General features: G+C 36.6%; 55 protein-coding genes and 5 tRNA genes (1 of these 60 running past the window's edge). 24 read left to right on the top strand and 36 right to left on the bottom strand.

The window, feature by feature from the left end; genetic code table 11:
* Both dnaE and HDC90_RS20300 read right to left on the bottom strand, forming a co-directional pair.
* Positions 1–282: the beginning of a DNA polymerase III subunit alpha gene (gene dnaE / locus HDC90_RS20305; RefSeq protein WP_184469637.1), read on the bottom strand. 4,152 nt of this gene lie to the left of the window's left edge; only the first 282 of its 4,434 coding nucleotides appear in the window; its start codon is at positions 280–282; the stop codon falls past the left edge of the window.
* A 184-nt stretch (positions 283–466) separates the two neighbouring features.
* Entirely contained in the window at positions 467–619 is a 153-nt protein-coding gene (locus tag HDC90_RS20300) for a hypothetical protein (protein WP_184469635.1), read from the bottom strand.
* Positions 620–767: 148 nt separating this feature from the next.
* On the opposite strand from HDC90_RS20300, the gene mdh reads away from it, so the two are divergent.
* The 10 genes from mdh (at position 768) to HDC90_RS20250 (ending at position 10,021) form a co-directional block, all read left to right on the top strand.
* Positions 768–1,706: a malate dehydrogenase gene (gene mdh / locus HDC90_RS20295; RefSeq protein ID WP_184469633.1), complete on the top strand. Its 939-nt coding sequence runs from the start codon at positions 768–770 to the stop codon at positions 1,704–1,706.
* A gap of 166 nt (positions 1,707–1,872) precedes the next feature.
* Entirely contained in the window at positions 1,873–2,679 is an 807-nt protein-coding gene (locus tag HDC90_RS20290) for an AraC family transcriptional regulator (RefSeq protein WP_221451901.1), read from the top strand.
* A 69-nt stretch (positions 2,680–2,748) separates the two neighbouring features.
* Positions 2,749–4,554, top strand: a complete 1,806-nt coding sequence (locus HDC90_RS20285; protein WP_184469631.1) for a S41 family peptidase — start codon at positions 2,749–2,751, stop codon at positions 4,552–4,554.
* Between the two features lie 58 nt (positions 4,555–4,612).
* On the top strand, positions 4,613–5,038 hold the full coding sequence (locus tag HDC90_RS20280; protein ID WP_184469629.1) for an aspartyl protease family protein: 426 nt from the start codon (positions 4,613–4,615) through the stop codon (positions 5,036–5,038).
* Positions 5,039–5,045: 7 nt separating this feature from the next.
* On the top strand, positions 5,046–5,441 hold the full coding sequence (locus tag HDC90_RS20275) for a group III truncated hemoglobin (protein ID WP_184469627.1): 396 nt from the start codon (positions 5,046–5,048) through the stop codon (positions 5,439–5,441).
* A gap of 64 nt (positions 5,442–5,505) precedes the next feature.
* Positions 5,506–6,042 (top strand): SRPBCC family protein, encoded by a 537-nt coding sequence (locus HDC90_RS20270; RefSeq protein ID WP_184469624.1) that lies wholly within the window; start codon positions 5,506–5,508, stop codon positions 6,040–6,042.
* A 266-nt stretch (positions 6,043–6,308) separates the two neighbouring features.
* Entirely contained in the window at positions 6,309–6,986 is a 678-nt protein-coding gene (locus tag HDC90_RS20265) for a response regulator transcription factor (protein WP_184469622.1), read from the top strand.
* Positions 6,987–8,339 (top strand): cell wall metabolism sensor histidine kinase WalK, encoded by a 1,353-nt coding sequence (locus tag HDC90_RS20260; protein WP_184469619.1) that lies wholly within the window; start codon positions 6,987–6,989, stop codon positions 8,337–8,339.
* Positions 8,340–8,572: 233 nt separating this feature from the next.
* The gene (locus HDC90_RS20255) at positions 8,573–9,070 is read left to right on the top strand and encodes a hypothetical protein (protein ID WP_184469617.1); all 498 of its coding nucleotides are present in this window, start codon (positions 8,573–8,575) and stop codon (positions 9,068–9,070) included.
* A 24-nt stretch (positions 9,071–9,094) separates the two neighbouring features.
* Positions 9,095–10,021: a bestrophin family protein gene (locus HDC90_RS20250; protein ID WP_167293298.1), complete on the top strand. Its 927-nt coding sequence runs from the start codon at positions 9,095–9,097 to the stop codon at positions 10,019–10,021.
* Positions 10,022–10,187: 166 nt separating this feature from the next.
* Here the strand turns inward: HDC90_RS20250 and gyrB are convergent, their stop codons facing one another.
* Complete coding sequence (gyrB, locus tag HDC90_RS20245; RefSeq protein WP_184469615.1) at positions 10,188–12,146, bottom strand: DNA topoisomerase (ATP-hydrolyzing) subunit B; 1,959 nt, start codon at positions 12,144–12,146, stop codon at positions 10,188–10,190.
* A 577-nt stretch (positions 12,147–12,723) separates the two neighbouring features.
* Between gyrB and HDC90_RS20240 the strand changes: the two genes are divergently transcribed.
* The 3 genes from HDC90_RS20240 to HDC90_RS20230 all read left to right on the top strand — a co-directional run bounded on the left by HDC90_RS20240 (position 12,724) and on the right by HDC90_RS20230 (position 14,815).
* The gene (locus HDC90_RS20240) at positions 12,724–13,323 is read left to right on the top strand and encodes an OmpH family outer membrane protein (protein WP_184469613.1); all 600 of its coding nucleotides are present in this window, start codon (positions 12,724–12,726) and stop codon (positions 13,321–13,323) included.
* Between the two features lie 107 nt (positions 13,324–13,430).
* Positions 13,431–13,904, top strand: coding sequence for a nucleoside deaminase (locus tag HDC90_RS20235; RefSeq protein WP_184469611.1), 474 nt, complete (start codon positions 13,431–13,433; stop codon positions 13,902–13,904).
* Positions 13,905–14,047: 143 nt separating this feature from the next.
* A complete protein-coding gene (locus HDC90_RS20230; protein ID WP_184469608.1) occupies positions 14,048–14,815 on the top strand; it encodes an EcsC family protein in 768 nt (255 codons plus the stop codon).
* A gap of 3 nt (positions 14,816–14,818) precedes the next feature.
* Here HDC90_RS20230 and HDC90_RS20225 read toward each other — a convergent pair whose 3' ends face one another.
* Positions 14,819–15,217, bottom strand: coding sequence for an RNA-binding S4 domain-containing protein (locus HDC90_RS20225; RefSeq protein WP_184469606.1), 399 nt, complete (start codon positions 15,215–15,217; stop codon positions 14,819–14,821).
* A 184-nt stretch (positions 15,218–15,401) separates the two neighbouring features.
* Here HDC90_RS20225 and HDC90_RS20220 point away from each other — a divergent pair, with 184 nt between their 5' ends.
* Both HDC90_RS20220 and HDC90_RS20215 read left to right on the top strand, forming a co-directional pair.
* Entirely contained in the window at positions 15,402–16,220 is an 819-nt protein-coding gene (locus tag HDC90_RS20220) for a 2,3,4,5-tetrahydropyridine-2,6-dicarboxylate N-succinyltransferase (RefSeq protein ID WP_184469604.1), read from the top strand.
* A gap of 15 nt (positions 16,221–16,235) precedes the next feature.
* Positions 16,236–17,435 carry a glycosyltransferase family 1 protein gene (locus tag HDC90_RS20215; RefSeq protein WP_184469602.1) on the top strand — a complete coding sequence of 400 codons (1,200 nt, stop codon included), beginning with the start codon at positions 16,236–16,238 and terminating at the stop codon, positions 17,433–17,435.
* Between the two features lie 292 nt (positions 17,436–17,727).
* Here the strand turns inward: HDC90_RS20215 and HDC90_RS20210 are convergent, their stop codons facing one another.
* On the bottom strand, positions 17,728–18,282 hold the full coding sequence (locus HDC90_RS20210) for a DUF4136 domain-containing protein (RefSeq protein WP_184469600.1): 555 nt from the start codon (positions 18,280–18,282) through the stop codon (positions 17,728–17,730).
* A 208-nt stretch (positions 18,283–18,490) separates the two neighbouring features.
* Here HDC90_RS20210 and HDC90_RS20205 point away from each other — a divergent pair, with 208 nt between their 5' ends.
* From HDC90_RS20205 to miaA, 4 genes are all read left to right on the top strand, one after another.
* Positions 18,491–19,057, top strand: coding sequence for an L-threonylcarbamoyladenylate synthase (locus HDC90_RS20205; RefSeq protein WP_184469598.1), 567 nt, complete (start codon positions 18,491–18,493; stop codon positions 19,055–19,057).
* A 185-nt stretch (positions 19,058–19,242) separates the two neighbouring features.
* The gene (locus HDC90_RS20200) at positions 19,243–20,649 is read left to right on the top strand and encodes a CCA tRNA nucleotidyltransferase (RefSeq protein WP_184469596.1); all 1,407 of its coding nucleotides are present in this window, start codon (positions 19,243–19,245) and stop codon (positions 20,647–20,649) included.
* A 98-nt stretch (positions 20,650–20,747) separates the two neighbouring features.
* A complete protein-coding gene (locus tag HDC90_RS20195) occupies positions 20,748–21,395 on the top strand; it encodes a hypothetical protein (RefSeq protein WP_184469595.1) in 648 nt (215 codons plus the stop codon).
* A 73-nt stretch (positions 21,396–21,468) separates the two neighbouring features.
* Positions 21,469–22,383, top strand: a complete 915-nt coding sequence (gene miaA, locus HDC90_RS20190) for a tRNA (adenosine(37)-N6)-dimethylallyltransferase MiaA (protein WP_184469593.1) — start codon at positions 21,469–21,471, stop codon at positions 22,381–22,383.
* A 44-nt stretch (positions 22,384–22,427) separates the two neighbouring features.
* Here the strand turns inward: miaA and HDC90_RS20185 are convergent, their stop codons facing one another.
* The 21 genes from HDC90_RS20185 to rpsU all read right to left on the bottom strand — a co-directional run bounded on the left by HDC90_RS20185 (position 22,428) and on the right by rpsU (position 41,631).
* Positions 22,428–23,726 carry an SGNH/GDSL hydrolase family protein gene (locus HDC90_RS20185; protein ID WP_184469591.1) on the bottom strand — a complete coding sequence of 433 codons (1,299 nt, stop codon included), beginning with the start codon at positions 23,724–23,726 and terminating at the stop codon, positions 22,428–22,430.
* 11 nt (positions 23,727–23,737) lie between these two features.
* Entirely contained in the window at positions 23,738–24,961 is a 1,224-nt protein-coding gene (locus HDC90_RS20180; RefSeq protein ID WP_184469589.1) for an OmpP1/FadL family transporter, read from the bottom strand.
* A gap of 76 nt (positions 24,962–25,037) precedes the next feature.
* Positions 25,038–25,349, bottom strand: coding sequence for a DUF3467 domain-containing protein (locus tag HDC90_RS20175; protein ID WP_029279713.1), 312 nt, complete (start codon positions 25,347–25,349; stop codon positions 25,038–25,040).
* A gap of 75 nt (positions 25,350–25,424) precedes the next feature.
* Positions 25,425–25,667, bottom strand: a complete 243-nt coding sequence (locus HDC90_RS20170) for a hypothetical protein (RefSeq protein ID WP_184469587.1) — start codon at positions 25,665–25,667, stop codon at positions 25,425–25,427.
* A 91-nt stretch (positions 25,668–25,758) separates the two neighbouring features.
* Positions 25,759–30,045, bottom strand: a complete 4,287-nt coding sequence (gene rpoC, locus HDC90_RS20165; RefSeq protein WP_167293279.1) for a DNA-directed RNA polymerase subunit beta' — start codon at positions 30,043–30,045, stop codon at positions 25,759–25,761.
* 87 nt (positions 30,046–30,132) lie between these two features.
* Positions 30,133–33,936 (bottom strand): DNA-directed RNA polymerase subunit beta, encoded by a 3,804-nt coding sequence (rpoB, locus tag HDC90_RS20160; protein ID WP_184469585.1) that lies wholly within the window; start codon positions 33,934–33,936, stop codon positions 30,133–30,135.
* 157 nt (positions 33,937–34,093) lie between these two features.
* Positions 34,094–34,471, bottom strand: coding sequence for a 50S ribosomal protein L7/L12 (rplL, locus tag HDC90_RS20155; protein ID WP_010601097.1), 378 nt, complete (start codon positions 34,469–34,471; stop codon positions 34,094–34,096).
* Positions 34,472–34,537: 66 nt separating this feature from the next.
* On the bottom strand, positions 34,538–35,059 hold the full coding sequence (rplJ, locus tag HDC90_RS20150; protein WP_010601096.1) for a 50S ribosomal protein L10: 522 nt from the start codon (positions 35,057–35,059) through the stop codon (positions 34,538–34,540).
* A gap of 2 nt (positions 35,060–35,061) precedes the next feature.
* Positions 35,062–35,760 (bottom strand): 50S ribosomal protein L1, encoded by a 699-nt coding sequence (rplA, locus tag HDC90_RS20145; RefSeq protein ID WP_025143259.1) that lies wholly within the window; start codon positions 35,758–35,760, stop codon positions 35,062–35,064.
* A gap of 20 nt (positions 35,761–35,780) precedes the next feature.
* Positions 35,781–36,224: a 50S ribosomal protein L11 gene (rplK, locus tag HDC90_RS20140; protein ID WP_010601094.1), complete on the bottom strand. Its 444-nt coding sequence runs from the start codon at positions 36,222–36,224 to the stop codon at positions 35,781–35,783.
* Positions 36,225–36,570: 346 nt separating this feature from the next.
* Positions 36,571–37,110: a transcription termination/antitermination protein NusG gene (gene nusG / locus HDC90_RS20135; protein ID WP_025143263.1), complete on the bottom strand. Its 540-nt coding sequence runs from the start codon at positions 37,108–37,110 to the stop codon at positions 36,571–36,573.
* 9 nt (positions 37,111–37,119) lie between these two features.
* Positions 37,120–37,317, bottom strand: a complete 198-nt coding sequence (gene secE / locus HDC90_RS20130; RefSeq protein ID WP_029279332.1) for a preprotein translocase subunit SecE — start codon at positions 37,315–37,317, stop codon at positions 37,120–37,122.
* Between the two features lie 108 nt (positions 37,318–37,425).
* Positions 37,426–37,496, bottom strand: a tRNA-Trp gene (locus HDC90_RS20125).
* A gap of 85 nt (positions 37,497–37,581) precedes the next feature.
* The gene (gene tuf, locus HDC90_RS20120) at positions 37,582–38,769 is read right to left on the bottom strand and encodes an elongation factor Tu (RefSeq protein ID WP_086545150.1); all 1,188 of its coding nucleotides are present in this window, start codon (positions 38,767–38,769) and stop codon (positions 37,582–37,584) included.
* A 120-nt stretch (positions 38,770–38,889) separates the two neighbouring features.
* Positions 38,890–38,961: transfer RNA gene (locus HDC90_RS20115), tRNA-Thr, on the bottom strand.
* Positions 38,962–39,042: 81 nt separating this feature from the next.
* Positions 39,043–39,118, bottom strand: a tRNA-Gly gene (locus tag HDC90_RS20110).
* A gap of 81 nt (positions 39,119–39,199) precedes the next feature.
* Positions 39,200–39,282 (bottom strand) — tRNA-Tyr (locus HDC90_RS20105).
* Positions 39,283–39,321: 39 nt separating this feature from the next.
* Positions 39,322–39,394 (bottom strand) — tRNA-Thr (locus HDC90_RS20100).
* Positions 39,395–40,034: 640 nt separating this feature from the next.
* Positions 40,035–40,382 carry a ribosome hibernation-promoting factor, HPF/YfiA family gene (hpf, locus tag HDC90_RS20095; RefSeq protein ID WP_184469584.1) on the bottom strand — a complete coding sequence of 116 codons (348 nt, stop codon included), beginning with the start codon at positions 40,380–40,382 and terminating at the stop codon, positions 40,035–40,037.
* Between the two features lie 14 nt (positions 40,383–40,396).
* Positions 40,397–41,278: a tyrosine-type recombinase/integrase gene (locus HDC90_RS20090; protein WP_184469582.1), complete on the bottom strand. Its 882-nt coding sequence runs from the start codon at positions 41,276–41,278 to the stop codon at positions 40,397–40,399.
* A 158-nt stretch (positions 41,279–41,436) separates the two neighbouring features.
* On the bottom strand, positions 41,437–41,631 hold the full coding sequence (rpsU, locus tag HDC90_RS20085; RefSeq protein WP_086549247.1) for a 30S ribosomal protein S21: 195 nt from the start codon (positions 41,629–41,631) through the stop codon (positions 41,437–41,439).
* Positions 41,632–41,799: 168 nt separating this feature from the next.
* Between rpsU and HDC90_RS20080 the strand changes: the two genes are divergently transcribed.
* Positions 41,800–42,186 carry a hypothetical protein gene (locus HDC90_RS20080; RefSeq protein WP_184469580.1) on the top strand — a complete coding sequence of 129 codons (387 nt, stop codon included), beginning with the start codon at positions 41,800–41,802 and terminating at the stop codon, positions 42,184–42,186.
* A 106-nt stretch (positions 42,187–42,292) separates the two neighbouring features.
* On the opposite strand, the gene HDC90_RS20075 is transcribed toward HDC90_RS20080, so the two are convergent.
* The 3 genes from HDC90_RS20075 to HDC90_RS20065 all read right to left on the bottom strand — a co-directional run bounded on the left by HDC90_RS20075 (position 42,293) and on the right by HDC90_RS20065 (position 45,338).
* Positions 42,293–42,466, bottom strand: a complete 174-nt coding sequence (locus HDC90_RS20075; protein ID WP_167343677.1) for a DUF6496 domain-containing protein — start codon at positions 42,464–42,466, stop codon at positions 42,293–42,295.
* A 241-nt stretch (positions 42,467–42,707) separates the two neighbouring features.
* On the bottom strand, positions 42,708–43,859 hold the full coding sequence (locus HDC90_RS20070) for an acyl-CoA dehydrogenase (protein WP_184469578.1): 1,152 nt from the start codon (positions 43,857–43,859) through the stop codon (positions 42,708–42,710).
* Positions 43,860–44,438: 579 nt separating this feature from the next.
* On the bottom strand, positions 44,439–45,338 hold the full coding sequence (locus HDC90_RS20065) for a ComEA family DNA-binding protein (protein ID WP_184469576.1): 900 nt from the start codon (positions 45,336–45,338) through the stop codon (positions 44,439–44,441).
* 95 nt (positions 45,339–45,433) lie between these two features.
* Between HDC90_RS20065 and HDC90_RS20060 the strand changes: the two genes are divergently transcribed.
* From HDC90_RS20060 to HDC90_RS20050, 3 genes are all read left to right on the top strand, one after another.
* Positions 45,434–47,185, top strand: a complete 1,752-nt coding sequence (locus tag HDC90_RS20060) for a lysophospholipid acyltransferase family protein (protein ID WP_184469574.1) — start codon at positions 45,434–45,436, stop codon at positions 47,183–47,185.
* A 383-nt stretch (positions 47,186–47,568) separates the two neighbouring features.
* Positions 47,569–48,723, top strand: a complete 1,155-nt coding sequence (locus HDC90_RS20055) for a hypothetical protein (RefSeq protein ID WP_184469572.1) — start codon at positions 47,569–47,571, stop codon at positions 48,721–48,723.
* Positions 48,724–48,848: 125 nt separating this feature from the next.
* Positions 48,849–49,124 (top strand): hypothetical protein, encoded by a 276-nt coding sequence (locus tag HDC90_RS20050; RefSeq protein WP_184469570.1) that lies wholly within the window; start codon positions 48,849–48,851, stop codon positions 49,122–49,124.
* On the opposite strand, the gene HDC90_RS20045 is transcribed toward HDC90_RS20050, so the two are convergent.
* Positions 49,121–49,273 carry a hypothetical protein gene (locus tag HDC90_RS20045; protein ID WP_184469568.1) on the bottom strand — a complete coding sequence of 51 codons (153 nt, stop codon included), beginning with the start codon at positions 49,271–49,273 and terminating at the stop codon, positions 49,121–49,123. The two genes, HDC90_RS20050 and HDC90_RS20045, sit on opposite strands and share 4 nt — an antisense overlap.
* Before the next feature lie 148 nt (positions 49,274–49,421).
* Between HDC90_RS20045 and HDC90_RS20040 the strand changes: the two genes are divergently transcribed.
* Complete coding sequence (locus HDC90_RS20040) at positions 49,422–49,727, top strand: hypothetical protein (protein WP_184469566.1); 306 nt, start codon at positions 49,422–49,424, stop codon at positions 49,725–49,727.
* A 204-nt stretch (positions 49,728–49,931) separates the two neighbouring features.
* Here the strand turns inward: HDC90_RS20040 and HDC90_RS25580 are convergent, their stop codons facing one another.
* The 6 genes from HDC90_RS25580 to HDC90_RS20015 form a co-directional block, all read right to left on the bottom strand.
* Positions 49,932–50,054 carry a hypothetical protein gene (locus HDC90_RS25580; RefSeq protein WP_255497773.1) on the bottom strand — a complete coding sequence of 41 codons (123 nt, stop codon included), beginning with the start codon at positions 50,052–50,054 and terminating at the stop codon, positions 49,932–49,934.
* Positions 50,055–50,223: 169 nt separating this feature from the next.
* Positions 50,224–51,441: a M57 family metalloprotease gene (locus HDC90_RS20035; RefSeq protein ID WP_184469563.1), complete on the bottom strand. Its 1,218-nt coding sequence runs from the start codon at positions 51,439–51,441 to the stop codon at positions 50,224–50,226.
* Between the two features lie 777 nt (positions 51,442–52,218).
* The gene (locus HDC90_RS25780; RefSeq protein ID WP_370576656.1) at positions 52,219–52,410 is read right to left on the bottom strand and encodes a DUF4372 domain-containing protein; all 192 of its coding nucleotides are present in this window, start codon (positions 52,408–52,410) and stop codon (positions 52,219–52,221) included.
* 106 nt (positions 52,411–52,516) lie between these two features.
* Entirely contained in the window at positions 52,517–54,022 is a 1,506-nt protein-coding gene (locus HDC90_RS20025) for a hypothetical protein (RefSeq protein WP_184469559.1), read from the bottom strand.
* 71 nt (positions 54,023–54,093) lie between these two features.
* Entirely contained in the window at positions 54,094–56,886 is a 2,793-nt protein-coding gene (locus HDC90_RS20020) for a TonB-dependent receptor (RefSeq protein WP_255497772.1), read from the bottom strand.
* Positions 56,887–56,998: 112 nt separating this feature from the next.
* A complete protein-coding gene (locus HDC90_RS20015; RefSeq protein WP_184469558.1) occupies positions 56,999–57,514 on the bottom strand; it encodes a DUF962 domain-containing protein in 516 nt (171 codons plus the stop codon).
* Between the last annotated feature and the right edge of the window lie 157 nt (positions 57,515–57,671).

The following is a 57,671-nucleotide window of genomic DNA, read 5'->3' as shown; positions in this document are numbered from 1 at the left end:
TGCCTTATTTAAAACCTCGTTAAATTTAGCCAGCATTTCGTCGAAACTGATACCTTGTTCAGCTGCCAGTTCAGTAGAAATACCATGTATCCGTTCTGCATCGTACGGAATATTAAACCCCTCTGGTTTAACCAGATAATCCTGATGTTCAACCAATCTCCCCATCTCATCATGCAATTGCCAGGCAATCTGTATACAACGCGGCCAATTATCCGTATCGGTAATGGGTGCATTATAATTACGTGGCAAACCAGTGGTTTCGGTATCAAAAATTAAGTACATATTGTGCAGTAAAGAATTAACCGTTTCAGAATAATAACGGTTCTTCAAAAATAAGGAATTTGAGGGTTGAAGTTGTCAGGATTTTATCAACAAAAATATGGCAGTCAAACCTCTCAAGCTTTTTTAAACATTAATCCCGGATTCATTAAAAAAGATTCTTCGCTGGGCTCTGAATGACAAAAACTTAAAAATGATAAAAATATTCTTGACTCACCAGCTCACTCCCCTCATATTCTTTCTGCCTGCACCTTTCAATAATACGCACCAAATAAATCTGCTTCCATTTAAGTTCGCTACCATAATAAAGATCTATATTAGAAATGGCTTTGTTTTTCATAATTTCTTAGAACAAAAAACCACTGTTCAATCTCTATTAAGTAAACGCAGGTTTAAATTATAAAGTTTTGAAAAGGATTTTTAAACCTTATATTTATTTCTACCTTCGATTAGGATTTAACGATACGCAAACCATTAAAATAAAATATATGAAAGTAACGGTTGTTGGCGCAGGCGCAGTTGGTGCCACTTGTGCAGATAATATTGCCCGCAAAGAATTAGCGAACGAACTTGTATTATTGGATATTAAAGAGGGTTTTGCCGAAGGTAAAGCGATTGACATGATGCAAACCGCAACCCTTTTAGGTTTCGACACCAAAATTATCGGTGTAACGGGCGATTACAGCAAAACTGCTGGTTCGGATGTGGTAGTAATTACGTCAGGATTGCCCCGCAAACCGGGTATGACCCGCGAAGAACTAATCGGTATTAATGCTGGCATTGTTAAGGGCGTTGCCGAAAATATTTTAAAATTCTCTCCAGAGGCGATCATTATCGTGATCAGCAATCCAATGGATACCATGACTTATTTAGCCCTGAAATCTTTAGGCCTACCAAAAAACCGCATTATAGGTATGGGTGGCACTTTAGATAGCTCGCGCTTTAAGTTCTATTTATCGCAAGCTTTAAATTGCAATCCTAACGATCTACAAGGTTTTGTAATTGGCGGCCATGGCGATACCACCATGATTCCATTAATCCGTTTAGCTACCTACCAAAGTTTACCGGTAAGTAATTTATTGGATAAAGCTACGCTTGATAAAGTTGCGGCTGACACCATGGTTGGTGGCGCCACTTTAACTGGCCTGATCGGAACGTCGGCCTGGTATGCTCCAGGTGCAGCAGGCGCGGCATTGGTTGAAGCCATTTTGCGTGATGAGAAAAAATTATTTACCTGCTGTGTTTCTCTCGAAGGAGAATACGGGCAACAAGATATCTGCCTGGGCGTACCTGTAATTATAGGCCGCAGCGGCTGGGAAAAAATCATCGATTTTAAATTAACCGACAATGAGCAGGCCGCATTTAACAAAAGTGCCGATGCAGTAAGAAATATGAACAGTGTACTGGCAGAAATGAAGTTGGTTTAAAACATTTAATTGTCATTACTAACAAATGATCGTCATTTCGAGTGGAGTGCAGCTAAGTCAAGAACCCGAAGGCTCAACGAAGCTAAATCTATTTGGATAGAACTCTCCATTACGCTTCGCTCCAGTTGAGATGACGACTATCCTATTTAAATATTTGCTTCAAACATTGAATATCCAAGGTGTAAATAACATTTTGACTGATACGCACAACATCAGCACTTACCACAAAATACCCATTTTGGATGGACTGGAATTGTTAAACGCAAAAAAACACACTATTGACTTTCCCTTCCACACGCACAACACCTTTAATATTGCACTGATCTTAAATCAGACTTTTTATACCAAACTTAATGATAAGTTTTTGCAGGCACCGATCGGCACCTTATCTATTACCAATCCGCACGAAGTACATGCTACCCCCTGCGACAATAAGCTGGGCAACTCATTTTTTACATTCTACGTTTCACCCGACGTACTCAAAACCTTAAACAAAGGCTGCGATGTTTTTTTTGAGGATAAGATCATTTACGATCGTGACCTGGTTAACATTTTCTATTATTTGTCCAGGCACTTTAACAATCCAGAGGTTAATCTCGAAAAAGAGTTGCTAAATGCTTTAGAAAAACTGGTTGCACGTTATGCTTCAAGCATGTATTTCGAGTACAAGAAAACGGCACTGTTTCAAAGTTTCCTCAGTGAAGACCTGATGGAAAAATTTTCTTTAACAGATACTGCCAAGCGTTTTGGGTTGGATAAATATAAATTCCTGCGTTTATTTAAACATGAAACCGGTTTAACCCCCAATAATTATATCCTTTTAAAGCGGATCGAAAAATGCAAAAAGCTGATCACTAAAGAAACAGATCTAATGGAGGTTGCCATCGAAACAGGCTTTTATGATGTGGCACACCTGTCGAGGCATTTCAAAAGATTTACTGGGGTAACCCCTTCCGAATATAAAAGGGCCTAATCCAATTGCAATATCGTACAACGGCCTAAGGCTTTTAAGCTTTATTTTTGCTATCAAACTCAAACACAAATGAAAAAAGATAGCCTCATCATCCTAATTATTTTATTTTTCAGTCTCACACTACATGCGCAGGTAGGCAAAAAACTGATTCCCCTTAAAATAGATAGAACAACAGCAGATTTAACCATAAAACAGGGCGAAGAAACTTCGTTCAGCTTTCAGTTAAAAAAAGATTTTTACTATTCTATAACTGTTGAGCAAAAAGGAATAGATGTTACGGTAGCTTTAAAGGATCATAACGGCAGAACTATACAAGATGTAGATTCGCCAAATGGCAGGTTCGGCGCAGAAAAACTCGTTTTCTCGCCTGATAGCAGAGCCAGTTTCATTCTGACGGTTAAACCCTTGCCAGATACAAGCAATGCAAAAGAAGGCAATTATTCGGTTGTGGTACAAAGTCCACCAAAAAATATTAAACAATTGAGCTACAAAGCCCTTGAACAAGATTTTGATATCCTGAAAAATGCTTTTATAGAAACACATGTTGGCCTGTGGTACAATACCTATGCGCAATTTGATAGTCTATGCAAGGCGCAAAAAAGCAAGATAAAAGATAAAATGACTGCTTTGGATTTTTATCAGATTGTTGCCCCCGTGGTTACCTATACCAAAGAGGGCCATAGTGCAATCCAGCCTTCCGATGAAACGAGTAATTATATCAGGCAGAATGGTAAGTATTTTCCTTTTTTAGTAAAGATTTTGGATAAAAAGGTTTATATCATCAATGATCTGGACAATTACAAAACCAAGGGAATGATGATCTCTAAAATCAATGGAAATAGCATCGAAAGCATCATGAATCAGTTTCTAGCAATAGAACCTGCCGATGGTTATAACACCACAAGTAAATATCGTTGGATAGAAACAGCTTTCTCCAAATATTACCTACGTTTCTTCGAACAGCAACCCAGTGCGTTTGATATCGAACTGATTAATCCTAAAACCAGCGAAAAGATTAACTACAACCAGATACCAACATTAAGCTTTAAGGAATATGGAAAATTCGTATCAAAAGAAACAAAATCTATCCCCAATTACAACTATAAAGAACCGGCGGCATTAAAGATAGATACGCTCAACAGCACGGCCACACTAACGGTAAATACATTTTCTACCAATAGTTACAAAGATGGCAGAAAGGGTTTTAAAGAATTTCTGGCAAAGGGTTTCCAAAACATTTCTGACCATAAAATAAAACATCTGATTATAGATATCAGGAAAAACGAGGGCGGTGCGCAGGCTATGGAAGACCACCTGATGTCGTACCTGGTCGAAAAAGAATATTCCAAATATAAGTACGCTGAAATTCCATCCTTCACCTATTCGTTTTTGGACTATACAGCGTATCGTGATAAAAAATCGCAGGATGATTTTGAAAAAGAGTTAAAAGCCGAATTTTACCACAGCCACGATGGGCGGTATTTGGATATCCCTGGAAAATACAAAAGCGATACCCCCCAGACAAACCGTTTTAAAGGTGATATATACATCCTTATCGGTGGTTTATCTTTTTCAGGAGGTTCGGAGTTTGCCGCTTTAGCAAAAAATTATACCAATGCACGTTTTATAGGCGAAGAAACGGGCGGCGGATATTATGGCAACACCAGTGGTTTTTTCATCCACTATACTTTGCCCAATTCCAAATTAACCGGCCGCATCCCGCTCATTAAATTTGTTGTTGATGAAAAACAAAACAATATTCTCTTTGGTCACGGTGTAATGCCTGATGACGAAGTACAACCTAAAATTGAAGAATATTTAAGCGGCTACGATACAGAAATGGAATTTGTAAAAACCCTGATTAAAAACAAATAACGAACATCTGACATGGTTTTCGGGTAAATTAGCCTAATTTAGGTCGATAATATTTGTTATGAAAGCCATTTCCATCCCGCTAAGACTGATAAACTTACAAGACGACGGCTTCCACCTTTTAGTGGAAGTTGTTATTTTTAAAGAAAAACATTTTGCCGTTTTAGACACTGGCGCCTCAAGAAGTGTATTCGATAAATCTTTGATTGAGCAACACCTGTCAGAGACCCTGCAAGTATCTGACGAAATTAACGCAGCCACTCTTTTTACCACCACCACTACCATCCAGGCCACAATTCCTGAATTAAAAATAGGTTCGTTAAAGATCAAAAACTACGAAACCGTGGCTTTCGATCTGCAATCGGTTAGCGAAACCTACCAACAGTTTGGCCACCCAACTATTATGGGCATTATTGGTGGAGATATCTTAATGCAGTATAAAGCCGTTATTAATTATGATAAAATGGTTTTAAAACTTTATAGATAATCTCAGCATGAAAAGCGATATTAGTGATAGGAACGATATTATTGTTTTAGTGGATGCATTTTATAAAAATGTTGCGCTTAACGAACAGATAGGTCCAATATTTACCGATATTGCCAAAGTAGACTGGTCGCATCATCTTCCAAAAATGTACGATTTCTGGGAAAGTATTCTTTTCGGAAAAGCAATTTATAAAGGAAATCCGATGCTTAGCCATTTTGCCCTGAATGAACAGATACCCTTGCAAACTGAAGCCTTCAACACCTGGAAAAAACTATTTTTCCAAACTGTAGATGATCTTTTTGTGGGAGCTAATTCAGATTTGATTAAACAAAAAGCACAATCTATTGCAGATTTGATGCACTTTAAAATAAATTTACCACAATCGAAGATTAAAATTGTTTAAGTTTTTTTACTTTGATTTAAACTGCTTTCTTTATAAATTTAGTTAACCAAACTAAAATCAAATCATGAAATTCCTCAAAATCTTACTTGGCGTTATTGTCGTGTTGGCAATAATCATTGTTGTAGGCGGCTTCTTCTTGCCAAAAAGTTATACAGTAAGCAGGTCTACTGTAATCAATGCTCCAGACAGCACCATTTACAAAAACGTTGTAGACTTTAAGGAGTTCTACAAATGGAATCCTTGGGCAAAAATGGAACCTTCAGCAAAAAGCACTTACGGGGGTGTTGCAGGTGAGCCAGGCCATATATACGAATGGAAAGGTAAAGAGACTGGAAGTGGTTATATGAAAATAAAAAGTGTAACACCTAACAAACAGGTAGATATTGAACTAAAATTTATCGAACCTTTTGAAAGTTTAGCAGATACCAAATTCGATATACAGCCAGAAGGAAATAGCAATAAGGTAACCTGGACAATGAGTGGAGAAAATAACCTGATCAGTAAATGGATGTGTGTATTTGTAAGCATGGATAAAATGATTGGTAAAGACTTTGAAGACGGACTAAAATTCTTGAAAGAAAAATCCGAAAAAGGGATCTAGAATATGGTATCAGTTTAAGCATTGTCGAAAGATTTGCCAAGAGATACTGAAGCACGAAGTACAATTGCATTGTCATTCTGAGCGCAGCGAAGAATCTTTAAAGTTGATGATGGCATAAAAAAACCTCTCGTTTGAGAGGTTTTTTTATGCTTCAATTTCAATAAGCTCAAACAATTGTGTCGGTTTTACGTTAAAAAAGTATTAAAACCAGCTAACCATCAATTAATATTTTGTAATTCCCTATTTTTTAGATTACTTGCCGGTAAATGAATTTATTACTTGTAGAAGATGAACCGAGCGTTGTATCTGTAATTTCGAGGGGTTTAACCGACGAGGGATTTACCGTGAGTATTTCCCCAGATGGTTTAATCGGAAAACAGATGGCCTTAGAAAATCAATTCGACCTGATTATTCTCGATATCATGCTACCTGGAATAAATGGATTGGAGCTTTGCAAAATTATTAAAGAACAAAAGCCAAATACCCCCATTATTATGCTTACGGCTTTGGGTACTACCGAAAATGTGGTGAACGGACTGGATAATGGTGCCGATGATTATTTAATAAAGCCATTCAAATTTGCTGAGCTTTTTGCGAGGATCAGAATGCTATTGAGACGATACCGTGGCATGGCTTCGCAAGATCAGATTATTTCTGTAGCAGACCTACAGATTAATTTAAGCGCAAAAACGGTAAAACGAAACCAACAGGAAATTGTACTTACTGCAACAGAATATCGGCTAATCGAATACATGGCCAAAAACAAATCTAAAATTTTATCCCGGATAGATATTTTAGAAAATGTTTGGGATATCGATTTTAACCTTGGCACCAACGTGGTTGATGTTTATGTTAATTATCTCCGCAAAAAAATAGATAAAAATGCCGATCAAAAACTCATCCATACTGCAGTAGGCTTAGGATATATATTAAAGGAAAAATAAATGGAGATAGCAAAGAAAATCACTTTACTTTTCGCCATTTTATCGGCAATTATTATCTCTTTATTAAGTGGTTTTGTTTGGTTTTTTTCTAACGACTTTGCCTTTGAAGATTTTTATAAACGCCTAGAGGCCAGGGTTAATATTGCTGCCCAGATTAAACTCTACGAAGATGGTAACAATAAGGTTTACGCAAAAATGCGAAATCAATACCTGGAGCGATTGCCTTCTGAGCAGGAGTATATTATCGAGGCTGGCAAAACACCAGGTAAGGTTGACCGCGAATTACCGTCTACTTTTTATGATCGTATTAAGGCAGGCTATATGGCCCGTTATAGAGTCGAAAACCATTTCTACGCAGGAAAATACTTTAAAAATAACGATAATGGATATATAGTAATTGTTTCTGCAAATGATCCATTTGGTTTTCGAGAGTTAAAAGATCTTCAAAGAATCTTGATAATTGGTTTTTTTCTTTCAGTTATTTTATCTTTTGTTGTTGGCTGGAAGTTCTCCAATTACATGTTAATGCCATTAAGAAATATAATTAAAAGCGTAAAAAAAATAAAAGCAGAAAATTTACATTTAAGGTTGGATGTAAAACAAGGTAACGATGAGATGTCGCAATTAGCCCAAACCTTTAATAACATGCTTAACCGCTTAGAAACAGCATTCGAAACACAGAATAACTTCATCAGTAATGCTTCACATGAATTGAGAACACCATTAACCATTATTAGTGCTGAGGTTGAACTGGCGATGAAAACCATCGAGGATACAGCAAAACAGGAAAAAGCTTTAGCAAAAATTAAAGATGAGGCAGAAAGATTAGAACATATCTTAACCAGTTTACTGGGCCTGGCACAATCTGGCTTTAACGGAAAAAACCAACCCTGGGAAGAGGTACGGATGGACGAACTGTTGTGGGAAATTAAAGAATCGGTTAACCAGGTACACCCTAACAGTAAAATAGAAATCGACTTTACCAAACTTCCTGATGATGAAGAATTACTAACACTAAGGGCAAACAAAAACCTAATGAAACTTGCCATCAGTAATATTGTAAACAATGCCTGTAAATACTCAAATGAGAATCTGGTAAACATTAGTATCGAAAGCAATGCCAACATGCTTTCGATTGCGGTAACGGATAAAGGAATTGGGATACCGCAAACAGATATACAGCATATATTTGAACCTTTTTATCGTGCATCTAACACCAATGATTTTAAGGGTTATGGTGTTGGCTTACCGCTTTCACTAAATATCATCCGTTTGCACCGAGGTAGTATTGCTATTAAATCGCAAGAAGGAGTTGGTTCAGAGATAAAGGTTTTATTGCCTACTAAAGTTTAATCGGTTAATTGTTTGAACCGGTTAATTGTAAAATCAATTCCAACAATTTATCAATCTGGCAATTTGTATCTTATTTTTAGTTAACCGATTGAACAATTTATGCAGTTAACCAGCCACTACTCCAAAAAAGAGTATATTCTAATCTCATTCTAATCTCTCTCTTATTTTGCTGTAATAACATCACGCTAAACTTGTATAAATAATTTTTCAATTCATTTAAACAAGATATAGCGATGAAAACAGTATTAGTACCAACCGATTTTAAATTAGAAAGCATTAAAATTATTGATGCGCTTGTTCAACATCAAAAAAATGAAAGTTTAAACATTATTTTTGTACATGCCTTTAAATTATCAGATTCGATAACTGATATGTTAATGCTGAGTCGCCGCAGCCGCGATTACGAAAATGTTAGCGACGAATTTTATCAGCAAATAAATCAAGCCAAGGCAAAGTACCCTACACAGATCAATACTATTGGGATCGAATATTTTTACGGAAGTACAGTAGCGGCTTTCAAAAACTTTATCGAAGCTTTTGATATAGAACGTATTGCCTACTTAAAAGAATACAATTTTACACCAATCAACAAATATAGCATAGACCCTAAAATACTGACAGAACGCGCAGGCTGTGAAATAATTCAATTAAATACATTAACTATTCATGCTAGTGAAAATTTAATTGACACCAAAATACACGAAACACAATTGCAAGAAACCAACGCTTAATTATCACACTTAAAACTTTATATCATGCTGTTACGAAATAATATTCCGCTCACTTATATATTCGGAAAGATCAAAAAAGAACTCCTGTTTGTTATTGGTTACTCCATAGGTATTGTGGTACTGTATGAAAACTTTCATGTTACACGAATTTCCATTCCTGTTGCTGTACCAGCTTTACTAGGAACCATCATTTCGCTTCTATTGGCATTTCGGTCTAACCAGGCCTACGATAGATGGTGGGAAGCCAGAATTCTTTGGGGTGCCATAGTTAATGATTCGAGAACCCTCTCTCGCCAGATATTATCATTCGTTGAAAATCCTTATGGTTTAGACGAAATTGAGGAATTTAAGGCCAGGTTTGTGAAAAGACAAATTGCCTGGTGTTATGCCTTAAGTCAATCATTGCGCGGTTTTAATCCACGAAAAGGCTTGGAAGAATACCTTTCTGCAGAAGAAGTGGCCTTCATTAAGAAACGCAAAAATGTAACCGCCACTATATTGGAGTTACATGCCATGGATTTAAAAAGGGCACTACAGGAAGGTTGGATCAATAAATACCAGCAGATAGAAATAGACAAAACGATAACAGGTTTATGTAACCACATGGGGGGATCGGAAAGAATTAAAAACACCGTTTTTCCGGTTACTTATAGCAAATATATTAACATGTCTATCCATTTGTTCATCGTATTACTGCCATTTGGTTTAATCGAATACTTCGGTTATATGGAAGTCCCATTAGTGGTTGCTATTGCCGCATTCTTTTTATTGGTAGAAAAAATGGCCGTCCATCTTCAGGATCCCTTTGAGAATAAACCCACGGACACCCCAACTACCACAATTTGCCGAACTATTGAACGCGATCTTTGCCAGATGTTAGACGATAATAAAATATACGAGGACAAACCTCAGACAGAATTGGCTCCGGTAGGATCATATTACATCCTGTAATAACCTCCAAAGCCTAAAAATAAATCTCATTGCGAGATGGTTAGTTAAGGGCAATGGCTTTCTCTTTGGATAAAGAGCAGCCATTTGCAATAGTGTATAACACAAAAGCCATTCAATTTTTTTGAATGGCTTTGTTTTGTAGTCAGATTTTAAGCTTCGGCTCAACTTAAGCATCAATTTTTGCATATTTTGCATTACGCTCAATAAATTCTCTGCGCGGAGCAACTTCATCGCCCATTAACATCGAGAAAGTATGATCACATTCTGCTGCACTTTCGATTGTAGCCTGCATTAAGGTACGTGTAGCAGGATTTAATGTAGTATCCCAAAGTTGCTCAGCATTCATCTCACCCAAACCTTTGTAACGTTGGATGTGTACGCTATCTTCTTTACCCGCACCTTTTAAACGTTGTACAGCCGCATCACGTTGTACATCATTCCAGCAGTACTCGAATTCTTTACCTTTTTTAACCTGATAAAGTGGTGGAGATGCAATGTAAACATATCCAGCTTCGATCAAGGCCCTCATGTAACGGTAGAAGAATGTTAAAATCAACGTGGTAATGTGCGACCCGTCGATATCGGCATCCGTCATAATTACAATTTTATGGTAACGGAGTTTAGTTAAATTTAAAGCTTTATTGTCTTCTGGTGTACCAATACTAACTCCAATAGCGGTAAACATATTTTTGATCTCATCGTTTTCATAGATCTTATGCTCCATCGCTTTCTCAACGTTCAAAATTTTACCTTTTAGCGGTAAAATCGCCTGGATGTTACGATCACGGCCCTGTTTAGCGGTACCACCCGCAGAATCACCCTCAACCAGGAAAATTTCACATCTTTCTGGATCGCTATCTGAGCAATCGGCTAATTTACCAGGTAAACCCGAACCACCCATCACACTTTTACGCTGTACCATTTCGCGTGCTTTACGCGCCGCAGCACGTGCAGTTGCGGCTAAGATTACCTTATTGATAATCATTTTGGCTTCTTTAGGGTTTTCTTCAAGGTAGTTACCCAGAGCCTCTCCTACCGCAACATCAACAGACCCCATAACCTCACTGTTTCCAAGTTTGGTTTTGGTCTGTCCCTCAAATTGTGGCTCTTGCACTTTTACCGAAACAACTGCAGTTAAACCTTCCCTGAAGTCATCACCGGTGATTTCCATTTTTACGTTCTTTAATAAACCTTCCTTATCGGCATAATTTTTTAAAGTACGGGTTAATCCCCTACGGAAACCAGCTATATGCGTACCCCCTTCGTGGGTATTGATGTTATTTACGTAAGAATGAACATTTTCAGCATAACTGTCGTTGTACTGGAAAGCCAACTCAACCGGAATACCATTTTTGATCCCCTCGATATAAATCGGCTCTGCTAAAATTGAAGTACGGGTATCATCCAAAAAGGCAACAAACTCTTTTAAACCACCTTCTGAATGAAAAGTTTCTGAAAAGAAAGTGCCATCATCAAGTTTTTCACGCTCATCGGTCAACGTTAATTTAATCCCTTTATTCAAGAAAGATAGTTCACGCAAGCGGCCAGCCAAAGTATCATATTTATACTCAGTAGTTTGGGTAAAAATGGTTGCATCAGGACTAAAAGTTACAATGGTACCGCGTTTATCGGTTTCGCCCACTTCTTTAACATCGTATAAAGGTTTACCGATGTTATATTCCTGCATCCAGATTTTACCCTCACGGTGAACCTCGGCTTTTAAATGTGTAGATAGGGCGTTAACGCAGCTTACCCCCACACCGTGCAAACCTCCAGATACTTTGTAGGTATCTTTATCGAATTTACCACCCGCATGTAAAACCGTCATTACGATTTCAAGTGCCGATTTATTTTCTTTTGTATTAATCCCAGTCGGAATACCACGGCCATTATCCTCAACCCTGATGGAGTTACCTTCTAAAATTCTAACGTCGATTGTATTTGCATGACCGGCTAAAGCCTCATCAATGGAGTTATCTACAACCTCGTAAACCAAGTGGTGCAAACCTTTTACACCAGTATCACCTATATACATTGAAGGGCGCTTACGCACCGCTTCTAAACCTTCTAAAACCTGTATATTATCTGCCGAATAATTTGACTTTAAATCCTGTTCTTCGCTCATATTTTAATTAAAAACAATAAGTATCAAAAATACGGAAATTTTGGCATTTAAACTAATATGTGGATAAGTTTTGGGCTGTTAAAAGATTGACATAAAAGCCACTCCTGTTGGATTTAAAGGGGTTTGAAAAGCAAAACCTCCGTTATAATGAATGCCGTCAGAAACGCTTTCTGATAACATAATTAAATTGATCAAAAAATCGTTCCCTAAGAACGTTTCATGTGTAGCCGGTTATACAACCAGCGTCTTCGTTCCATAGTAATGGTTCGTGTTCTGAAATCTGCTGTAGGCACCCTGCACCCCCAAATAGGAGCATCGGCCGCGCCATTTAAACCCGATGGCAGCGGGCACGCAGTAAAGCGGACAGCGGGAATAACAACCGTTTGGAATACAAACCTAGCTTTTCAAACCACCGCACTCAGATCGAGCGGCTAGTGTTAGGCGGTTAGCGTTGAGCAAATTATACGCTCTAGACATTACGCCAAACGCAAAACCCAACTCTTAGCGCAATACGCCTTTCTTTAAATTGCATATCAAAACTAATTTATATAAGTTTGCTAAAATTTATTAAACAAGAATGGAAAGAAGAACCTTTAAAACCTTTGGTTTACTTGCAACAGCAACCTTGATAACTGCTTTCTCTGCATGCCAGAACAAAGAAACTAAAACTACTGAAACTAAAAAAACAGAGGGTACTACTGCACCGGTTTCTCCAACTGAGAAAATTGTGTATGTAAACTCCGACTCGTTACTTACAAAATATGAATACTTCAAAGATCTTAAAGTGAAATTTGAAGGTAAGACCAAAAATGCCCAGGCAGATATGCAGGCTAAAGGTCAGGCTTTTCAAAGAGAAGTTGCACAATACCAACAATCGGCACAAACTTTATCGGCCGATCAACGTAAAAGCACTGAAGAGCGTTTAGCACGTAAACAACAAGAACTACAAACTTACCAACAAAATGCTGGCGGAGCTTTACAGAATGAGCAAGCTGCTGAGAACGAAAAACTTTACGATAAAGTAGCTGAATACTTAAAAGGTTACGCTAAAGAAAAAGGTTATAAAATGGTTTTAACTTATTCAAAAGGTAACAGTGCTATTTTGTTTGCCGACGAAAGTTTAGACGTTACTTCGGAGGTAATTAAAGGCTTAAACGCAGAATACAGTAAAAAATAAGCACATAGCCATTCAAATATAGATGCCCCGTATAAATCGGGGCATTTTTTTTGTACGCTAATTTTGGATAAATTAGTAAGCCAGCTATTAAACTCAATAGAATGAACATGGAAAAACACCAAGAATATATGCAGATGGCAATTGAGTTATCTGTGCAAAATGTGAGCGAGAACATTGGCGGACCTTTTGGGGCTGTAGTGGTAAAAGATGGAAAGTTGATTGCTAAATCTGCAAATAAAGTAACTTCTACCAACGACCCAACTGCACATGCAGAAGTTTCGGCCATTAGGCTGGCCTGTACTGAATTAAATACTTTCGATTTAAGTGGCTGTGTAATTTACACCAGCTGCGAGCCTTGCCCAATGTGTTTGGGTGCAATTTATTGGGCAAGAATTGATACGATTTATTATGCAAATACCAAGGCTGATGCCGAACATATTGGCTTTAGCGATAAATTCATCTATGAAGAGCTAGATAAGCCCATGGCAAACAGAAGCTTGCCAGTAATCCAGCTAATGCGAGATGAAGCCTTAGCAGCCTTTAAACTATGGGAAACATCGCCAATGCGGATAGAATATTAAAAGAGGGACTGATTTATAGGTAGCTTTTAATTGAGTAGTTTATCTACCTGTTTCCTTTGTTGACAGCAAGTTTCCTTAATTTTTCATTTTAACAAAGCTATTTTACATTAAATATTAAGGAATAGTTATTGTAGCAATCAAATATGACCTACGAACAAAAAATAAAGGGTGAACTGGATTTCTGGAAGTTTAAAATCTTACAAAAACCTTCGCTCCTGAACAAGGTAACAAATAAAGTTCAAAAGAAAATAAACAGTTATATCCCTGATAAGGTTCATCATGCTATAACTTCTGCTATAAAACAGATGGTTAAAGCTGTGCTTTTTGGGTCAACATTCACCACATCAAAACCCATTACCGATTTAACCTTAATGCACCGTGAAGCATTAATTAAACAAAAAATAGAAAACTATAAAAAAACGGGCGCTGCTGAAGGTGGAATTACAGGTGCAGGTGGTTTTTTAATGAGCCTGGCTGATTTTCCGTTGTTACTGGGCATAAAAATGAAAATGCTTTTTGATATAGCTGCCGTTTATGGATATGACGTTAAGGATTACCGCGAACGTTTATTTATTTTACACATCTTTCAACTGGCCTTTTCAAGTAAAGAAGAAAGTCAGAATGTTTTCATAAAAATGCAGGATTGGGATGATAAAGCACATCAATTACCTACTAATATTGATGAATTTGACTGGCTTACCTTCCAACAGCAATATCGCGATTATATTGATTTAGCCAAACTTGCGCAGATGCTTCCTTTTGTGGGCGCAGCAGTTGGTGCAGTTGCCAATTATAAACTGATCGAAAAACTGGGCAAAACAGCCATGATGAGCTATAGGATGAGGTATTTCAATTTTCAGTACGCAGTTATCAATCCGCAAGAAACTGAAAACCGTAAACTAATAAACTGACAACTAATCTTCGTCAAACATTCCACCAATTAGATCATCCGTTTCACGTCGGTCCTTTTTAGTAGGTCGGCCTGTTCCCCTATCGCGTTTTAAACTAGGCGCATGAAACATCGATTTAAAAGCATGCGTTTCTTCAACAGGCGTTATGTCCTTATATTTTGTTAAGGCTGTTGGCGAATCTGTCCTATTGTAAGAGAGCTCTACAACTTCTATAATTTTCTTTTCAATTCCTTTTGATACCTGGTAAACATCGCCAACTTTCACAATAGCTGAAGGTTTAATATTCTGCCCCTTAAGTTTCACCCTACCTGCTTTACAGGCATCGGTAGCCAGGCTTCGGGTTTTAAATAACCTGATCGCCCACAAATATTTATCGATTCTAAGTTTTTCTGTCTCTGTCATTAAGGCTCAAAAATACGCTTTTAGGTTAACTGTTTAAACTGCTTAATCGGTTAATTGCATGTGCCACTTCCAACAGTTAACCGATTTAAACAATTAACCAGTTAACCCAGCTGCAAAACAATTTAAACAATTAACCATTTAATAAACAAAAATTGATTTATTTTGCGTAAAATTTAAAAACATCATGTATTCAGATTTAAAGAAATTAATTGAAGCTGCTTGGGAGGATAGAACCCTTTTAAAATACAGCAATTATTGCGAAGCCATTGAAGCCGTTATTATGGGGCTTGATAAGGGTGAAATTCGCGTTGCTGAACCAGTTTTAAACTCTTGGGGCATTAATGAATGGGTAAAGAAAGCCGTAATTTTATATTTCCCGATTCGCGAGATGAAAGAAATTAAAAGCGGACCTTTTGTTTACCACGATAAAATGGATTTAAAAACCGACTATAAAACAACTGGTGTACGTGTTGTGCCTATGGCAAGTGCGCGTTATGGTGCGTTTTTAGCAAAAGGTGTAATCATGATGCCCTCGTACGTAAACATTGGCGCTTATGTTGATGAAGGTACTATGGTTGATACTTGGGCTACTGTTGGTTCTTGTGCACAAATTGGCAAACGTGTTCACTTAAGTGGTGGTGTAGGTATTGGTGGTGTTTTAGAGCCTGTACAAGCTGCTCCTGTTATTATTGAGGATGATGCTTTCTTAGGCTCTAGAGCAATTGTTGTTGAAGGTGTTAAAGTAGAAAGAGAAGCTGTTTTAGGTGCTAACGTAGTGTTAACAGCATCAACTAAAATTATTGATGTAACCGGCCCTACCCCGGTAGAATATAAAGGAATTGTTCCTGCACGTTCGGTTGTAATACCAGGAAGCTATACTAAAAAATTCCCTGCTGGCGAATTTCAGGTTCCTTGTGCTTTAATTATTGGTAAACGTAAAGAAAGTACAGATAAGAAAACTTCGCTTAACGATGCGTTGAGAGAAAATAATGTAGCGGTTTAAGCTGAAAGCACAAAGGTGAAAGCTGAAAGCAAAACTCATACTCAAAAAGCCGAAAGTATTGAACTTGAGCAATCAAGCTTTAGTCTTTCGGCTTTAAGCTTTTCGCTTAAAATTGGATACGATGGCAAGCGTGCCGCCAATAACTTAACAGGACTGGGTAATTACAGCCGTTCTTTAATTGAGCATTTGGCATATCAGTTTCCTCAACACCAGTACTTGGTGTATGCTCCAAAAGTAAAGTCTTCCAGACAGATTAATGCTTTTTTTGAAAATGAAAACATTGAGCTGAAACTTCCTAAAAATGGACCATTTTTATGGAGGACTCTAAACATCTTAAAAGATTTAAGCCAGGATGACTGTCAGATTTTTCATGGGCTCAGTCATGAAATTCCATTAGCCATACAGCATACAAGGATTAAATCTATCGTTACCATTCATGATTTAATTTTTCTTCGCTTTCCTCAGTATTATAAATTTATCGACCGGAAATTATACGAATGGAAAAGCAAATCTGCTTGCAAACGGGCCAATAAGATTATCGCCATCAGCGAAAAAACAAAGGAAGATATCATTGATCTATATGGAATTAACCCCGAAAAGATTGAGGTCATTTACCAAAGCTGTGATGACAGTTTTAAAACGCCTTTTGCTAAAGAAAACTTAAGCCGCATTAAGGCAACTTATAAACTGCCTGAAAAATACATCCTAAACGTTGGCACCATTGAAGAACGTAAAAATCTAAAATTGGCCGTTCAAGCTTTAAAACAAGTAAACGAAGAATATAAATTAGTGGTAATAGGCAAGCAAACGCCTTATTTTAAAACTGTTGAAAAGGAAATAGAAAAACTTGGCCTTAAAAACAGGATTCTATTCCTAAAAAACATTCCTTTTGCCGATTTACCAGGCATTTATCAAATGGCAAGTGTTTTTGTTTACCCTTCCTTTTACGAGGGTTTTGGTATTCCTATTATTGAAGCTTTGTATTCAGGTGTTCCGGTTGTTGCGGCAACAGGTTCATGCTTAGAAGAAGCAGGTGGACCAAATAGCTTATATGTTTCGCCAAATGATGTCGCTGGATTTACAAAAGCCATTAATCAAATTCTAGAAAACCCTCAGCTGCAAAAAGAGATGAAAGAAAAAGGGCTGGAATTTGTTCAAAAGTTCAATGGCCCTATCGTTACTCAGCAATTAATGGATTGCTATCTATCTCTCTAAAAAGGTATCCTTTTGGTATGTCTATAGGTTCTTAGTTTAAAGGATAATGAAATATTTTTAGGATCAATCTGCAGAAATTGAGTTTTTATATTTGAAAAGCAAGGTTATTGCTACTATTAAACGTTAGTCTTGCCAACGCCGACAAGTCCTCATCCGATTAAGGATCAGATTGCGGGCTTTCCGCGAATGTCAGGTTTAAGTTCGAATAAGCTGTACACAAAACACGAAAAAAGGGTTGGAATTTATTTAAAAATTCAACAACCCTTCTGTTATCTTAATTAATATTTACAACTTATCTAGCTGCTGTAACTGTTGGTGGATATTGTGCCAATATTTCTTTTACGCCTGTATATAAACGTTGTTCTCTTTTATTGAAACTATCGAGATTAAAACCAGATCCTTGCCCGTGCCAGAATAAAATCTTTTTAGCAGGATCTAAGAAATCGATAATAATTGTGCCTTCGATATATTGGTTTACATAGGTTCCACCGCCCCAGAATGGATTTCCCCATCCGCCACGCCAGCCCCAACCCCAGCCACCATAATAACCTGGGCCATATACATCGGTTTTTTCCCGGGCAACCACCACCAGGTTCACTAATAAATCTGGGCGATCTGATTTGGTAAATCCTTTAGCGTTCATTTCAGATTCAACAGCTGCTATTAATCTGCGTTTATCCAGATTATTAAGTTTAACCCTCGCTATGCCTTTATCGTAAAAATTGTAAGTTTTATAACCACTTAGATCAACATTTTTATCATGGTCAGATGCGGTACGGAGTGTTGTACATCCTGCTAATGCCAATACCACTGTAAAAAGCATTAATAATTTTTGTGTCGTTTTCATTTGCGTTGCTTTTGTAAATAACCTATATTAAATATAACAATTTTATAATGAAAAGGTTAGCACTGATATAAATTTTACAAATCCATTTGATTTCTATAGAACCAGCCTAAGATTGTAATCTAGAATAGCAACAAAACTAAATATTGTAGCGTTAAAAAAAATAAACATTAACATAATTTAACTTCCTATTTATAAATACCTTTGCTGCATGCTTAGAGATGAAATTAATAAGGCTTTAGAAGTTTTGAAATCCGGCGGGGTTATTCTGTATCCTACCGATACCATTTGGGGAATAGGTTGCGATGCTACAAATCCAGAAGCAGTAGATAAAGTACTAAAAATAAAAAATCGTCCTGCCGAAAAGAGCCTGATTGTATTGTTGGATGTAGATAGCAAACTGCAGAGTTACGTAACTGAAATCCCCGATGTAGCTTACGATTTAATTGAATACGCAGAAAATCCATTAACCATTATTTTTTCTGGAGCAAAAAACTTAGCCCAAAATGTAATCAATGCTGATGGAAGCGTGGGTATCAGAATTGTTAAACACGATTTTTGCACACCATTAATCCAACGTTTTAGAAAACCTATTGTTTCAACCTCTGCAAATTTAAGCGGACAACCATCGCCAAAATTCTTTGACGATATCGATCCTGAAATCATCAATGCCGTTGATTATGTAATAGATTTCGAACAAGAAAATAAAACCAGCAGAAAGCCATCAACCATTATGAAACTTTCTCCCGGTGGACAATTTGAGTTTATTAGGAAGTAAGCTTCAATAGTTTTTATTAATTTCGCATCATTAAGTAATTCGTCACCCTCAACCGAGCCTTAGCGAGCTCACCGAAGGTAATTTATTTCAGGGTCTTAATAGATGCTGACCACGTAGTAGCTACAAGGCAATTGAAAACACTATTTTTACTTGTAAGATAAATTCAGCACGACGAAACAATTTTTATGCAACAACACCTACAAAACCCAATATTTAAAACCTTATCATTAATCGCCGATAAGAATAAAACTGAAGCGTATGTAATCGGAGGATTTGTTCGCGATTTATTTTTAGATCGCCCTTCAAAAGATATTGATGTGGTTGTTGTAGGCAGTGGAATAACATATGCTGAAGCTGTTGGCAGAAAACTGAACACTAAAGTTGCTGTTTTTAAAAATTTCGGTACAGCAAATATTAAATTTCAGGATTTAGAAGTTGAGTTTGTAGGTGCCAGGAAAGAATCTTATCGCTCTGATTCACGTAAACCCATTGTTGAGGATGGCACTTTAGCAGATGACCAACTGCGCAGAGATTTTACCATCAATGCCTTAGCCATCAATTTAAATGCTGATCATTTTGGTGAACTACTAGATCCATTTGACGGGATTAAAGACCTGGAAAATAAGCTCATCCGTACGCCACTTGATCCTGAAATTACTTTTTCTGACGATCCTTTGCGCATGATGAGGGCAATCCGCTTTGCCTCTCAGCTTAATTTTAATATCGATCCGGCTGCTCTGAATGCCATTAAAACACAAAAACAGCGTATCAGTATTGTTTCAAAAGAACGGATCACAGATGAGATGAATAAAATTATTCTCTCTAAAAAACCTTCAATAGGCTTTAAACACCTTTTTGATACCGGGTTATTACATATTATTTTCCCTCAAATGGCACAGCTCTATGGCGTGGAAATTATTAAAGGAAAAGGCCATAAAGACAATTTCTACCATACTTTAGAAGTATTGGATAATATTTGTGCTGATACGGATGATTTATGGTTGCGCTGGGCTGCTATTTTACACGATATTGCCAAACCTGCTACCAAACGTTTTGAAGAAGGCCATGGCTGGACATTCCACGGCCATGAAGATAGAGGCGCCAGAATGGTTCCCAAAATATTTACACAGCTAAAACTTCCTTTAAACGAAAAGATGAAGTATGTGCAAAAATTGGTGCAGCTTCATTTACGTCCGATTGTTCTGGCACAGGAAACCGTTACAGATTCTGCTGTAAGGCGACTACTTTTTGACGCCGGAGAGGAAATTGAAAGCCTGATGTTACTCTGCAATGCCGATGTAACAACGAAAAACGAATACAAAAAAACAAAATACAGAAATAACTTTGAGCTGGTTAAGCAAAAGCTTAAGGATGTGGAAGAACGCGATAAAATTAGAAACTGGCAACCTCCTATTTCAGGAAATGATATTATGGAAACTTTTGGTCTTGAAGCAGGAAGAGAAGTTGGCATAATTAAAAATGCCATCCGTGAGGCCATATTGGAAGGTGAGATTACGAACGACTATCAGGAAGCGTTTAATTTTATGCTAGAACAGGCAAAACAAATGGGATTAAATCCTGTTAATAAATAATTTAATTGCTAAAACACTACAATTAGGATGTCTTTTATGCTGCCCGATATTGTGGTAATTATAAATTAACTTTATTTTTACGGTTCCAAAACACTATAATGGCTATTTATAAATTTAGAATTACTTTCGAAGATTTTGATGATGTTGTGAGAGAGATCGACATTAAATCAAACCAAACATTTGAAGACCTGCATAAGGCTATTCACAGATCTACGGGTTATAATGCCGAAAAATCTTCCTCTTTTTATGTAAGCACCGATAATTGGTTAAAAGGTGATGAAATTGCCTATTTACCAAACGAACGTAAAAAAGACCGTGTAGTTTTAATGGAGAATTCTAAGTTGAGCGGTTTTATTGAAGATCCTCATCAAAAGTTTTACTATATCTATAATTTCGATCGCCCTTATGATTTCCATGTAGAGCTGGTCAAAATAATTTTAGATGCCGATCCTAATATCGAATACCCGTTTTTAGCCAAAAGTACTGGCGAGGCACCAAAAATAATGGAGCAGAACAGTCCACAATCTGTCGATCCGAGAGGTACAGTTGCCACTGCCAGCGAATTTGATTTCTTAAATGAAATGAACTTTGTGCCAGAAGATACCGACGAGTTAGAAGCCATGGGCGAAATGGGCATTAATGCTGAAGAAAGAGACGAAGATGAAGAAAGTGAAGAAGACGAATTCGGAGATGAATTTTCTGATAGCGATAACTTCGAAGATGATAGCCATAAAGATGACTATTAGTTAGCATCAAAATAATAAATGCAAAAAGCTGCCAAATATTTAAATTTGGCAGCTTTTATTTTATAAAAACTTTATGCCCCACCCAAAAACCTTAATATCCATTGTTGGCCCTACTGCTATTGGCAAAACAGCCCTGGCTATTCAACTGGCTCAACATTTTGGTACAGAAATTATTTCTGCAGATTCACGTCAGTTTTTTAAGGAAATGGAAATCGGAACGGCAAAACCAAATGCTGCTGAATTAGCGGCGGCTAAACATCACTTTATTAACTCTCACGCTGTTTCACAATTGTTTAGCACAGGCGATTTTGAAGTAGAAGGTTTAAAAATACTTGAAGAAATTTTCCAAAACCACGATCTCGCTATTATGGTGGGGGGCTCCGGATTATATGTAAACGCTTTAATAAATGGCTTGGATGAAATGCCAGATATTGATTTAGCGATACGTGAAAGGCTGAATAAACAATTTGAAGAAGAAGGCCTAACTGTTATACAGAATCAACTGTCCGAATTAGATCCAGAATATTTTGCAAAAGTAGATCAGCAAAATCCACAGAGAATGATCAGGGGTTTGGAGGTATTCTTATCAACAGGTCAAAAACTTTCCTCTATGCTTTCTGCCACAAAAAAGGAAAGACCGTTTAACATCATTAAAATCGGCTTAAATACCGATAGAGCCGTTCTTTATGACCGAATTAACAGAAGAGTTGATCAAATGATTGCCGATGGTTTAGTTGATGAAGTAAAATCGCTAATTCCATTTAAAAAATACAATGCTTTAAACACAGTAGGTTACAGTGAGCTTTTTGATTACCTAGACGGAAAATCATCTCTTGTAGATGCCATTGCTTCAATTAAACAAAATACCCGCCGTTTTGCTAAGCGCCAATTAACCTGGTTTAGGAGAGATGACGAATTAGTATGGTTTGAACCCCATCAAAGTGCAGAAATTATAAACTTTATAGAAGACAAAATAACTGACAAATAAAAAAAGAGCATTTATGCTCTTTTTTTATTTGTCAGTTAAAAGATTTATTTGTCAGGGAATTTTACCCCTCTATATTGTGTAATATCAACAGAAGGTACGGTAGAGCCATACTTAGCATTAATTGCATCGATAAATACATTGGCAATTACCGCATTTCCGCGTGGGGTTAAGTGAATCCCGTCTAAAGAGAATGCGCCACCGCTAATAAAAGCTGCCTTTAAAGTAATACCTTGCACATTGATACCATCAATACTAGCAACCTGGTTAAAATAACTATAGGTATCTGCAATCGCCAAGCCTTTACTGGTAGCTAAAGATTTAATACTGCTATTGTAGCTGTTTACATAGTCTTTTACTTTAATTACTTCATCCTTATCTAATACCCATTTATTTTCGATTGGATTTAAGGGGTGTAAACCATAAGGAATCGCACCTTGACCAAACAAACCAGCTGATTGGAAAGGCAAACGGATTAAATCTTCATCAGTTGCGGCTCTTACCGCTCCTGTACCAGTTTGAATGAATACTGCCTGAGCAGCTGGATTAGCTGCCCGTGCTGCAGCAAGCAGCAAAGATGGTTTAACAGTATTAAAATACGGAATAGCTGTTACATCTGGAATGGTTGCTACAATACCTTTTTGACCACCAGCAGTTAAAGCATTTAACAAATTAGCATACAATGATGAAAATGTTACTTTATCTGTTAAAACAGTGGTTGGATCGCCGGTAACGGTAACTGCACCATTAGTTGCATAACCCAATACATCATTATTTCCTAACCAAAGTGAGAAAAAAGTATGGTTTCTGCCTTGTATAAACTGAAAATAATTGGTTTTACCCACTTGTGCATCAGTTAATAAACGTTCAAAATACGGATTTGCGGCACTAAAAGTAAGCGATGGATCGAAAGATAAATCGACACGCATGCCCGGGATACCCAAATTTTGGATTTCGCCACTGTATTTATCTAAATGTTTGGCGGCATCTCTATACGCTAATTTATCAGTTACTTGTGTTAAGGTTGGCGTACCATTAACCAGTGCAGATAAGGTAAGATAACCTGAACCATTTGAATGCTCATCAGTAAAAAACGGAGAAGTAAAAGCACCGCCACCAACTGAAGCCATTTTAGCAGCAATCAAGTTTGGATAAGCAACTTTTTGGCCTTCTAAATATAAGCCTCCGTCGGCAAAGCCTGAGGTTAATGAGTTTCCTACAGCGATGTACTTGCTAAAATTAGCCTGCCCGGCAGTAGTACCCGCTGGGGTTTCTATTTCGGGTTTACAAGCTGCTGCAAAAAGGATGATAGCAGCAACGAAACTATTCAATATATATCTTTTCATTTAAATTCCTCCTACCATTTATAAGTTAATGAAATACCCGGTGCATAAACCAGTGTTTTAAAGGTACCATCAAGGCCTGTTTCAATATTCTTTTGTTTACGCGATTTAACATCCTCAAAAAAGAACGATGCGTTAACTTCGAAATGGCGGGTAGGCGCATAACCTAAACCGGCACTTAAAATATAACGGTCTGCATCTGGTGCCTCTGGTGTTACATAACCATCCTGTACCGGCGAGAAAGCATAGCCTACACCTGCTCTTAAAGCTAATTTTTCTGATGCCTGATGATTAATACCTAATTTAAATGATGAACCATCATGGTAATTGCGAGCAGATTTTGTATCTACAAGTGCAGGAGTATTGGTTGCATAATCAAAAGATAAATCCTTATAAATATGCCACTGTACCCAACTCGCATCAAATGCTAAAACTGTACTTTTTGATAATGGAATACCTACACCTAAACTAGTCGTTGCAGGCAAAGGCAGTTCTGCGCTAAAGGTATTGCCTGGAGGAAAAGATCCTGCTAATGATTGTGGAACTGTAAAGTCTGCAGTACCCCCATCCAGTTTGGTAATTACTTTTGATTTATGAACCAGGGCAAAAGATATATTGCTTAAGGTTTTAATGTATAAACCTGCATTCCATCCGTAACCTTTACCCGTACCATCTAAGGTAACATGGCCAGAGCGACCGTCAGGATAATTTACCGGTAATGCTCTTTGAAGGTTTACATCCCCATGGTTGTATACAAAACCAGCACCTATACCAATTCGATCGGTAATTTTAATACTTAAAGTAGGTTGAAAATAGATTGCTTTTAAATTTAATGAGGTTAAAGCATACTTACCAGACCAGTTATCGCCCCAATCTACCAACCCTCCAAATGGACTATATACCCCCAAACCGAGCTTCCATTTATTAGATTTTGGCCCCCAAACGGCATAAAACTCGAAAGGTGGTGCAATTTTGTTCTTTACATTTTCTGTGATGTTAGAACCGCTTTGTTTGAAAGCTGATTTAAACAATAATGGGTTTACTCCTGCTGAAACTGAGTTTTTCTCTAAGAAAGTTACTGCACCAGGATTGTAAAATACAGAAGCCTCATCTAAAGCCAATGCAGAACCTGCACCTGCCATACCAATTTGCTTCTGACCTTGTAAATTAACCTGGAAACCCTGCCCCAAAACCCAAAGTGGGGCAGAAAGTAATACGCTAAATAAAATTTTTTTCATCTATAAATGGTTATACACAAATATATACTATGCTAACATAGTATACAAGTATTTGTTCGTAAGAATTTTGATTGTCTTACGCCTGTGCAGTTGGTCCACCGAAGCCCATAGGAAAAGGTGGTTCTTCTTGAGTTTTAATACGTCCGTTTACGGCTTCGAATTTTTGGATATTATCTTCTAATGCTGATAATAAACGCTTTGCGTGCTCAGGTGTTAAAATAATCCTCGATTTAACTTTTGCTTTCGGTATACCCGGCATTACACGGATAAAATCCAATACAAATTCGGTATTTGAATGGGTAATAATAGCCAGATTAGAAAAAATTCCTTCAGCAATTTCTTCAGATAACTCTATATTTAATTGATTCTCGTTTTGTTGTTCTTCCATAATAGTTCAAAAATAAAAAATTCCGCTGCTTAATGGCGGAATTTAGAATATAATATTAGAACTTATTTAAATAACCTATTTAATCATAAAATTTACAATCCCTATCACCGATCCAATAATCGCTAGAAATTGAATTAACCCTACTACATATATTGTTTTTTGCATATTGGCTATATCTTCTTTGGTAGCTAAAATCTCACGTTTATTATCAAATTCAGATTTAACCTCGGCTTTGACAAAAGAAACCAACTGCTCTGCTTCTTGTTCGCCCAGCTTAGCTTTTAAGATCTGAAAAAGTTGAATTTCTGTAACACTCATGTACTTATTTTTTTATTAAAGTTACAAAATCTATTCCAAACAAAAAACTCCCTCACTTGGTGAGGGAGTTTAAAACAAAATATCAAAAATATTAAGCTTCTACTTCTTCTTGTTTCGAAGCTAATAATTTATCGTATTCTTCTTGAGAACCAACAATGATTCTTTCATAACCACGTACACCAGTACCTGAAGGGATTAAGTGACCTACGATCACGTTTTCTTTCAAGCCTAACATATTATCGCGTTTACCTGCAATTGCTGCCTCATTTAATACTTTCGTAGTTTCCTGGAACGAAGCCGCAGAAATGAACGATTTAGTACCTAATGATGCACGTGTAATACCTTGTAAGATAGAACTCGCAGTTGCTGGTCTTGCATCTCTCACCGTGATCTGTTTTAAATCTTTACGTTTTAACTGAGAATTTTCGTCTCTTAATTTACGTAATGAAACAATCTGACCTGGTTTGAATTCAGTCGAATCGCCTGCGTCTTCAACAACTTTCTTGTCGTACATGGCATCATTTTCTTCTGAGAAGTCCCAACGATCTACTGCATTGTTTTCTAAGAAAATAGTATCTCCCGGATCTTCGATGTGAACTTTCTGCATCATCTGGTGAACAATCACCTCGAAGTGTTTATCATTAATTTTCACACCTTGCAAACGGTAAACCTCTTGAATACCATTTACTAAGTATTCCTGAACTGCAGCAGGTCCTTTAATTGCAAGGATATCAGCAGGAGAAATTGAACCATCAGATAATGGCATACCTGCTTTCACAAAGTCATTATCCTGTACAAGGATGTGTTTCGACAATGGAACAAGGTATTTTTTAACTTCACCATCTTTAGATTCGATTGTGATTTCACGGTTACCACGTTTAACACCACCTAAAGTTACCACACCATCTATTTCGGTTACTACAGCTGGGTTAGATGGGTTACGCGCTTCAAATAATTCAGTTACACGAGGTAAACCACCCGTAATATCTCGGGTTTTACCAGTTGCACGAGGAATTTTAGCAATAATCTGGCCTGTTTGGATTGTTTCACCTTCATCAACTGAAACGTGAGCACCTACCGGGATGTTATAACCTTTGATAAACTCGCCTTTTTTGTCAACAATCTGAACTGAAGGGTTTTTCGTTTTATCACGGGTATCGATAATTACTTTTTCGCGGTGACCAGTTTGCTCATCAGATTCTTCACGGTAAGTTACACCATCAATAATGGCATCGAATTGTGCTTTACCAGCAAACTCTGAGAGGATAACCGCGTTGTACGGATCCCAAGAACAAATTTTATCGCCTTTAGTTACTTTATCGCCTTCTTTAACGAATAAGAAAGCTCCGTACGGAATGTTGTTGGTTACGATCACTCTACCGCTTCCTGGCTCAACAATTCTAAACTCACCTGAACGGCCTAATACAACCTGTACTGTACCATCTTCGGTTTGTGTATCTACTGTACGGATATTTTCGAACTCAACAACACCATCAAACTTAGCTACAATGTTAGATTCTGCAGCAATGTTTGATGCAGTACCACCCACGTGGAAAGTACGAAGTGTTAACTGTGTACCCGGCTCACCGATTGATTGTGCTGCAATTACACCAACTGCCTCACCTCTTTGAACACGTTTGCCAGATGCTAAGTTACGGCCATAACATAATGCACAAACACCACGTTTAGATTCGCAAGTTAATACCGAACGGATCTCGATACCTTCTAATGGAGATTCTTCGATCAATTTAGCTACATCTTCGTTAATATCTTCGCCCGCACCTACCAATAAAGTGTTATCCAATGGATTGTACACATCATGTAATGAAGTACGACCTAAAATCCTATCGTATAATGGTTCAACAATATCTTCGTTATCTTTTAACGCAGTGGTATACATACCTCTTAAGGTACCACAATCGTTATCGTTAACAATCATATCTTGTGCCACATCATGTAAACGACGGGTTAAGTAACCCGCATCCGCCGTTTTTAACGCCGTATCCGCCAAACCTTTACGCGCACCGTGAGTAGAGATAAAGTACTCTAATACCGATAAACCTTCTTTAAAGTTTGATAAGATCGGGTTTTCAATGATATCGCCACCTGAACCTGATTTTTGAGGTTTCGCCATCAAACCACGCATTCCGCAAAGCTGACGAATCTGCTCTTTAGATCCACGTGCACCTGAATCAAGCATCATGTAAACCGAGTTAAAACCTTGGTTATCTGAAGATAACTGAGTCATAACGAAAGTAGTTAACCTGTTGTTAATACGGGTCCAGATATCGATAATCTGGTTGTAACGCTCATTGTTGGTAATGAAACCCATGTTATAGTTGTTTCTTACCTCTTCAACCTCAGCTGCTGCCTGTTCTAATAAAGTATGTTTTTCTACCGGAATGTTTACGTCTTGTAAGTTGAACGATAAACCTCCTTGGAATGCCATTTTGAAACCTAATTCTTTGATATCATCTAAGAATTGAGAAGCGCGGGCCATACCAGTCATTTTCACTACTTCACCAATAATATCCCTTAAAGATTTTTTGGTTAATAATTCATTGATATAACCAACCTCTTCTGGAACCATTTGGTTAAACAATACTCTACCTACAGTAGTTTCAGTTAATTTATTAACGATAGAACCATCAGCTTGTTTAACATTTACCCTTACTTTGATAAATGCATGTAAGTCTAATTCCTTTTCGTTATAAGCAATAATAACTTCTTCTGGAGAATAGAAAGCAGAATCCTGTCCTTTTACCACTCTGGTTTCATCTGTTCTGCGGCCTTTAGTAATGTAATAAAGACCCAAAACCATATCCTGAGAAGGTACTGTAATTGGTGTACCGTTTGCAGGGTTTAAGATGTTATGTGCCGCCAACATTAATACCTGGGCTTCCAAAATTGCTGCGTTACCTAACGGTAAGTGCACTGCCATCTGGTCACCGTCAAAATCGGCGTTGAATGCGGTACAAACTAATGGGTGTAACTGGATTGCTTTTCCTTCAATTAATTTTGGCTGGAAAGCCTGGATACCTAATCTGTGTAGCGTAGGTGCACGGTTTAATAATACCGGGTGACCTTTTAATACATTTTCTAAAATATCCCAAACTAATGGATCTTTTCTATCAACAATTTTCTTTGCAGATTTAACTGTTTTTACTACACCACGCTCAATCATCTTACGAATAATGAACGGTTTGTAAAGCTCAGCAGCCATATCTTTAGGAATACCGCACTCGTGCAATTTAAGGCTAGGCCCTACAACAATTACCGAACGAGCTGAATAATCCACACGTTTACCTAATAAGTTCTGACGGAAACGACCTTGTTTACCTTTCAAAATATCTGAAAGCGATTTTAAAGCACGGTTACCTTCAGTTTTTACCGCATTAACTTTACGTGAGTTATCGAATAACGAATCTACGGCTTCCTGTAACATACGTTTTTCGTTACGTAAAATTACCTCTGGTGCTTTAATCTCGATCAAACGTTTTAAACGGTTATTACGGATAATTACACGACGGTATAAATCATTTAAATCGGAAGTAGCGAAACGACCACCTTCTAATGGAACCAACGGACGTAATTCTGGTGGAATAACCGGAACGATTTTAACAATCATCCACTCAGGGCGATTCTCGATACGTGTATTGGCACCACGGAAAGCTTCAACAACCTGAAGGCGTTTTAAAGCCTCATTTTTACGTTGTTGAGAAGTTTCGTTAGCAGCCTGGTGACGTAAATCATAAGATAAAGTATCTAAATCAATACGTTTTAATAAATCTTCTAATGCTTCAGCACCCATTTTGGCGATGAATTTATTAGGATCTTTATCGTCTAAGTATTGGTTTTCTTTAGGTAATTTATCTAAGATATCTAAATATTCTTCTTCTGTTAAGAAGTCCATATAGTTGATACCTTCTTCGGCCATTAAACCTGATTGAATAACTACGTAACGCTCGTAATAGATAATTAAATCTAATTTTTTAGTAGGTAAACCTAATAAATAACCGATTTTGTTTGGTAAAGAACGGAAATACCAGATGTGCGCAACAGGAACCACCAAAGCGATGTGCCCCATACGCTCACGACGTACTTTCTTTTCAGTTACTTCAACACCACAACGATCACAAACAATACCTTTATAACGGATACGTTTGTATTTACCGCAATGACATTCGTAATCTTTTACCGGACCAAAAATACGCTCACAGAACAAACCATCACGCTCAGGTTTGTAAGTACGGTAGTTAATGGTTTCTGGTTTCAACACCTCACCGCTCGAACGTTCCAAAATAATTTCTGGAGACGATAAGCTAATCGTGATTGATGTGAAATTGCTTTTTAATTTATTATCCTTTTTGTAAGACATATCTTTTTGTTTTTAGTAGCAAGTACTTAGCATTGGGTATCAAGACAGAAAATCCATCTTGATACTTGATACTTTAATACTTAATACTTAGTCTAACGTAATATCTAAACCTAATCCGCGTAACTCATGTACCAATACGTTGAACGATTCTGGTACACCTGGCGTTGGTAGGTTTTCACCTTTAACAATGGCTTCGTAAGTTTTGGCCCTTCCGATTACATCATCCGACTTAACGGTTAAGATCTCCTGAAGAATATTAGCTGCACCGAATGCCTCTAATGCCCAAACCTCCATCTCACCAAAACGCTGACCACCGAACTGGGCTTTACCACCCAAAGGTTGTTGTGTAATTAATGAGTATGGTCCGATTGAACGGGCGTGCATCTTATCATCAACCATGTGACCTAATTTCAACATGTAGATAATACCTACAGTTGTAGTCTGATCGAAACGCTCACCTGTTAAACCATTGTATAAGTAGGTTTTTCCTGAAGCAGGAACACCTGCTTTAGCGATCCATTCTTCCACCTCATCGTGCGTAGCACCATCAAAAATCGGAGTTGCAAATTTAACACCCAATTCTTTACCAGCCCATGCCAATACGGTTTCGTAGATCTGACCAAGGTTCATACGTGAAGGTACACCCAGTGGGTTCAACACAATATCAACCGGGCTACCATCAGCTAAGAAAGGCATATCTTCATCACGTACAATACGTGCTACAATACCTTTGTTACCATGGCGACCTGCCATTTTATCACCTACTTTTAATTTACGTTTTTTAGCAACATAAACTTTTGCCATTTGTACAATACCTGATGGAAGCTCATCACCTACACTGATTGCGAATTTATCGCGTTTGTAAGCACCAAGTTCTTCGTTAACACGGATACCGTAGTTGTGAAGCAACATTTTAATCAGCTCGTTTTTATCATCATCAGTAGTCCATTTGTTAGGGCTAATGTGGTTATAATCAAGCTCTGCTAAAATTTTCTGTGTAAATTTAGCACCTTTAGCCACCAATAATTCTTTGTAAATGTTAAATACACCCTGAGATGTTTTTCCGTTTACAATCGTGAATAATTTGTCAACTAATTCAGCTTTTAATTTCTCAGTGATATTGTTATATCCTTTGTCTAATTTCTCAATTGCTGATTTTTCCTCAGCTTTTGTAGTTTTCTTAGCACGGCTGAATAATTTAGTATCAATTACCACACCTTGGATGGAAGGAGGAGTTTTTAAAGACGCATCTTTAACATCACCTGCTTTATCACCAAAAATTGCACGTAGTAATTTCTCTTCAGGTGAAGGATCAGATTCTCCTTTCGGCGTAATCTTACCAATTAAAATATCACCTTCTTTTACATCAGCACCGATACGGATAATACCGTTTTCATCAAGGTCTTTAGTAGCCTCTTCAGAAACGTTCGGGATATCTGGCGTTAATTCCTCTTCTCCACGTTTAGTATCACGTACTTCTAATTCAAACTCTTCAATATGCAATGAAGTGAAAACGTCATCACGAACAATACGCTCGTTAATTACAATCGCATCCTCAAAGTTGAAACCCTGCCAAGGCATAAACGCCACTTTCAAGTTTCTACCTAATGCCAATTCACCATTTTCAGTTGCATAACCTTCGCAAAGTACCTGGCCTTTAGTCACTTTCTGACCTTTCTTAACGATTGGTTTTAGGTTGATACAAGTATTCTGGTTGGTTTTCTTGAATTTAATTAAACGGTAAGTTTTGCTATCACCTTCAAATGAAACTAAACGATCATCCTCGTTACGCTCATATTTAATGGTAATTTCGTTAGCATCAACATACTCAACAACACCGTCACCTTCTGCATTGATCAGCGTTCTCGAGTCACGTGCAACACGACCTTCTAAACCTGTACCCACAATTGGTGCTTCAGGACGTAACAATGGTACGGCCTGACGTTGCATGTTCGATCCCATCAACGCCCTGTTCGCATCATCATGTTCTAAGAACGGGATTAACGAAGCAGCAATTGAAGTAATCTGGTTAGGCGCAACGTCCATTAAGTCTAATTTCTCAGGCTCAATAATCGGGAAGTCACCTTCGTAACGTGCTTTAACACGTGGAGTTGTAAATACACCTTTATCATCATACTCTGCATTAGCCTGAGCAATGGTTTTACCATCTTCATCTTCTGCAGATAAATAAATAACGTCTGAATCTACAACTACTTTACCATCTTCAACACGTTTGTATGGTGTTTCAATGAAACCTAAATTATTGATTTTTGCATGCACACAAAGTGATGAAATCAAACCAATGTTTGGTCCCTCAGGCGTTTCAATCGTACACAAACGACCATAGTGCGTATAGTGAACGTCACGCACCTCGAAACCGGCACGCTCACGTGATAAACCACCTGGACCTAATGCCGATAAACGGCGTTTGTGTGTAATCTCTGCTAATGGATTGGTTTGATCCATGAACTGAGATAACTGGTTGGTACCAAAGAAAGAGTTAATAACAGATGATAACGTACGGGCGTTAATCAAATCAGTTGGCGTAAATACCTCGTTATCGCGAATGTTCATACGCTCACGGATAGTTCTGGCCATACGGGCTAAACCAACACCAAATTGTGCGTACAATTGCTCACCTACCGTACGTACACGACGGTTAGACAAGTGATCGATATCATCAACTTCCTCTTTTGAGTTGATCAATTTGATCAGGTATTTCACAATCGCAATAATATCTGCTTTTGTTAATACTTTAACCTCATCAGGCGTATTCATTTTTAATTTACGGTTGATGCGGTAACGACCAACATCACCTAAATCATAACGTTTATCTGAAAAGAATAAACGATCAATGATACCGCGTGCTGTTTCCTCATCAGGTGGTTCTGCGTTACGCAGAGCACGATAGATGTTTTCTACAGCTTCTTTTTCTGAGTTTGAGGTATCTTTTTGTAATGTATTATATATAATGGTATAGTCAGCCTGACTTGCGCCATCTTCTTTCGATAAGATGATGCTTTTTACGCCAGCTTCGATAACCATATCAATGTGTTCGTCTTCTAAAACGGTTTCTCTTTCAAGAATCACTTCATTACGGTCAATAGAAACTACCTCACCAGTATCTTCATCAACAAAATCTTCAACCCATTTTTTCAATACCCTTGCCGCAAGTTTACGACCGATATATTTCTTTAAACCAGATTTACTAACTTTTACTTCGTCAGCAAGATCAAAAAGTTCCAAGATGTCTTTATCAGAATCGTAACCGATAGCACGTAATAAAGTGGTAACCGGGAATTTTTTCTTACGATCGATATAAGCATACATCACGTTATTAACGTCTGTAGCAAACTCGATCCATGAACCTTTGAAAGGAATTACACGTGCAGAGTACAATTTGGTTCCGTTAGTGTGACGGCTTTGGCCGAAGAACACTCCTGGAGAACGGTGTAACTGCGAAACGATAACACGTTCTGCACCGTTGATAACAAACGTACCTTTTGGTGTCATATACGGGATAGTACCTAAGTACACATCCTGGATAATGGTTTCAAAATCTTCATGTTCTACATCATTACAAGAAAGCTTAAGCTTTGCTTTTAATGGAACATTGTAGGTTAATCCACGCTCAATACACTCGTGTATATCGTAACGTGGCGGATCAACAAAATAATCAAGAAACTCTAATACGAAGATATTTCTTGAATCTGTTATTGGAAAGTTTTCAGCAAACACTTTAAACAAACCTTCGCTTGAGCGATCGTCTGATGTGGTATCTATCTGGAAAAATTCTCTGAATGATTGCAATTGCACATCCAGAAAATCCGGATAGTCTATAATGTGCTTACTAGTTGCAAAATTTACTCTTTGTTCGACTGTCTTTGCCAATGGACTAAAAGATTTTAGTTTAAGAATAAACTATTTGTTTGGTTCAGATTTTAAACAGGCTCATTAACCAAACAAAATGAGATGTTTATAAACAGGTAAAGACACCGACATTTTCAGTCGGTGTCTAATACATTTTTAGCTTAGCTAAGTTAAGTGATTACTTAATCTCAACTACTGCTCCAGCTTCTTCTAATTGTTTTTTAAGAGCTTCTGCTTCGTCTTTAGCAACACCAGCTTTTAATTCTTTTGGTGCTCCGTCTACTAAGTCTTTAGCTTCTTTCAAACCTAAACCAGTTAAGTCTTTAACAAGTTTTACAACTGCTAATTTCTGACCACCAGCTTCTTTTAAGATTACATCAAAAGATGTTTTTTCTGCAGCAGCAGCAGGTGCATCACCACCAGCAGCAGGACCAGCAACTACAGCAGCAGCTGCAGGCTCAATACCATACTCATCTTTTAAGATTTGAGCTAATTCATTAACTTCTTTTACTGTTAAGTTTACTAATTGCTCAGCAAACGCTTTTAAATCTGCCATTTTATTAAGATTTTAAAAATTTACGTGTGTAATAATTTTGTTTAATTTGCGAACTTAAGGTGTTCGTTAACCTTCTCTTTCTTGAAGAGTTTTAACAATTCCTGCAATTTTGCTACCGCCTGATTGAAGTGCAGATAGAACATTTTTAGCTGGTGACTGTAATAATCCAATGATATCGCCAATAAGCTCTTCTCTTGATTTTAAGCTTACTAAGTTATTCAATTGATCGTCGCCAACGTATACTGATGAATCTATATATGCTGCTTTAAGCACAGGTTTATCAGAAGTTTTTCTCAAAGTTTTAATCAACTTAGCCGGAGCGTTTGCTGTTTTTGAGAATAATAATGATGATGAACCTTTAAGCGCTTCGTATATCTCAGAAGCATCGCCATCTAAACCTTCAATCGCTTTGCGGATTAAAGAGTTTTTAGCAACCTTCATTACGATATCACCTTCGAAACATTTGCGGCGGATGTTATTGATCTGCTCTACAGAAAGGCTAGATGTATCAGCAATATAAAAATTGCCAAACTCTTGCATTTGTCCTTGTAGTTCTAAAACTACTTCGTTTTTTTCTTCTCTGTTCATGATTAGATCCCCGCTACTGATTTTGTTTCAATTGCAATCCCAGGACTCATTGTAGAAGACACGTGAATGCTCTTAAAATAAGTTCCTTTTGCAGCAGATGGTTTTAATTTAGAAATTACTTGAATAATCTCAAGTGCATTCTCATAAATTTTATCTGCTGGGAATGATACTTTTCCTATCGAGGCGTGTATGATACCCGTTTTGTCTACTTTAAAATCAATTTTACCTGCTTTAACCTCAGTTACAGCTTTACCAACTTCGTTAGTTACTGTACCTGATTTTGGGTTAGGCATTAAGTTCCTTGGACCTAAAACACGGCCCAATTTACCTACCTTAGCCATACAAGCTGGTGTAGTGATAATAATGTCTACATCGGTCCAACCACCTTCAATTTTAGCTACATACTCGTCTAAACCTACGAAGTCTGCGCCAGCTGCTTTCGCTTCTTCTTCCTTATCAGGAGTTACTAAAGCTAAAACACGTACAGTTTTACCTGTTCCGTGTGGTAAAGTAGCAATACCACGCACCATTTGATTGGCTTTACGCGGATCTACTCCTAAAGATACATCAATATCAACTGAAGCATCGAATTTAGTAGTAGTGATTTCTTTTACCAAAGCAGCAGCATCCTTCAAAGTATAAGCTTTACCAGCCTCTATTTTAGCATGTGCCTTTTTTTGATTTTTAGTTAATTTCGCCACTGTTGTAAACTGTTTTTTAATTAATTGTTCCAGGGTGCGTCACCAGAAACGGTGATTCCCATACTGCGTGCTGTTCCAGCAACCATACTCATTGCTGATTCGATTGTAAATGCATTTAAATCAGGCATTTTATCCTCAGCAATAACTTTAATCTGGTCCCAGGTCACCGACCCAACTTTCTTACGGTTAGGCTCAGCAGAACCACTCTGTAATTTAGTAGCATCTTTTAACTGGATAGCTACCGGAGGGGTTTTGATGATGAAATCGAATGACTTATCAGCATAAACAGTAATTACAACTGGCAATACTTTACCTGCTTTATCTTGGGTACGAGCGTTGTACTGTTTGCAAAACTCCATGATATTCACCCCTTTAGCACCTAATGCAGGTCCTACTGGTGGCGATGGATTTGCCGCTCCGCCTTTGATCTGTAATTTGATCATTGCACTGACTTCTTTTGCCATTTTGTGTTTTTTGTTTATTTAAAACTCAATGTTAAATATTGGAAGCATGTAACATTTAATTCCTTATAGCTCCTATAAAGCTTAAAGGACTGCAAAGATATGGATAATCTTACATTACTGCAATAGATACAGCAAATATATTTTTAAATGTATAACATATTAAGAATATACTTTGTGTTATCCGGTTATCAATTATAGAAGATGTGTTCTTTCAATCTCAAATAATGATAACTCCTTTTGTTCTTACCGTTTAAAACTTACGTTTTTGTAAGTAATTTAAAAACCATTAAAAAGAAAAAACCGCAGAATTTACTTCTTGCGGTTTTATTTTATTTTGAAAAATTTCTTATTCTTTTTCTACTTGCATGTAGTTAAGTTCCAATGGTGTTTTACGTCCAAAAATCTTAACCATAACTTTCAGTTTTTTCTTCTCTTCGTTTACCTCTTCGATAATACCTGAGAAACCATTGAAAGGTCCGTCCATTACTTTAATGCCTTCGCCAACATAATAAGGAACATTCATCGTTTCGCCTTGCTCGCTCATCTCATCAACCACACCTAAAATACGGTTCACTTCTGCCTGGCGCATTGGGATTGGATTACCGGCTTTATCGCCTAGGAAACCGATTACACTATTAATTCCTTTAATGATATGCTCTAATTCTCCATCTAGTGTAGCTTCGATTAAAACATAACCTGGATAAAAGTTACGTTCTTTGGCAATTTTTTTACCGTCTTTCATTTGGTAATATTTTTCCATTGGTATTAAAACCTGCGGAACCAAATGAGAGAAACCTAAACGGCTGATCTCAGCATCAATGTACTGCTTTACTTTCTTTTCTTTACCGCTAACAGCCCTTACAACGTACCACTTTAGATCGCTCATTAGTAAATATTAATTAGAAAGTGATTTATAAAAAGTATCTAACACAAATGTCGATCCTTTATCCATTGCAAAAATAACCAATGCAATAATTAAAGAAGCCACTAATACAAGAATTGCCGAACTTTGCAGTTCGCCCCATGTAGGCCATGTAACCTTCTGGGTCATTTCATCGTACGATTCTTTTATAAACTCAACTACTTTAGCCATATCAAATTATTGAATGAATGAATGAGTAAATGAGTGAATGATATTGTTTGAAAACCAGGCTTTCAATTCAATCATTCACTCATTCTTGCACTCAATCACTATGTTTAGCACGGGAACAAGGATTCGAACCCTGATCAAAGGTTTTGGAGACCTCTATTCTACCGTTGAACTATTCCCGTATTTAGAAAGCGAAGTGTTTAAGCGTACTCAAACACTTTGCTTTTCTTATTTTTACTTAAGCCCCGGTAAACCGGGATTTAAGATTTATTTTAAAATTTCAGTTACCTGACCAGCACCTACTGTTCTACCACCTTCACGGATAGCGAAACGTAGACCTTTTTCCATTGCGATAGCGTTGATTAACTTTACAGTGATTGTAACGTTATCACCTGGCATTACCATCTCAGTACCTTCAGCTAGTGAAATCTCACCAGTAACGTCTGTAGTACGGAAATAGAATTGAGGACGGTATTTGTTGAAGAATGGAGTGTGACGACCACCTTCTGCTTTTGATAATACATAGATCTCAGCTTTGAAATCAGTGTGAGGAGTTACTGAACCTGGTTTACAGATTACCATACCACGACGGATATCAGTTTTCTCAATACCACGTAACAATAAACCTACGTTATCACCAGCTTCACCGTAATCTAAGATTTTACGGAACATCTCAACACCAGTTACTGTAGATTTTAAGTTCTCAGCACCCATACCTAAGATCTCAACTGGATCTCCAGAGTTGATTACACCACGCTCAATACGACCAGTGGCAACAGTACCACGACCAGTAATTGAGAATACGTCTTCAACAGGCATTAAGAATGGAAGATCAGTTAAACGTGGAGGAATTGGAATATAGCTATCAACAGCATCCATTAATTCCATGATTTTACCAACCCATTTAGGATCGCCGTTTAATCCACCTAATGCAGAACCTTGGATTACAGGAATATCATCACCTGGGAATTCATAGAATGATAATAATTCACGAACTTCCATTTCTACTAATTCTAATAATTCAGGATCATCAACCATATCCACTTTATTCATGAATACAACTAATGAAGGTACACCAACCTGACGAGCTAATAGGATGTGCTCGCGAGTTTGTGGCATTGGACCATCAGTAGCAGCAACAACGATAATTGCACCGTCCATCTGAGCAGCACCAGTAACCATGTTTTTCACGTAATCCGCGTGACCTGGACAGTCAACGTGTGCATAGTGACGGTTAGCTGTTGAATACTCAACGTGAGCTGTATTGATTGTAATACCTCTTTCTTTTTCCTCTGGAGCAGAGTCAATTGAATCGAATGAACGTGCCTCAGTTAAACCAGCATCAGCCAAAACTTTTGTAATAGCTGCTGTTAAAGTTGTTTTACCGTGATCGACGTGACCGATTGTACCGATGTTTAAGTGCGGTTTACTGCGGTCAAATTTTTCTTTTGCCATTTTATTTATAACTAATTAGTAGGTTAACTTTTTATTATTTTTTATTTATTGTTATTTCAACACAAAAAACCTTGCCTACTCTGCTTATTAAACAGATTTAACAAAGCTTTATTATACCTGAGCCAACTATGGGAATTGAACCCACGACCTCTTCCTTACCAAGGAAGTGCTCTACCGCTGAGCTAAGTCGGCTTTTTAGTCTCCAGTTCCAGCTTATTTAGTTTTAACTATGTTAAAACTGTTACCGATAACTGCCCACTTTCTAATTTTTATTGGAGCGGAAGACGAGGTTCGAACTCGCGACCTATAGCTTGGAAGGCTATCGCTCTACCAACTGAGCTACTTCCGCTTTTAAAAACCAGTGATTGATTGAATGAAAGAATGAGAGAATTATTCTATCATTAAAACATTTGGTCATTCATTTAAAGTGTGGGGAGAGAAGGATTCGAACCTTCGAAATCTTGCGATAACAGAGTTACAGTCTGTCCCATTTGGCCGCTCTGGAATCTCCCCATCTTTTACTTTAAAATGCTAACACTTTAAAATAAAAAGAGCCTCCTATCGGAATCGAACCAATGACCTACTGATTACAAGTCAGTTGCTCTACCAGCTGAGCTAAGGAGGCTTTAAATTTTGTGCAATGATACGAAAAATCTTCATTTTTCATACTATTAACGTGTTTTTTTAAAACTTTTATCTTTTTAAAGAACAAGCCTTTTCTTCTTGGCCTAACACCGTTTCCGAAAGGGAATGCAAATATACACACTTATATTTCACTTCAAAATAAATTTGAAAAAAATAATGAAGTTATTTTAGTTAGTGTTCATTATATGCCTGAAGGAGCTTAATAATCAATCGCTTAAAATCGAATATTTTTTTTCCTTTTTTTTGTCTATTATCCTCTTAAACGTGATTATAATGCGTAATTACAACAAATAACGAATGAATTAATTTCAATAAGGCTAAAATTTAAGTAGCGAGGCAGGCTTTCTTTATAGAGAATTGTTCAGAAAATTAGAATTAGTTTATAGAAACTTGCTCAAATAGCGCCCGATTTCTTTAATTATTCAAGAAACTGATATAAAGAAATGTCGTCATCTAGACTGAAACGCAGCGAAACAGAGAGATCTAAATAAAAAGTATTCTCAACATAGATCTCTCGGCTACGTTTCACTCCGCTCGAGATGACGATAGCAAAGGAAAACAAAAAGAGCGGCACATTAAATTGTACCGCTCCGCTACATTGTAATATTGGAGAGATTTTACTAATAATCTTTCGTTATAATCTCACTTAAAATTGCTTTATCCTCAATTAACTTTGCACGTGTTTTATCTTTATGTTTCGTAATCTGCTTTCTTAATGATTCGATTGCCAGATCTGTGGCTTCTTCAAATGATTTACATTGTTCTTTAGCGAAGAGGGTACCTCCAGGTACAATGAGTTTAATCTCACTGATCTTATTGGCCTCGTCCTCTACGTTCTCTAACTTTAAATACACTTCTCCGCTGATGATCTGGTCGAAAAACTGATCTAGCTTATTTGCTTTTTTCTGTATAAAATCTAACAACTTACTGTCTGCACTGAAGTGGATTGATTGAACTCCGATTTTCATTTTTCCTCCTTTTTTTACGCCTTTGGATGGGCTTGTTTATAAATTGTTTTTAATCTTTCGATCGAATTGTGGGTGTAAACCTGGGTTGCTGCTAAACTGGCATGGCCCAAAAGTTCTTTAATTGCATTCAGATCTGCTCCTGCATTTAACAGGCTTGTTGCATAACTGTGCCGGAGCACGTGGGGACTTTTCTTCTCATTGGTTGATACGTGGTTTAGGTATGAGGTAACAATACGGTATATCAATTTTGGATATGCCGCTGCACCTGTATTGGTAACGATTAAGATAAGCAAATTGTTATTAAAGTTTTGCAACTTTTTTAGGTCAATATAGGTATTTACCTGATTGATAAGCTGTTTATTTACAGGAATAATTCTTTCTTTATTCCTTTTACCCAATACCTTTATCGTTCCTGAATAAATATTGATATCACTATCTTTTAGCTGCAGCAGCTCTGTTAAACGCATGCCCGTTCCAAAAAGCAGTTCGATTACCAAATGATCGCGAACGGAAGGGAAACTTTCATCGAAATATTGCTGCGAATCCAATAAATGATCCATCTTTTGTGCATCAACAAAAACAGGCAGCCTTTTAGGTATTTTTGGCGCTTTAATTAAAGCCGTGGGATTTTGATCAATCTTTCCGGTTCTGTGCAAAAATTTATAAAAGCTCCGCAAAGCTGAAAGTTTTCTATTAATGGTCTGTTCCGATAGCTTTTCCTCCATCAGCTCAACCAGATAACTGCGCAAATGGGTATGTTTTACTTCAATAAGATCCAGTTCCGATCTGTTAACAAATTCCTCAAATTGATTCAAATCTGCTTGATAAGAAGTAACGGTATACGGAGAATAGCGCTTCTCGTGAGTTAAATAGGTGATAAAACTTTTTAGCAACATTCAATAACTTTTTGCGGGGTATTGATATGAAGTTACAAATAGTTTTGATATAAAGAAATCATTAATTCATTGTTTATTGTAAAGTTTTTCATTTCTTTTTAAAACAAAAAAGTCCCAATCAAACGATTGGGACTTTAATGTATTTATATCTTAAACAACTATGCAGTTGTATCTTGATTCATATTCTGAATGTAAACAGCATGTTTAATTTCAGTACGGCGAGCAACGGATTTTTTCTCGTATGCTTGGCGACTACGTAGTTCTCTCAATACACCAGTTTTTTCAAACTTTTTCTTGAAACGTTTAAGGGCTTTATCTAATGATTCGCCGTCTTTAATGTTGATAATGATCATAACGCTGAAATACCTCCTCTCGTGGTTTTTAAATTTTCCCGTGTTATCGGGGCTGCAAATGTAAGCAAAATATTGAAAATGAGAAAGATTTATAAAAAGAAATTTTTATTTAAATCATTCATTAAACTAAACTGTTGTTTACTTACATTTATATATACATTATATCATATGACAACAGGCAAAAAAGTAGGCTCAATTATCGCAGTTATAGTCGTTATTTTACTCGTAGCAGTTTGCTATTACCGGTATTTCTTTGTTTTTGGCGAAGGCGTAAAAGCCGGCGAATTAAATTATGTAGTAAAAAAAGGTTACGTATTTAAAACCTACGAAGGGAAATTGATCCAAAGCGGAATCAAATCCAGACAAACAGGAACGCTACAGAACAACGAATTCGAATTTTCTATCGCTAACCAGGAAATTGCTGAAAAAATGATGGCCAATAGCGGCAAATTTTTCGAATTACACTACAAAGAATATAAACACACCCTGCCATGGCGTGGATTTAGTGTTTATGTTGTGGATAGCATTTTAACTACGAAAGATATATCGCAATAAGCTGAAAGTCCAAAGACCAAAGCAAAAAGCGGCACTTAACTTCATCAAGAGTTGTGCTAATCAATTTCAAATTAGCTTTGACCTTTTGGCTTTAGTTTTTAAGCTTTTAACCTTTCTTAGGCACCTTTGCCCCTTCTTTCCTGGCTTCCGATAATCCGATAGCAATTGCCTGCTTTTTGGAAGTCACTTTTTTACCTGATCCGCTTTTAAGCTTACCTTCTTTCATTTCGTGCATGGTTTTTTCTACTTTCTCACCAGCTTTTTCTGAATACTTTGCCATATTTTTAGTTCATTAGTGCAACGGTTCATTGGTCATTTGTTCATTGGTAACTGCCAATTGCCAACTGAAAACTGTTTATTGCTTTAGTCTTAACATTAAATCAAGGTGGGAGGTTTTAAAATTTTAAAACAAAAAAATCCGGAAGTGGTTAAACCGTCCGGATTACTCATAATATATTTGGTTTGTTGTTTTCTTAAAAATGCATCAATTTGCTTTGGTCTTTAAGCTTTCTGCTTTAACCTTAACTCAATACTTCTCTGGCAATTACAATTTTTTGTATTTCTGATGTTCCCTCTCCTATTGTACATAATTTACTATCCCGATAAAATTTCTCAACCGGAAAGTCCTTAGTATAACCATAACCACCAAATATCTGAACGGCATCTGTAGCTACCTTTACCGAAACTTCTGAGGCAAAATATTTCGCCATTGCCGATTCTTTTGTCATAGGCAAATGCCTGTTCTTTAAATCTGCCGCCTGTCTGATCAATAACTCTGCTGCTTCAATCTCTGTAGCCATATCAGCCAGTTTAAAACTAATGGCCTGGAAGCTGGAGATTGGCTGACCAAACTGCTGGCGTTGCTTCGAATAGGCTACAGCAGCATCAAAAGCACCTTTTGCAATTCCTAAGGCCAATGCAGCAATAGAAATTCTTCCACCGTCTAAAACCTTCATGGCCTGTTTAAAACCTTCGCCAACATTGCCCAACAAATTGGCTTTCGGTACGCGGCAATTATCAAAAATCATTTCTGTGGTTTCTGACGCCCGCATTCCCAGTTTATTTTCCTTTTTCCCCGCGGTAAAGCCAGGTGTACCGCGCTCTACTACAATGGCTGAAATTCCTTTCGAACTCCCCTGCTCTCCTGTCCTTACCATAACAACCGCAATATCGCCGCTTTTGCCATGGGTAATCCAATTTTTTGATCCATTAATAATGTAATCGTCGCCATCTTCAACAGCGGTGGTCAACATTCTTAGGGCATCTGAACCTGTATTGGCTTCGGTTAATCCCCAGGCACCAATCCACTCGGCTGTTGCCAGTTTTGGCAACCACCTTTGTTTCTGTTCTTCGTTGGCAAAAGCCAGAATATGACCAGTACATAAAGAATTGTGTGCAGCTAATGATAAGCCGATTGAACCACAAACTCGCGCTACTTCTACAATTACATCAACATACTCCTGGTAGCCCAATCCAGAGCCTCCATATTCTTCGGGAACTAAAACGCCCATTAATCCTAATTCCCCAAGCTGTTTAAACAATTCAACAGGGAAATATTGTGCCTCATCCCATTCCATTATATGTGGACGAATGTTTTTCTCTGCAAAATCGCGGACCATGGCCTTTACACTCTGCTGAGTTTCTGTTTCTGAAAAATCGAAGCTTACGCTCATTAAATTTATATTTTGTAGTTAGTTACGGCAATTATAAACAATTATTTGATAGTTAGTTACTATTAAATATTTGTGCCGTTACAGAATGAAATGGTATTCGGTTCAATTAGTTTATCGGTTAATTTTAAACCTTGAAAATTAAGGAAGAATATTTTTTATGATTTTTTACAACTTAAACTGTATGATGGCTCGCGGGAAGAACTAATAGCGCAAAGAGCAGGAACAAATGTGCTTATGAATATAGGTTTTGCTTTTCAAAAAAAGGAATATTTAAATGTGGGCTGTTTTTAGGAAAGCAGGTTTGGAAGCGTTTAGGATAATGTAGCCCCACTGTCCACTTTACTTTGTGCCCGCTTCCATTGGGTTTAGGTGGCGCGGCAGTTACTAAGATTTGATTTAGGGTCGCAGGGCGCAGAAACAATGTGCTCTAAATTATTTGCAAAAACTTGCAGCACTATCCTGCATATCTAAACCTGATCGTAGCGAACACGGAGTGCAACGGAGTAAAGCGAAGAGCAGGAACAAGCGCTCCCATGAAATACAGGTTTTGCTTTCCAAAACCAAAAATAAATATTCCTTCTAAAAAGAAACATAAGGGGTAATTTTATCTATAACCTGTTGGTTTAAAAGCACAACTCTTTTCAGATCGGCTATGCTGGAATAATTGCCATGCTGTTTGCGGTATTGAATAATGGCATTGATCTGTTTGAAGGAAAGATAGGGATTACGCTTTAAATCGTTAAAAGTTGCTGTATTTATATTTATTGTTTTTAATGGGATATTACTGATTTCAATCTGATCTTTAATTTCTGCATACTTATTAGAATCTAAACCATAAACTTCAAGAAGTTGTTCTTTTTTGTAAAAACCGCCTAAGCGTTCGCGGTATTTGATAATTCTGAGTGCAAAAGTTCCGCCAATACCTTTAATCTCATCCAACCGTGCCGAGTCTGCCTGATTAATATCAACAATTACCGAAGCTTTTTTAGCAAACTCCTTTTTTTCGAAAGGTATATACTTTTTTGAAGCATGGATAGGCTGATCGGGTATGTTGGCATAAGGCAGTATCTTTTTATACATTTCTGGCGAAATAGTATACATTTTCTGAAGATCTTCTGGTTTGTAAAATTTGCCGCCTTTAGCGGTATAATTTATAATAGATTGCGCCTGTTTTGCCGACAGACCTAGAGCCTGCCAACCTTCAACATCTAAAGTGTTGGGATTGAACTTAAAAAGCTTAACTGTTTTTTCAGGGTTTGTATTTTCAATCCGATCGCGGATGGTATTGGCATATACCTGATCTGTAATGCTTATTTTCTGAATTTGTGCCAAAAGATTCGGATCATCTTTCAAATTTGGCTGACAATAACCGTATATAACAGGTGTAGCCCTAATTACAATAATAATAGAGACCAGAAACAGTAGCCCGTTGAATTCACTTTTGCTAACACCAAAATTTTTGTTGAACCAAATTCTCATTGATGCGATATGACATGTGGATTATAAATATAAATCTTATTTTTGGGATTGCAAAACAGAATAGGTTTTGCCTATCAACAATCTAAGAATTTTATATGAAGATCATAACTACATCTGAGTTTGCGAAAGCAACAAAGATAGATAAGCTAGGTGTACCAGGTTTAGCAGGTTTGATGATGGAGATCATGAAACTGAACGATATCAACGACGTATTTGCTCAAAATCAACACTTTAAAGGCTTAGAATTTATAGACAAGATATTAGAAACCATTGGTGTTTCTATAGAATTTGATGATGATGATTTAAACAGCATTCCAAAAACAGGCCCTTTTATTGCCATTGCAAATCACCCTTATGGTGGAGTAGAAGGCTTGGCTTTAGTTAAACTTTTATGCACGGTTAGGCCTGATGCCAAGGTAATGGTAAATTTCATTTTGAAAAAAATACCAAATCTTGATGAATTTTTTGTTGCCGTAAACCCTTTCGAAAATGTGCAGCATTCTTCAAGCATCAGTGGATTAAAAACTACTTTTGATTTGCTTAGAAATGGAACACCAATTGGTATTTTCCCTGCAGGAGAGGTTTCTACCTTTAAGTTAGATGCCCAACAGGTAACCGACAGGATGTGGCACCCTGTTGTTGGAAAACTGATTGCAAAAGCAAAAGTACCTGTTGTACCTATTTATTTCCATGGTAATAACGGTGTTTTCTTTAACATTTTAAGCTTTATACATCCTACACTGCGCACAGCAAAACTGCCATCAGAGTTTTTAAATAAACATGGGCGCACCATTAAGGTGCGGATTGGCAAACCAATTGCCGTATCTGAAATTTCGCATATGAACAGCAGCAATAAACTGATGGACTTTTTAAGGGCCCGTACATATGCGCTTGGTGTTGGTTTAGATACAGAGAAAAAACTCTTTAATCCGTTAAACTTATTTAAGATTAAAAAGAAACCTGCCGAGGTAATTGAAGAAACTTCGAGGGTTTTAATTAAAAACGAAGTAGCGGTTCTGGAAGATTTCAGGGTTTGGACGGAGAAAAATTACGAAGTATATATTGTTCCGACTTTAAAAATCCCGAATATTTTAAGAGAAATTGGCCGTTTACGCGAAATCACTTTCCGTGAGGTTGGTGAAGGAACCAACAAAAAAATTGATCTCGATAATTACGACATCTACTATAACCACTTATTTATATGGGATAAAGACCTTGAAAATATCGTAGGTGCATACCGGATTGGTAAAGGTGATGAAATTTTAGAAAGTATGGGTCGCCGTGGCTTCTATCTGTCAGAACTGTTTAAAATGAAAGATCAGTTCTACCCGATGTTGAGACAGGGGATCGAGCTGGGCAGATCGTGGATCAGAAAAGAATATCAAGGTAAACCACTTCCATTGTTTTTACTTTGGAAAGGCATTTTAAAATACCTTATCGATAATCCTCAATACCGTTACATGTTCGGGCCGGTGAGCATTAGCAACAATTTCTCTAAATTTAGTAAGGCCTTAATTGTAGATTACATTACCAAAAATCATTTCGATTATGAAATGGCGAAATATGTTAAACCCCGAAATAAATTCAAAGCCGATTTATTGCCTATTGCTACTGATACCTTGGTTGATAGTAGCGAATCATTTAAAGATTTAGATAGTATTATTGGCGACATTGAAAATTCGCATATTAAAATACCCGTACTATTGAGGCAATATATGAACCTAAATGCGAAAATTATCTCATTCAATATCGATCCTAAGTTTTCTGATTGTTTAGATGGTTTCTTAGTGGTTGATACACATAATATTCCACCAGAAATGCTCGAAAAGCTTGGCAAAAATCTATAAATAAATACAATAAAAAAACCCAGACATCCATCTGGGTTTTTTATTATCAACTAACCTAAACTTTATAAATACTAACCAAATATTTATGCCACAAAAGTAGGCCTGTCTTGTTAAATTGATATTAATGAAATGTTATTTATAGAATTTATTGATGCCGTATAGAGGGATATTACCAACACTATAATTTTCTTTAAAGCAGCAATTTCAAGTTCTTTGAATCAGCCTTAATGTTAACACTACGTTAAGCAATACCACAGTTATTCACATAAACAAATTGTTGCGTTTACATTAATAATAAGTAAATTTAATGTAACCAAATATAGAGCGGTTTGAAAAGAGGAATTTACATATATATTCTGAGGACTATTTTGTTCACCTGCCTGATGATGAATACCATCATCACAAATGGACAGAACTATTCTTTCGATTTTTATGATGGAACTTTCAATTTTAGTGTCGATTCTTCAGTAGTTTTTCCCATACCCAAAACAGCAACTACGCCAGCCGTTTCTAACTTTTACTATCGTATCTCGTCAGGCAAATACACATCACTTATTTCGTCTTTAGAAAAATACCAGAAAAAATATAATCTAAACGACTGGATTTATTATCAATTAATCCGTAAAACAGCCGAGCAGATTAGCCCAAAAGCAGATAATTATTTCGCTTATACCTTATACAAATGGTTTTTACTAAGTAAATGTGGTTATGATGCAAGGTTAGCGGTAGGCAACGATCAGGTAATCTTTTATGTAAGAAATGAAGAGGATATCAGCGATATTCCGTTTTTTATGATTGACGATAAAAAATTTATGTGCCTAAATTACCATGATTATGGCAAACTGTTTAAACAGACTGATACTTACAAGCCTGTTAAAATTTTAATTCCAGAGGCTAAAAATCCATTCTCTTATAAGGTAACCAGAATGCCAGATTTTAAACCAGAAAGTTATCAGGAAAAAGACATCGAATTTAGTTACCGCCAGAAAATTCACCATTTTAAGCTAAAAGTTAATAAAGATGTGCAAACCATTTTTAAAAACTATCCGGTAGTAGATTTTGAAAGTTATTTTAATATTCCTTTGAGCAGAGAAACATACAGCTCTCTTATTCCTACCTTAAAAGAAAACCTGAAACACATGGATCAGAAAAAAGGTGTTGATTACCTGATGCGATTTACCCGTTATGGTTTTTTATATGAAGATGATAGTGAAAATTTCGGGATGGAAAAACGTTTCTCCCCAGAACAAACATTATTAAGTACCTACAGCGATTGCGATGATCGGGCTGCGTTATTTTTTTACCTGGTAAAGGAAATATATAACCTGCCGATGATTGCCCTGCTTTACCCTAAACATTTAACAATTGCCGTACAGTTTGATAAACCAGTTGGCGAACCAGTTACTTATAAAGGCAAGAAATATTCGTATTGTGAGCCTACACCCCAGTCTCAAAATCTAAAAATCGGACAACTTTCTTCAAATTTCAAGAACAGTAAATACGAAGTTGTTTATGCTTACGAGCCTACTAGGAAATAAAAGAAATAAACTTTTTATATTAAATTAATGTTAAAAAATAGTTATTTTATCAATAACAGGTTGATTCATTAGCTATTTAAGGTAATTTAGATTTCTCATATTGAGTTAAATCTAAAACCTTGTCTATGTCTGCTGTTATCTATACTGTTTTAAAAGAATTTTTTGTTGAGGTAAACGGTCATGCTATTAAGGCTAGAATTATGTCGCCAATTAATGATGGCAAAGTTTTCGTTTTCAAAATCAGTTCATTTTACAAAAGCAAAACTGATTCTGATGCCTACGAACCGGCATCAACATTTACTTCTTACGCAAATGCCGAACGGCATTTACTTCAATACCTGGAAGGTTTCCAGAATACACTCGATCTGGGCGGAGATATAGCGCCAGGAAATACTTTTTAGCTGTTTTCTTTATCGTCTTTCTCAGGTGGAAGTTCTGACTGGATTACCTCTTCTTCAAATTCCTTTTTGTCTTTTTGGTTTCTTTTGATAAGATAAACGATTAAAATGGCAACTAAAATAATTACTCCGATTAATACTGGATAGTTCATATTCGTTGGATTAAAACCTAATCGATCTGATTTAAACTAAGTTATAGGAAATATTTTACATGTTAACTACACGCGCAAGTATTAACATAATGATAATATTAATTTAACTTTACGATTCTCTATCTTTGGGAAAACCCATAAGTTTTAGATGAAAAAGAACAAATCCAAGTCGAAAAATCATTCGACAAGCAAAAAACTACGCAAAGAATTAGAATCGAAATTAGCCCTTGCATTTAACGAACTTGTTATCCAGTACGGCAAAGCCAAAAAAGCAGATAAAGTAATCGAAAAATTTGCAAAGCAATTAACTAAAAAAGTTACTTTCGCCACTCAAGATGATTCTATAACGCCATATATCAAAGAAGAGCAAGCTGTAGCTGCAACTCCAAAGGCGAAAGCCGTTAAACCTGCTGCTGTAAAGAAAGCAGTAAAAAAAGAGCCAATAGCAGAGTAAATTAAAATTTAATTAGTCGAATACGTTCATAAAAAGCTTTTTTATAGCGATACCACTTTTAAATAAAAAAGCTGGACAATTTTCTAATGGAAATTATCCAGCTTTTTTTGTTCTATTTCAGCTAAAATACATTATCAACGAAATATAAAATACAAAAAGCCAAATAGAGATATCTGGCTTTTTGTATTTTATACTCTTAAAGGCCTAATAAACGTTAGTTTGAGGTGTAAAGTTAGCCCAACCTGCTGTCCAGTCTGTAGTACCAAAAGCACCACGGTGAGTTACTGTTTCAAAACCATTAAATCCTGTAAAGCTTGCGCCAGCCAATAATATCGATCCTGTGTTTAAAGTAAACTTCAGTGTCGCACCTAAGTCGAAAACACTAGCATCAATACCTAAGTCTTCTCATTTCGGATAAGTTTCGTTTGCAAAGAATCTCAAGTATAAATAAGCTTTTAAGGAATAATCAAATATCATGTTGAATAATCAAAATCTATTAGTCCCAGAAAAAATTAAATGCCTTAGTCATATCATTTATAGAAGGATTATCATCTGAAATTATTTTTAACTGGACATAGAAATAATCATGAGTAGACGGCTGTAAATAATACCTATAATTATTACTACCTATAAAAGAACCATTATTTGGAATATTTGAAGCTATAATGCCTTTACTTACTCCATATTGATAAATTTCAATTGAAACAGTTGATGATGATACTAAATTACTATTCCATGTAATTTCCGGATGTAAATCAGAATCACCATAACCAGCAAAAGGACTAACGTCATTTATCCAATTATCATACAAACTATATGGATAAAGTGTTTGAGCTGCAATAATATCATAAGAAGAAAATGAATTCCAATTTGGAACAGATTGAAAACTTGAGCCATTATTCATTATAGAAGATGGATCAGTCGCGGGTGTCCCTGGTATCTGGATAGCACCTTCTGGAGCATTATATTCTCTCCAGTCTGATTGCCAATTGGTATGTCTAAAACCTAAACAATGTCCTAATTCATGACTTAGTACAAAGATTTTTTGCCCTTCCGATAAACTAACATTTGTATTTATATGAATGCTATAGCCAGCATTATCCGAACTTGGAAACTCAGCATAAGCATAAGAACTAGGGTATAGCGGAACTCCTTCAATAATTGTTATTGCATTATCTGTATATTGATTCGTCCATTTGTTATTAAAATCATTATAGAAACTTATTTTACAGTTTGGAATATTCTGCCAGTTTTCGGTCGCTACTTTCCAAGCAGAACTCCACGGAGCACCATAGGGGTTAGGATATGAATCGTAGTAAACTTTTATATTTTCAACATTATGAGATGAAATTATACCAATTGTACGCCACTGAGATATTTTACCAGGTATACTTCCAGGCGAACTCATCTGAATGGATTGTTTTAAATTAGTTGAAAAATCAGCACTGCCTTTCAAATATTGACTAACCTTTTTCAAATCAGACTTGTTTTTTTTAAACAACATATCGCCTTCGACTAAATAATACTCTCCAACATCCTTTATGTTTTCAGATTTCACACCACTGTTAATTATTAAATTATAGAGTTGTTCATCCGTATTAAGTACAGTTTCTTTTTCTACTGTTAAGTTCTCTTTTTTACAACTAGTGATTGTAATAAGCCCAATAACCATAACTATTACGATTTTAAGAGCATTAATTTTTAGATTTTTCATAATTTAAAATACTAGTCTCATATTAACATTTTGTTATTACAACATTAAACCTACCTGTTGTGCATTTGGCTCAAATGCTCTAAATCTAGGTTTTGAATTCTATATATAAAGAACGACCTCAACAACTTTCTAAAATCTTTATATAAGAATGAATATTATCGATTTATATTAAGCATATAACAGAGCGTATTTGGATTAATCATAATGAGATTATATTACAAAATGCGTAAAAAGTGTTAAAATACTAAAAATCAACAAATTGAAAACTTAATTCTAAACACAACAGGATAAACTATATAAATGTAAATTATTTCATAAATACGATTATAACTATCCCCGTAAAACAATCTGATCGACAGTTGGTTACAATTCGATTCTTTGTATCGTTGTAATCTTTTTTCTTTAAGCAACTTATTTAAAGCGGTTTTTCTAGTAACGATATGCTTATTACCTGTAATATTCCGTAGATTGAACGGCTAATTTTAAGCTCTTCGGCTACTATTGCTATCAGACAGTAAGCTGTTATTGCTAAATAAAGTTGAATACGGACGGCATTTTCAGAAGTTCAACAAAAGGACTTGATCTTCAAATGCTATTTTATCCATATAAAAAACAGTTCTATCTGCCGGCGGGGTTCTTGTAATGAAGACGAACCAGTTTTGCCTTTTACCACAAAATCTTCATTAGTACGTTTGTTGCAGGCAATCCCAATCAGGTAATGAGCAAATTTTTCGACATTCTGCTGTTACATCTTTCGTTGGCTTTAGCAAGATTACTTCAGGTTATGCTTTTTCCAAGGCCTAAAAGATATGTTTTTTTACCATGAGCTTCAAATGTAATGCTTAGATCGTACAAACTGTCTTGGTTGGTAAGTTGGCCAAACAATTGGCTAAGAAAGTGACCATCCCAGCTACAGAAGATTCTATCACTCCATTTATCAAAGAAGAAAAGCTGCTCCTGCGGCTCCAAAAGCAGTTGTAGCAAAAGAGGTGGTTAAAAAAGAAGACGCGAGTAAATAAAACAAAAAAAGCCAATTGATAATATTCAACTGGCTTTTTTTGTTTTAAATTAGGTTTTATCTTACTGCACCTGGGGTAGTGTAAGCTAAAGATTGTGCATCAACAGCTGCCCAACCGGCTGCCCAATTATCTGTAGGGCCAAATGCACCTTTGTAAGCAACCGGTGTAAAAAATGCACCCGAAACTTTTGGATTGGTAAATGCAGCACCCGTAGCCGCTACCGAATTTGTAGATAATACAAAGTTTGGCGTACCCAATGTTGCGCCCGAACCAAAATCGCTACCATATAAATAGGCATTTGTATAAAGCGAGGATCCAAACAAATCTTTTGCAAAAACATTATCAGCACGAAGTTTAGCCTCAATAGCTGCAGCCGCAGCTGTATTGCTAACCAAAACCTCAGTATTTTTAGTGCCATAAATCAAATTATTAGCAATAACCATATTTCCGGAAGTGAAATTAGTTGATGTTGAATTAGCTGTTACCACCTTGGTATCGTCAATATATATCCCGATAGGAAAACCAGAAATTATTGAGTTTAAAATACTGATAGAAGAATTACGACGAATTTGTGCTCCGTGATAAAAATTTGCATTAAAAGCATCCCCAGCTTTTTTTATAGGTCCCAAAATGGTCACGTTTGAAAAAACAGCCGAAGTTTTTGGTGTTTGATCTGTACCAGTTCCGTTGTTGTCTGATTCAAAACCATTAGATTGCGATTGATCGGCAACGGTAGCCACACGTTGTGCCAATGCAAACTGTACATTACCCGAATAACCAAAATCTGTATCGAAATCATCATCCCAAGTGCCAATAGCCAATAAATGTTTTGCATTTACGGTGCCGCCAAACCACTCAAAAGCATCATCGCCAGAGCGGTAAACTTGTATATAATCAAGTGTAGTACCATTACCTACACCACCCATTGTTAAGCCATTAATCTCATTATCAACAGAAAAAGCAATGCCGCCATACTCTATACGAACATATTTCATCGTACCTGAATTATCAGCAACATCAATACCTCCGTAATAAATGTAATCCTTATCATTTTTACCTGTTGGCTGCACTAAACCACCTTCAATCTTAACGTCGGTACCTGTATTTACTGGTGCTTTACCTAAAAGAATAACGCCTCCCCAATCACCTTCTCTACGTGCGCCCGCTGCAGATGCAGATGTAAAAACAATTGGTTTCTCAACAGTACCAACAGCATTAATTTTTGCACCTCGGGTAACAATTAATGTACCTTTTGTAGCTTTATCGCCTTTGATAATTGTACCTGGCTCAATGGTTAATGTAGCATTGTTGCTTACAAACACAAAACCTTTTAACAAATAAATTTTATCGGCTGTCCAGGTGGTATTTGTATTAATTTCAGTAACACCAGCGCCTGTTCCGGTACTTGTATTATCACCTATCCCCGAAATTACAGTTACATTGCCAAAAGCATTACTGCCTGATGGGGCGTTAATCGATGCATCTTCTACAATAATGTTCTTTTTACAAGAAGTTGAGCATAAAATTACCGACAGTGCCAGTAAAATAAACTGATTTTTCATTTTTTATGATTTAATATTTTTATAATTGATATTTTGATTGTTATTATGTTACAGCATTATTTTTTTAACTATTAAAATGTGTAGTTAAACGATAATGAAATGTTAGTACCTGGTTTGTACGACATTGCTGTTTCATCGCCACCATTACCCAGGCTGCCATTATATTTTTTATCTCCGTTATAATCAAAGTAAATAATGCTTCTTTGATTTAAAATATCACTAACATTTAATTTAATTTCACCTTTTGATTTAATTACTTTATAACTTGCCTGAAAATCTAAAACATCTCTTGGATTTTCCCATGTGCTAGGGAAAACGATACCGCTTGCTTGCATTATTCGGCGGCCAATTTTATTATACAATAAACTAAAATTCAGTTTATTATCTAAGGCACTATGCTGCAAACCTGCATTAAATACATAAGGAGATTGCCCAACCATTGGCCTAACTTTATCAATATAATTTTGATCATCGGGGTTGGTTACTTTAGATTTAACCAACGATAAGTTAAAATAAGCAGTAGTATTTTTTAAAAATTCGTTATCGCTGATAAAACCTAAAGTTTTTCTGGCTTCAAACTCAAGCCCGTAAGAATAAGCTTTTTTTGTATTGAAATATGAAATATCGGGCGTAGATAAAACATCGTAGCGATATGATTCTATGGCATTTGTAAATTTCTTATAAAAAGCAGAAACCGATAAAATTTCGCCCGCATTTGGATAAATTTCGTAACGTAAATCGGCATTATCTATCGATGTTCTTTTTAAGTTAGGATTACCTTGTTGGTTGGCCAGCAACTCATAATCGTAATACGATGATAATGATAATTCTCTAAACTCCGGCCTAGCCAATGTACGATAATAGGAAGCTCTTAAATTGCTCTTTGCGTTTAAGCTATATGTTAAATTTACCGATGGCAAAAAATCCAACTTCGTATCATCAACATAGGTTTTAATATCATTTAGTAGCTGAACCTTATAATTTTCGATACGCACACCATAAACCGCCCTAAATTTTTCGGTTATTTTTTCATCTAACATTACGTAGCCGTAGTTGGTAAACGAATTGGCTTTATAATTATCTAAGTCACTACCAATTTCTTTCAACTCATAAACACCTGCATCAAATAACGATTGACTAAAAATTTCGGTAATTGGCAGTGCTCTGATTCTTTGTTGTTCATCAATATCATTAATGTTTAATTGTGCGCCTAAAAAGCGGGCAGTATAATTTCTATCACGATATTGAGAACCCAAACCAATTTTAAATGTGGTAGAGGCGTTAAATAGCTTAAACGGTGTAGAATAATTTACATCTCCAGAGTAAATGTTTTCGTTTAAATCTGCAAATAAACGGGTGTTATCCTTACCCAATGATGTAATGTTTGCTTGGTATAAAACACTTGGATCATTTTGAGCGGCCAAAGGCTTAGTATAGTTTATTTTTAATTGATTTGGCTGGTTGTTACCTACATTACTATATGAGGCTGTCCATTTTAATTTATTATTGCCTTCGCCAATTTGGTGGTCGCCTTCTAAAGTGGTTTTAAAAAGCGATTTCTGCATCACATCGTAAGCATAAAACTGGTTTAACGAGTTACCATCTTTTATACCAGCACGTGTGGTATAATTATCATCGTAATTTTTATTGTAGATGTTTTTAAAGCTGATTTTATTCTTGCCATAACTATATGCAAAATTGGCTAAAGCACCTAAATTAGTTGAGAATTTATATTGATTATCGTTGTAATTATAAACGTAAAAATTACGCTCAACATTTTGATTAATATTTTGTGCATTTCTATATGTTACGGAAAATAATGCACCAAACTTATCATTATTTTCGAAATGCTTTACCCTACCTAAGTTTAGTTGATAGTTTTGGGTTGGCAATGCATTTGTATTTTTGATGGCATTATCAGTTGGAAATGATTTTAATGCAGCCAAATTTTTTGATTTTGTTAAGCCCGAAGCTACTTCTGCTGCGCTTGGAAAATTTTCGGCCAATTGCTTTGCCCCATCTTCAAAACCCAAATAACTTAATGTATTTTTATTTGTAGCAGAAAAATCTTTAAAGGTTGATTGACTGTTATAGCCATAACCTATACCGAAAGATAAAAAGTTTTGATCTGGAATGTCTTTGGTTGTAATTTGAACAGCACCTCCGGCAAAATCTGCTGGCAAATCTGGTGTGGCCGTTTTACTAATTGTTATTTTATCAACCAAATTTGAGGGCACAATATCAAATGAGAATGCTTTTCTGTTTGGCTCTGTGCTTGGTAAAGTAGAATTATCAAGCGTTGCTGTATTATAACGATCGCTTAACCCACGAACCACAACAAATTTATTATCCTGAATAGTTGCACCACTGATTCTTTTTAAAACATCAGAAGTATTTTTATCTGGCGATTTTTTAATCTGGTCACTAGAAATACCATCAGAAATTAATGCGCTATTTTTTTGCTGCGCATACAATGTGTTGATAGATTCTTGCTTGTAACTTGCCTTAACAACAACCTCTTGAAGATTTTGACCGCCAGCTTCATTAAGCACCACATTCAAACTGGTAACCGCTGGCGATTTAACATCGATATCAGATACCTCTTTAGTTTGATAGCCCACATACGAAAACTCAAGTGTGTATTTTCCATTGGCCATAGCCTGTAAGGTGTACTTGCCATCAACATCCGTTGAAACACCTTTAGTTGTACCTTTAATTTTAACCGTTACCCCAATTAAGGTTTCGCCCGTTTTTTTATCGGTAACTGTTCCAGAAATTTTTCCTGTCTGCGCATACGAAAGTATGCTGATCGTCAAAGCGAACACAGTAAGTGCCGCTCTTTTAAAAGAGTTTAGTAATTCCAATTTGCCTTTATTTGATAAAGGCAAAACTATTACCACAATGTTAACTTTAAATTAGGCGTTAATTAACATTGTTTTACCTTAAGGTTAATTAAAAGTTAACTACTATTTTTGATCAGTAACGGATCCCCACTTTCTTGCAAATGAAGTGCAATAACCAAATCGGACCAATTAACAAGAATTTAACATCATCAAGGAATGATGGTTTTTTACCTTCTATTTTATGTCCAATGAACTGGCCTACCCAGGCTGCAACAAAAATAGCCGCATAAATGGCATAAGCAGTACCGCTGCCCAAGCCCACGGCCTGCTCAATCTTAACAATAAAATAGCTCATCAATCCTACTACCCAAATCATTAAAAAGAACAATACGGGCGATAGTGTAAAATAATAATACAAGCTAAAGGCCAACAGAAAAGAGGCCCAGTTAAAAAAACCGTTATAACGGCCTAAAAAGCCAATATGCGGAAAAGGGATCTGCCAGATTAAACCCAATAAGCTGAACACAATTAATGGAACACAGATCCAATGCACCAGTTTGTTTGTAGGGTTTTGATGGCTTTCGGCATACTTATCAAAAAGTATATCTACTGGTCGTTTTGGTTCGGTAGTAATGGTTTGCTTGCTCATTATGTAAAAATAAAAAAAAGCGATGGAATATCCATCGCTTAATATTTTGTTTATTAAACCGCTCGTCATGCTGAATTTATTTCACTGTTGTCCGGTTAAAATTGATTATTGAAGATAAATAAGGCTTATTGGCTAATTAAGGTTGTTTATGTTTTAA

This window comes from Pedobacter sp. AK013 (genome assembly GCF_014205835.1).
In the GTDB taxonomy this organism is placed as follows: domain Bacteria; phylum Bacteroidota; class Bacteroidia; order Sphingobacteriales; family Sphingobacteriaceae; genus Pedobacter.
Note: the sequence above shows the minus strand (reverse complement) of the source record. Positions and strands in the feature narration are given on the sequence as shown.

Bases quoted from the DNA above. Each gene is read 5' to 3' on its own strand.
- HDC90_RS20205 (WP_184469598.1), top strand. From the start codon at position 18,491: ATGCTTAGAGATGAAATTAATAAGGCTTTAGAAGTTTTGAAATCCGGC.
- HDC90_RS20265 (WP_184469622.1), top strand. From the start codon at position 6,309: ATGAATTTATTACTTGTAGAAGATGAACCGAGCGTTGTATCTGTAATT.
- HDC90_RS20210 (WP_184469600.1), bottom strand. From the start codon at position 18,282: ATGAAAACGACACAAAAATTATTAATGCTTTTTACAGTGGTATTGGCA.
- HDC90_RS20285 (WP_184469631.1), top strand. From the start codon at position 2,749: ATGAAAAAAGATAGCCTCATCATCCTAATTATTTTATTTTTCAGTCTC.
- HDC90_RS20180 (WP_184469589.1), bottom strand. From the start codon at position 24,961: ATGAAAAAAATTTTATTTAGCGTATTACTTTCTGCCCCACTTTGGGTT.
- rpoC (WP_167293279.1), bottom strand. From the start codon at position 30,045: ATGTCTTACAAAAAGGATAATAAATTAAAAAGCAATTTCACATCAATC.
- HDC90_RS20075 (WP_167343677.1), bottom strand. From the start codon at position 42,466: ATGGCAAAGTATTCAGAAAAAGCTGGTGAGAAAGTAGAAAAAACCATG.
- HDC90_RS20255 (WP_184469617.1), top strand. From the start codon at position 8,573: ATGAAAACAGTATTAGTACCAACCGATTTTAAATTAGAAAGCATTAAA.
- tuf (WP_086545150.1), bottom strand. From the start codon at position 38,769: ATGGCAAAAGAAAAATTTGACCGCAGTAAACCGCACTTAAACATCGGT.
- HDC90_RS20270 (WP_184469624.1), top strand. From the start codon at position 5,506: ATGAAATTCCTCAAAATCTTACTTGGCGTTATTGTCGTGTTGGCAATA.
- HDC90_RS20060 (WP_184469574.1), top strand. From the start codon at position 45,434: ATGAAGATCATAACTACATCTGAGTTTGCGAAAGCAACAAAGATAGAT.
- HDC90_RS20260 (WP_184469619.1), top strand. From the start codon at position 6,987: ATGGAGATAGCAAAGAAAATCACTTTACTTTTCGCCATTTTATCGGCA.
- mdh (WP_184469633.1), top strand. From the start codon at position 768: ATGAAAGTAACGGTTGTTGGCGCAGGCGCAGTTGGTGCCACTTGTGCA.
- HDC90_RS20225 (WP_184469606.1), bottom strand. From the start codon at position 15,217: ATGACAGAGACAGAAAAACTTAGAATCGATAAATATTTGTGGGCGATC.
- HDC90_RS20175 (WP_029279713.1), bottom strand. From the start codon at position 25,349: ATGGAAGAACAACAAAACGAGAATCAATTAAATATAGAGTTATCTGAA.
- HDC90_RS20230 (WP_184469608.1), top strand. From the start codon at position 14,048: ATGACCTACGAACAAAAAATAAAGGGTGAACTGGATTTCTGGAAGTTT.
- HDC90_RS20200 (WP_184469596.1), top strand. From the start codon at position 19,243: ATGCAACAACACCTACAAAACCCAATATTTAAAACCTTATCATTAATC.
- rpsU (WP_086549247.1), bottom strand. From the start codon at position 41,631: ATGATCATTATCAACATTAAAGACGGCGAATCATTAGATAAAGCCCTT.
- HDC90_RS20185 (WP_184469591.1), bottom strand. From the start codon at position 23,726: ATGAAAAGATATATATTGAATAGTTTCGTTGCTGCTATCATCCTTTTT.
- HDC90_RS20300 (WP_184469635.1), bottom strand. From the start codon at position 619: ATGAAAAACAAAGCCATTTCTAATATAGATCTTTATTATGGTAGCGAA.
- miaA (WP_184469593.1), top strand. From the start codon at position 21,469: ATGCCCCACCCAAAAACCTTAATATCCATTGTTGGCCCTACTGCTATT.
- gyrB (WP_184469615.1), bottom strand. From the start codon at position 12,146: ATGAGCGAAGAACAGGATTTAAAGTCAAATTATTCGGCAGATAATATA.
- nusG (WP_025143263.1), bottom strand. From the start codon at position 37,110: ATGAGCGATCTAAAGTGGTACGTTGTAAGGGCTGTTAGCGGTAAAGAA.
- HDC90_RS20025 (WP_184469559.1), bottom strand. From the start codon at position 54,022: ATGAAAAATCAGTTTATTTTACTGGCACTGTCGGTAATTTTATGCTCA.
- HDC90_RS20055 (WP_184469572.1), top strand. From the start codon at position 47,569: ATGATGAATACCATCATCACAAATGGACAGAACTATTCTTTCGATTTT.
- HDC90_RS20050 (WP_184469570.1), top strand. From the start codon at position 48,849: ATGTCTGCTGTTATCTATACTGTTTTAAAAGAATTTTTTGTTGAGGTA.
- HDC90_RS20080 (WP_184469580.1), top strand. From the start codon at position 41,800: ATGACAACAGGCAAAAAAGTAGGCTCAATTATCGCAGTTATAGTCGTT.
- HDC90_RS20235 (WP_184469611.1), top strand. From the start codon at position 13,431: ATGGAAAAACACCAAGAATATATGCAGATGGCAATTGAGTTATCTGTG.
- HDC90_RS20065 (WP_184469576.1), bottom strand. From the start codon at position 45,338: ATGAGAATTTGGTTCAACAAAAATTTTGGTGTTAGCAAAAGTGAATTC.
- HDC90_RS20015 (WP_184469558.1), bottom strand. From the start codon at position 57,514: ATGAGCAAGCAAACCATTACTACCGAACCAAAACGACCAGTAGATATA.
- HDC90_RS20195 (WP_184469595.1), top strand. From the start codon at position 20,748: ATGGCTATTTATAAATTTAGAATTACTTTCGAAGATTTTGATGATGTT.
- HDC90_RS20045 (WP_184469568.1), bottom strand. From the start codon at position 49,273: ATGAACTATCCAGTATTAATCGGAGTAATTATTTTAGTTGCCATTTTA.
- HDC90_RS20250 (WP_167293298.1), top strand. From the start codon at position 9,095: ATGCTGTTACGAAATAATATTCCGCTCACTTATATATTCGGAAAGATC.
- rplK (WP_010601094.1), bottom strand. From the start codon at position 36,224: ATGGCAAAAGAAGTCAGTGCAATGATCAAATTACAGATCAAAGGCGGA.
- HDC90_RS20220 (WP_184469604.1), top strand. From the start codon at position 15,402: ATGTATTCAGATTTAAAGAAATTAATTGAAGCTGCTTGGGAGGATAGA.
- secE (WP_029279332.1), bottom strand. From the start codon at position 37,317: ATGGCTAAAGTAGTTGAGTTTATAAAAGAATCGTACGATGAAATGACC.
- HDC90_RS20280 (WP_184469629.1), top strand. From the start codon at position 4,613: ATGAAAGCCATTTCCATCCCGCTAAGACTGATAAACTTACAAGACGAC.
- hpf (WP_184469584.1), bottom strand. From the start codon at position 40,382: ATGAAAATCGGAGTTCAATCAATCCACTTCAGTGCAGACAGTAAGTTG.
- HDC90_RS20070 (WP_184469578.1), bottom strand. From the start codon at position 43,859: ATGAGCGTAAGCTTCGATTTTTCAGAAACAGAAACTCAGCAGAGTGTA.
- rplJ (WP_010601096.1), bottom strand. From the start codon at position 35,059: ATGAACAGAGAAGAAAAAAACGAAGTAGTTTTAGAACTACAAGGACAA.
- rplL (WP_010601097.1), bottom strand. From the start codon at position 34,471: ATGGCAGATTTAAAAGCGTTTGCTGAGCAATTAGTAAACTTAACAGTA.
- HDC90_RS20240 (WP_184469613.1), top strand. From the start codon at position 12,724: ATGGAAAGAAGAACCTTTAAAACCTTTGGTTTACTTGCAACAGCAACC.
- HDC90_RS20275 (WP_184469627.1), top strand. From the start codon at position 5,046: ATGAAAAGCGATATTAGTGATAGGAACGATATTATTGTTTTAGTGGAT.
- HDC90_RS20040 (WP_184469566.1), top strand. From the start codon at position 49,422: ATGAAAAAGAACAAATCCAAGTCGAAAAATCATTCGACAAGCAAAAAA.
- HDC90_RS20170 (WP_184469587.1), bottom strand. From the start codon at position 25,667: ATGAGTGTTACAGAAATTCAACTTTTTCAGATCTTAAAAGCTAAGCTG.
- HDC90_RS20090 (WP_184469582.1), bottom strand. From the start codon at position 41,278: ATGTTGCTAAAAAGTTTTATCACCTATTTAACTCACGAGAAGCGCTAT.
- HDC90_RS20035 (WP_184469563.1), bottom strand. From the start codon at position 51,441: ATGAAAAATCTAAAAATTAATGCTCTTAAAATCGTAATAGTTATGGTT.